This window comes from Mesorhizobium sp. P2_E10 (assembly GCF_056404235.1).
On sequence record NZ_JBFUEK010000005.1, the window covers coordinates 1 to 57,142 of the forward strand.

General features: G+C 61.2%; 53 protein-coding genes and 2 pseudogenes (1 of these 55 cut by a window edge). 16 read left to right on the forward strand and 39 right to left on the reverse strand.

Going from position 1 to position 57,142, the window contains the following annotated elements; genetic code table 11:
* Positions 1–203: 203 nt before the first annotated feature.
* From AC1D0N_RS14695 to AC1D0N_RS14760, 14 genes and pseudogenes are all read right to left on the reverse strand, one after another.
* Positions 204–473, reverse strand: coding sequence for a caspase family protein (locus tag AC1D0N_RS14695; RefSeq protein WP_477245888.1), 270 nt, complete (start codon positions 471–473; stop codon positions 204–206).
* Positions 474–1,309: 836 nt separating this feature from the next.
* Positions 1,310–1,492, reverse strand: a pseudogene (locus AC1D0N_RS14700) (class I SAM-dependent methyltransferase); the annotation flags it as partial.
* A gap of 368 nt (positions 1,493–1,860) precedes the next feature.
* Positions 1,861–3,174: an ABC transporter substrate-binding protein gene (locus AC1D0N_RS14705; protein WP_477245889.1), complete on the reverse strand. Its 1,314-nt coding sequence runs from the start codon at positions 3,172–3,174 to the stop codon at positions 1,861–1,863.
* Positions 3,175–3,276: 102 nt separating this feature from the next.
* On the reverse strand, positions 3,277–4,125 hold the full coding sequence (locus AC1D0N_RS14710) for a carbohydrate ABC transporter permease (RefSeq protein ID WP_477245033.1): 849 nt from the start codon (positions 4,123–4,125) through the stop codon (positions 3,277–3,279).
* Positions 4,122–5,039, reverse strand: a complete 918-nt coding sequence (locus AC1D0N_RS14715) for a carbohydrate ABC transporter permease (protein ID WP_477245891.1) — start codon at positions 5,037–5,039, stop codon at positions 4,122–4,124. The genes AC1D0N_RS14710 and AC1D0N_RS14715 overlap by 4 nt, the downstream gene beginning before the upstream one ends.
* Before the next feature lie 19 nt (positions 5,040–5,058).
* On the reverse strand, positions 5,059–6,150 hold the full coding sequence (locus AC1D0N_RS14720) for an ABC transporter ATP-binding protein (RefSeq protein WP_477245035.1): 1,092 nt from the start codon (positions 6,148–6,150) through the stop codon (positions 5,059–5,061).
* A gap of 48 nt (positions 6,151–6,198) precedes the next feature.
* A complete protein-coding gene (gene arfA / locus AC1D0N_RS14725; RefSeq protein WP_477245037.1) occupies positions 6,199–7,710 on the reverse strand; it encodes an arabinosylfuranosidase ArfA in 1,512 nt (503 codons plus the stop codon).
* A 185-nt stretch (positions 7,711–7,895) separates the two neighbouring features.
* Positions 7,896–8,822 carry an ArsR/SmtB family transcription factor gene (locus AC1D0N_RS14730; protein ID WP_477245038.1) on the reverse strand — a complete coding sequence of 309 codons (927 nt, stop codon included), beginning with the start codon at positions 8,820–8,822 and terminating at the stop codon, positions 7,896–7,898.
* Between the two features lie 122 nt (positions 8,823–8,944).
* Positions 8,945–9,280 carry a hypothetical protein gene (locus AC1D0N_RS14735; RefSeq protein ID WP_477245040.1) on the reverse strand — a complete coding sequence of 112 codons (336 nt, stop codon included), beginning with the start codon at positions 9,278–9,280 and terminating at the stop codon, positions 8,945–8,947.
* Between the two features lie 345 nt (positions 9,281–9,625).
* The gene (locus AC1D0N_RS14740; RefSeq protein WP_477245042.1) at positions 9,626–10,825 is read right to left on the reverse strand and encodes a mandelate racemase/muconate lactonizing enzyme family protein; all 1,200 of its coding nucleotides are present in this window, start codon (positions 10,823–10,825) and stop codon (positions 9,626–9,628) included.
* Positions 10,826–10,834: 9 nt separating this feature from the next.
* Entirely contained in the window at positions 10,835–11,161 is a 327-nt protein-coding gene (locus AC1D0N_RS14745; protein WP_477245043.1) for an NIPSNAP family protein, read from the reverse strand.
* Positions 11,162–11,260: 99 nt separating this feature from the next.
* Positions 11,261–12,619 (reverse strand): mandelate racemase/muconate lactonizing enzyme family protein, encoded by a 1,359-nt coding sequence (locus AC1D0N_RS14750; RefSeq protein ID WP_477245045.1) that lies wholly within the window; start codon positions 12,617–12,619, stop codon positions 11,261–11,263.
* Positions 12,620–12,681: 62 nt separating this feature from the next.
* The gene (locus AC1D0N_RS14755) at positions 12,682–13,848 is read right to left on the reverse strand and encodes a mandelate racemase/muconate lactonizing enzyme family protein (protein ID WP_477245047.1); all 1,167 of its coding nucleotides are present in this window, start codon (positions 13,846–13,848) and stop codon (positions 12,682–12,684) included.
* A 53-nt stretch (positions 13,849–13,901) separates the two neighbouring features.
* Entirely contained in the window at positions 13,902–14,612 is a 711-nt protein-coding gene (locus AC1D0N_RS14760) for a GntR family transcriptional regulator (protein WP_477245049.1), read from the reverse strand.
* A gap of 212 nt (positions 14,613–14,824) precedes the next feature.
* On the opposite strand from AC1D0N_RS14760, the gene AC1D0N_RS14765 reads away from it, so the two are divergent.
* The 6 genes from AC1D0N_RS14765 (at position 14,825) to AC1D0N_RS14790 (ending at position 21,417) form a co-directional block, all read left to right on the forward strand.
* Entirely contained in the window at positions 14,825–16,306 is a 1,482-nt protein-coding gene (locus AC1D0N_RS14765) for an ABC transporter substrate-binding protein (RefSeq protein WP_477245051.1), read from the forward strand.
* Positions 16,307–16,384: 78 nt separating this feature from the next.
* Entirely contained in the window at positions 16,385–17,344 is a 960-nt protein-coding gene (locus AC1D0N_RS14770) for a carbohydrate ABC transporter permease (RefSeq protein WP_477245053.1), read from the forward strand.
* Positions 17,341–18,231, forward strand: a complete 891-nt coding sequence (locus AC1D0N_RS14775; RefSeq protein WP_477245055.1) for a carbohydrate ABC transporter permease — start codon at positions 17,341–17,343, stop codon at positions 18,229–18,231. Before AC1D0N_RS14770 ends, AC1D0N_RS14775 begins: the two co-directional genes overlap by 4 nt.
* Before the next feature lie 126 nt (positions 18,232–18,357).
* On the forward strand, positions 18,358–19,455 hold the full coding sequence (locus tag AC1D0N_RS14780) for an ABC transporter ATP-binding protein (protein WP_477245057.1): 1,098 nt from the start codon (positions 18,358–18,360) through the stop codon (positions 19,453–19,455).
* 34 nt (positions 19,456–19,489) lie between these two features.
* On the forward strand, positions 19,490–20,653 hold the full coding sequence (locus AC1D0N_RS14785; protein WP_477245058.1) for a mandelate racemase/muconate lactonizing enzyme family protein: 1,164 nt from the start codon (positions 19,490–19,492) through the stop codon (positions 20,651–20,653).
* A gap of 23 nt (positions 20,654–20,676) precedes the next feature.
* A complete protein-coding gene (locus tag AC1D0N_RS14790) occupies positions 20,677–21,417 on the forward strand; it encodes a ribonuclease activity regulator RraA (RefSeq protein ID WP_477245060.1) in 741 nt (246 codons plus the stop codon).
* Positions 21,418–21,472: 55 nt separating this feature from the next.
* On the opposite strand, the gene AC1D0N_RS14795 is transcribed toward AC1D0N_RS14790, so the two are convergent.
* The 4 genes from AC1D0N_RS14795 to AC1D0N_RS14810 all read right to left on the reverse strand — a co-directional run bounded on the left by AC1D0N_RS14795 (position 21,473) and on the right by AC1D0N_RS14810 (position 26,075).
* Positions 21,473–22,528, reverse strand: coding sequence for an ABC transporter permease (locus AC1D0N_RS14795; RefSeq protein ID WP_477245062.1), 1,056 nt, complete (start codon positions 22,526–22,528; stop codon positions 21,473–21,475).
* 111 nt (positions 22,529–22,639) lie between these two features.
* The gene (locus tag AC1D0N_RS14800) at positions 22,640–24,145 is read right to left on the reverse strand and encodes a sugar ABC transporter ATP-binding protein (protein ID WP_477245064.1); all 1,506 of its coding nucleotides are present in this window, start codon (positions 24,143–24,145) and stop codon (positions 22,640–22,642) included.
* A gap of 148 nt (positions 24,146–24,293) precedes the next feature.
* Entirely contained in the window at positions 24,294–25,247 is a 954-nt protein-coding gene (locus AC1D0N_RS14805; RefSeq protein WP_477245066.1) for a sugar-binding protein, read from the reverse strand.
* Between the two features lie 93 nt (positions 25,248–25,340).
* Positions 25,341–26,075 carry an SDR family oxidoreductase gene (locus tag AC1D0N_RS14810; protein ID WP_477245068.1) on the reverse strand — a complete coding sequence of 245 codons (735 nt, stop codon included), beginning with the start codon at positions 26,073–26,075 and terminating at the stop codon, positions 25,341–25,343.
* 155 nt (positions 26,076–26,230) lie between these two features.
* On the opposite strand from AC1D0N_RS14810, the gene AC1D0N_RS14815 reads away from it, so the two are divergent.
* A complete protein-coding gene (locus AC1D0N_RS14815) occupies positions 26,231–27,121 on the forward strand; it encodes a LysR family transcriptional regulator (RefSeq protein ID WP_477245070.1) in 891 nt (296 codons plus the stop codon).
* A gap of 209 nt (positions 27,122–27,330) precedes the next feature.
* Here AC1D0N_RS14815 and AC1D0N_RS14820 read toward each other — a convergent pair whose 3' ends face one another.
* The 6 genes from AC1D0N_RS14820 to AC1D0N_RS14845 form a co-directional block, all read right to left on the reverse strand.
* Positions 27,331–28,095 carry an SDR family oxidoreductase gene (locus tag AC1D0N_RS14820; RefSeq protein ID WP_477245072.1) on the reverse strand — a complete coding sequence of 255 codons (765 nt, stop codon included), beginning with the start codon at positions 28,093–28,095 and terminating at the stop codon, positions 27,331–27,333.
* A 66-nt stretch (positions 28,096–28,161) separates the two neighbouring features.
* The gene (locus AC1D0N_RS14825) at positions 28,162–29,325 is read right to left on the reverse strand and encodes a mannitol dehydrogenase family protein (RefSeq protein WP_477245074.1); all 1,164 of its coding nucleotides are present in this window, start codon (positions 29,323–29,325) and stop codon (positions 28,162–28,164) included.
* A gap of 101 nt (positions 29,326–29,426) precedes the next feature.
* Positions 29,427–30,452, reverse strand: a complete 1,026-nt coding sequence (locus AC1D0N_RS14830) for a zinc-binding alcohol dehydrogenase family protein (RefSeq protein ID WP_477245076.1) — start codon at positions 30,450–30,452, stop codon at positions 29,427–29,429.
* 72 nt (positions 30,453–30,524) lie between these two features.
* Entirely contained in the window at positions 30,525–31,391 is an 867-nt protein-coding gene (locus AC1D0N_RS14835) for a sugar ABC transporter substrate-binding protein (protein ID WP_477245893.1), read from the reverse strand.
* A 142-nt stretch (positions 31,392–31,533) separates the two neighbouring features.
* Positions 31,534–32,319, reverse strand: a complete 786-nt coding sequence (locus tag AC1D0N_RS14840; RefSeq protein ID WP_477245078.1) for an ATP-binding cassette domain-containing protein — start codon at positions 32,317–32,319, stop codon at positions 31,534–31,536.
* Positions 32,316–33,266: an ABC transporter permease gene (locus AC1D0N_RS14845; RefSeq protein WP_477245895.1), complete on the reverse strand. Its 951-nt coding sequence runs from the start codon at positions 33,264–33,266 to the stop codon at positions 32,316–32,318. The genes AC1D0N_RS14840 and AC1D0N_RS14845 overlap by 4 nt, the downstream gene beginning before the upstream one ends.
* Before the next feature lie 269 nt (positions 33,267–33,535).
* Between AC1D0N_RS14845 and AC1D0N_RS14850 the strand changes: the two genes are divergently transcribed.
* A complete protein-coding gene (locus AC1D0N_RS14850) occupies positions 33,536–34,426 on the forward strand; it encodes a GntR family transcriptional regulator (RefSeq protein WP_477245080.1) in 891 nt (296 codons plus the stop codon).
* Between the two features lie 73 nt (positions 34,427–34,499).
* Here AC1D0N_RS14850 and AC1D0N_RS14855 read toward each other — a convergent pair whose 3' ends face one another.
* Complete coding sequence (locus tag AC1D0N_RS14855; protein WP_477245082.1) at positions 34,500–35,093, reverse strand: DJ-1/PfpI family protein; 594 nt, start codon at positions 35,091–35,093, stop codon at positions 34,500–34,502.
* Positions 35,094–35,259: 166 nt separating this feature from the next.
* Positions 35,260–35,958 (reverse strand): GntR family transcriptional regulator, encoded by a 699-nt coding sequence (locus AC1D0N_RS14860; RefSeq protein WP_477245084.1) that lies wholly within the window; start codon positions 35,956–35,958, stop codon positions 35,260–35,262.
* 173 nt (positions 35,959–36,131) lie between these two features.
* Here AC1D0N_RS14860 and AC1D0N_RS14865 point away from each other — a divergent pair, with 173 nt between their 5' ends.
* From AC1D0N_RS14865 to AC1D0N_RS14875, 3 genes are read left to right on the forward strand one after another with little or no spacing between them, the layout of a single operon-like run.
* The gene (locus tag AC1D0N_RS14865; RefSeq protein ID WP_477245085.1) at positions 36,132–37,358 is read left to right on the forward strand and encodes an iron-containing alcohol dehydrogenase; all 1,227 of its coding nucleotides are present in this window, start codon (positions 36,132–36,134) and stop codon (positions 37,356–37,358) included.
* A 58-nt stretch (positions 37,359–37,416) separates the two neighbouring features.
* A complete protein-coding gene (locus tag AC1D0N_RS14870) occupies positions 37,417–38,865 on the forward strand; it encodes an NAD-dependent succinate-semialdehyde dehydrogenase (RefSeq protein WP_477245897.1) in 1,449 nt (482 codons plus the stop codon).
* Complete coding sequence (locus AC1D0N_RS14875) at positions 38,862–39,686, forward strand: alpha/beta hydrolase (protein ID WP_477245087.1); 825 nt, start codon at positions 38,862–38,864, stop codon at positions 39,684–39,686. The genes AC1D0N_RS14870 and AC1D0N_RS14875 overlap by 4 nt, the downstream gene beginning before the upstream one ends.
* A 111-nt stretch (positions 39,687–39,797) precedes the next feature.
* Here the strand turns inward: AC1D0N_RS14875 and AC1D0N_RS14880 are convergent, their stop codons facing one another.
* From AC1D0N_RS14880 to AC1D0N_RS14895, 4 genes are all read right to left on the reverse strand, one after another.
* Positions 39,798–40,853, reverse strand: coding sequence for an ABC transporter ATP-binding protein (locus tag AC1D0N_RS14880; RefSeq protein WP_477245088.1), 1,056 nt, complete (start codon positions 40,851–40,853; stop codon positions 39,798–39,800).
* Positions 40,854–40,855: 2 nt separating this feature from the next.
* Positions 40,856–41,635, reverse strand: coding sequence for a carbohydrate ABC transporter permease (locus tag AC1D0N_RS14885; RefSeq protein ID WP_477245090.1), 780 nt, complete (start codon positions 41,633–41,635; stop codon positions 40,856–40,858).
* A 61-nt stretch (positions 41,636–41,696) separates the two neighbouring features.
* Positions 41,697–43,934: an extracellular solute-binding protein gene (locus AC1D0N_RS14890; protein ID WP_477245092.1), complete on the reverse strand. Its 2,238-nt coding sequence runs from the start codon at positions 43,932–43,934 to the stop codon at positions 41,697–41,699.
* A gap of 28 nt (positions 43,935–43,962) precedes the next feature.
* Positions 43,963–45,135, reverse strand: a complete 1,173-nt coding sequence (locus tag AC1D0N_RS14895) for a mandelate racemase/muconate lactonizing enzyme family protein (RefSeq protein WP_477245094.1) — start codon at positions 45,133–45,135, stop codon at positions 43,963–43,965.
* Between the two features lie 76 nt (positions 45,136–45,211).
* On the opposite strand from AC1D0N_RS14895, the gene AC1D0N_RS14900 reads away from it, so the two are divergent.
* Both AC1D0N_RS14900 and AC1D0N_RS14905 read left to right on the forward strand, forming a co-directional pair.
* Positions 45,212–45,901: a GntR family transcriptional regulator gene (locus tag AC1D0N_RS14900; RefSeq protein WP_477245096.1), complete on the forward strand. Its 690-nt coding sequence runs from the start codon at positions 45,212–45,214 to the stop codon at positions 45,899–45,901.
* Positions 45,902–45,910: 9 nt separating this feature from the next.
* Positions 45,911–46,033 (forward strand): annotated as a pseudogene (locus AC1D0N_RS14905) (nucleoside deaminase); the annotation flags it as partial.
* A 53-nt stretch (positions 46,034–46,086) separates the two neighbouring features.
* Here AC1D0N_RS14905 and trbE read toward each other — a convergent pair.
* Genes trbE through trbB form a run of 4 tightly spaced genes read right to left on the reverse strand, consistent with a single transcriptional unit; the run spans position 46,087 to position 50,000 of the window.
* The gene (gene trbE / locus AC1D0N_RS14910; RefSeq protein ID WP_477245098.1) at positions 46,087–48,396 is read right to left on the reverse strand and encodes a conjugal transfer protein TrbE; all 2,310 of its coding nucleotides are present in this window, start codon (positions 48,394–48,396) and stop codon (positions 46,087–46,089) included.
* Positions 48,397–48,406: 10 nt separating this feature from the next.
* Positions 48,407–48,688 carry a VirB3 family type IV secretion system protein gene (locus AC1D0N_RS14915; RefSeq protein ID WP_477245100.1) on the reverse strand — a complete coding sequence of 94 codons (282 nt, stop codon included), beginning with the start codon at positions 48,686–48,688 and terminating at the stop codon, positions 48,407–48,409.
* A complete protein-coding gene (locus AC1D0N_RS14920; protein WP_477245102.1) occupies positions 48,688–49,020 on the reverse strand; it encodes a TrbC/VirB2 family type IV secretion system protein in 333 nt (110 codons plus the stop codon). The genes AC1D0N_RS14915 and AC1D0N_RS14920 overlap by 1 nt, the downstream gene beginning before the upstream one ends.
* Entirely contained in the window at positions 49,017–50,000 is a 984-nt protein-coding gene (gene trbB / locus AC1D0N_RS14925; protein ID WP_477245104.1) for a P-type conjugative transfer ATPase TrbB, read from the reverse strand. Before trbB ends, AC1D0N_RS14920 begins: the two co-directional genes overlap by 4 nt.
* A gap of 389 nt (positions 50,001–50,389) precedes the next feature.
* Here trbB and AC1D0N_RS14930 point away from each other — a divergent pair, with 389 nt between their 5' ends.
* The 3 genes from AC1D0N_RS14930 to AC1D0N_RS14940 are packed head-to-tail and all read left to right on the forward strand — an operon-like array spanning position 50,390 to position 52,474.
* Positions 50,390–51,049: an amino acid ABC transporter permease gene (locus AC1D0N_RS14930; RefSeq protein WP_477245105.1), complete on the forward strand. Its 660-nt coding sequence runs from the start codon at positions 50,390–50,392 to the stop codon at positions 51,047–51,049.
* Positions 51,039–51,698: an ectoine/hydroxyectoine ABC transporter permease subunit EhuD gene (ehuD, locus tag AC1D0N_RS14935; protein ID WP_477245107.1), complete on the forward strand. Its 660-nt coding sequence runs from the start codon at positions 51,039–51,041 to the stop codon at positions 51,696–51,698. The genes AC1D0N_RS14930 and ehuD overlap by 11 nt, the downstream gene beginning before the upstream one ends.
* A complete protein-coding gene (locus AC1D0N_RS14940; protein WP_477245108.1) occupies positions 51,698–52,474 on the forward strand; it encodes an amino acid ABC transporter ATP-binding protein in 777 nt (258 codons plus the stop codon). Before ehuD ends, AC1D0N_RS14940 begins: the two co-directional genes overlap by 1 nt.
* Positions 52,475–52,546: 72 nt before the next feature.
* Here the strand turns inward: AC1D0N_RS14940 and AC1D0N_RS14945 are convergent, their stop codons facing one another.
* The 5 genes from AC1D0N_RS14945 to AC1D0N_RS14965 all read right to left on the reverse strand — a co-directional run.
* Positions 52,547–53,245 (reverse strand): winged helix-turn-helix transcriptional regulator, encoded by a 699-nt coding sequence (locus AC1D0N_RS14945; RefSeq protein ID WP_477245110.1) that lies wholly within the window; start codon positions 53,243–53,245, stop codon positions 52,547–52,549.
* 413 nt (positions 53,246–53,658) lie between these two features.
* On the reverse strand, positions 53,659–55,104 hold the full coding sequence (locus AC1D0N_RS14950; RefSeq protein ID WP_477245112.1) for a DUF5939 domain-containing protein: 1,446 nt from the start codon (positions 55,102–55,104) through the stop codon (positions 53,659–53,661).
* Positions 55,105–55,237: 133 nt separating this feature from the next.
* Positions 55,238–56,089, reverse strand: a complete 852-nt coding sequence (locus tag AC1D0N_RS14955; protein ID WP_477245114.1) for a DUF2182 domain-containing protein — start codon at positions 56,087–56,089, stop codon at positions 55,238–55,240.
* Positions 56,090–56,098: 9 nt separating this feature from the next.
* Complete coding sequence (locus tag AC1D0N_RS14960) at positions 56,099–56,737, reverse strand: DUF1326 domain-containing protein (protein WP_477245116.1); 639 nt, start codon at positions 56,735–56,737, stop codon at positions 56,099–56,101.
* Between the two features lie 137 nt (positions 56,738–56,874).
* Positions 56,875–57,142 carry the 3' portion of an antibiotic biosynthesis monooxygenase family protein gene (locus tag AC1D0N_RS14965; protein ID WP_477245118.1) on the reverse strand. The gene runs 32 nt beyond the window's last position, so the window shows 268 of its 300 coding nt (coding positions 33–300); the start codon falls outside the window, past its right edge; it ends in the stop codon at positions 56,875–56,877.

A 57,142-nucleotide genomic window follows, 5' to 3' on the forward strand; every position in this document is an offset into this window, starting at 1 on the left:
AAGCGTCGGACATGACGAACGTAGTCCTGCTGCGTATGCGGTCCCAGGCCCCGCATCAGCATGTCCTGCTGCATGCGCTGGCGAAGCGGCGTGATCGGAGCATCGGTCGACAGGGTAGCCATGGCAAGTTCCTCTCGTTGAAGGGAACTCCATGGTCGGATCGCGGTCTCTACCCGCTCAAGGCCTATGAATACCGCGCCATCTCAGAACAGGCGACACTCCCGCGAAGCGGGTTCGTGCATGAGGCGCGAAGCAGACCCGCCTTTGTGCACGTCCTGCGCGACCTCGGCGCCAGCCGCATCCTGGACAAAACGACTGAGGCTGATCTTGAGGCGACTGGCGTCGCCGTCGGCGACGGAGTTGACCTCGAAACCAAGATTGCCAAGAAGCTGGGCTACAGCGCGCGCATCATTGGCCGGATTGCTCAAACCTGGCAGTTCCAGATAGTGCGACTCGCCGATGACCAGAGCCACACCGTGCAGCGGCTTCGCTGACTGCGCTTGCCCGTATTCAGGCCAAGCCAGACAACTAACAAGTTGCAGCAGGAATAGCGTTACAAGAGCGGCTAGCCGATCCGAACCGATCAAATGTCACCCCAGCGACCTCTGATGCCCACCTCATATTAGACGTTACCAGATTAGACGTTGCCAGATGGCTGCTCAATGGTCGGTAGATTGAATAGATCTCAAGGTCGGCGGCTTTTACGCGTAACTCGCAATCTTTAGAGCGGGTCGAGCATTTCTCTCGAAATTGAAGCTTGAGTGGAGAACGTTGGATTTCGGTTACTCTCCCTCCAGGGCAGCGTCCTTAAAAGTGCGCCCTATAGAATTGAACTGTTGGATATCGTCTCAATGTGAAAATCGTATTTCAGATGTCTGCCTCGACAACGGCGGCACTGGCGGACGTTCGACCAATAAGTGCTTGGGTAGAAATAGGGGGTTCGAGTCCAGTCGAGGGCCCCTTCAGAAAATGGCATAAAAATCAGTAACTTACGCGGTCGTTTTGGTGGGCCCGGAGGCGTATTAAAATCGTTGATTTTGTTGAGTTTTTCGTGGGCCAAAATCAGAAATCTTCCCGTATCGTTCCGCATGGTCCCGTGACGCCATACAGCCGACTTTAGCTAACCTCATTTGCGAACGGTCGGAGCCATGCTCCAGAATGGCCGCGGTGGGCCGAGAGCGGACGATCCGGTTTCAACCGACGTCTGCGGTAAGCTGTCGTTCCGAAACCAACCCACAATCGGTCGTCGCACTTGTCAAAGCCGCCTCCCGTACGAGGGTCGACCTCATCGTTGGCGAATAGCTCAGTGTTAGATCTTCAAAAATCGATAGACGAAGCGATCGGTCTGGCCCCTAATCGAGGGATCGAACACCTTGATCGAGTGCGGATCGTCCTTGTTCGCGAGCATGGTGCTTTCCGCGTCCAGTACGAAGCCAGCCGCCTCCACCTCCTCCCGAACGGATGCAGGCTCAATCCGATGCAGCGACTCGGCGGCAGCGAGTTGGCTGCGAAAGCGCCGCGCAATGAAGACGGAACTCCGTATATTCCGGGTCGGCGAGTACGCCGATTAGGATCGCCGATCCACTCACCGCAAAGTTGAGGGACTATGGAATGCCTAAAAGGTTCATCGCCGAGAAGGCGGCGGAGATGATCCTGTTGGACACGCGCCAATGATGTTCCGGCGACGTGCGGCATCTTGCGGATGCCGGAGGCCGCCTGATGGTGAGCCCGAATTTCGATTTGTCGGGGTTCACTGCAGCCTTGAAGGCTGGAATGGTCCTGCATGGACAAAGGAGATTGCTCGCTCCACCCCATGAATGTTTCCAGCCGTGGGGTGGAGCGGAGCATTCGCCTCCGCGGTCAAATGTTGGCGAGCAATTCGTTGACGCGGCTTTCCATGTCGGCAAGCGCGGCATCGACGTCTTTCTGGCCGGTGATTGCAGCGCTCATCTCTTCGCCGACAATGTCCTGGATCGCAAACTGACGTTGTACCGCTGACGGCAGTGGCCTGCCGAGATCGGCGACGGCGGAGATCGTGTTGCGATGTGGCAGCGCCTTGAAGGCATCGGAGGTGATGATGGCCTTGTAAGCCGGCAGATGGCCGGTGCGCGACCATTCGAAGTCGTTGTCGGCGAAGAACTTCAGGAACTTGCCGATGGCCGCGGTCTGCTCAGGCGTGCGGTCCTTTTGCGACACGGCCCAGGTGTGGCCGTCGGCATATTGCGCATGGGCACCACCAAACAGCTGCGGATATGGGTAGACCGCATAGCCACCCTTGTTGAGCGCAGTGCCCTTGGTTTCGGACTGGGCGTTGTTGTCACCGACAACCCACGTGCCGTTGAGCTGGACGCCACCTTCGCCAGCGAGGAAAGCGTTGATCGCGCCGCCATAGTCGAGGTCCTTGGTGGTGTAGCCCTTGTCGAAGATCGCCTTGTACATCTCCACGACCTTCTTGGCTTCCGGCGTGTTCAATTTCACATGCTTCGGGTCGGCAAAGAAGTCGGAATCCTGCTGGAAGAGATAGGTGTAGAGATTGCGGGTGTAGAGCGCCGTCTCATTCGCCAGGTTCTGGACGAAATAGGGCTTGCCTGTCTTCTGCTTGAATTGTTCGGCCTGGGCGAGCAATTCCTCTGGTGACTTCGGAAGCATCGGCGTGCCGTCGGCGTTGACGAGGCCGGCTTGCTTAAAGAGATCCATGTTGATGTGATAGAGCATCGTCCAGCTGTCGATCGGCAGGCCGTAGATCTTGCCGTCCTTGGTGGCGCCGTTGCGCGCCGCATCGGTAAAGGCGTCAGGCGTCACGCCAACGGACTTCAAGAGATCGTCGAGCGGCATCAACAGGCCCTTGGACTGGTAGTCGGAAAGCGCCGATTCATGGATCGTGACGATGTCGGGAGCATCGCCCGAAGCGAACTGCGCCGTCAGTTGGTCATAGCCCGGCCATTCCACGGTGGAGACCGTGACGTGCACATCGGGATTGTCGGCATTGAACTTGTTGATCAGCGAAGTGATGATGCCACATTCGCCGACGGCCTTGGTGACATCGGTGTTGGTGCCGAAATCGGCATCGCAAGCACCGAAAAAGCGCTGCACGGTCAGCTCGGTTGCCGCAAGGCTCGGGCTGGCCAGCATCATTACCCCCGCGGAGACCGCGGCAAGCAGCATTCTCTTCATTTTCATGTCAGTTCCTCCTCCTGAGTTTTCCGCCACTCCACCCTGGATTGGCGTCATGCGTTCCATCACCGCGGCGCGCTCCTGCGCCGTCAGGCAATCTCGTCATCGCACCGCAGCGCCGGATACGGCCGTGACGATGTATTTCTGGAAAAACAGATAGACGATGAGGATCGGCGCGCCGGCGAACACCGCCTGCGCCATCAGGAAGCCGATGCCTTCGGATTGGGCGAAATTGGTCTGCGTCGAGGCCATGCCGACGGTCAGTGTATACATGTCCTGCTTGGTCGCCGAGATCAGCGGCCACAGATAGTCGTTCCATGCGCCGAGGAAGGTGAAGATGCCGAGGGTTGCCTGCGCGGGCACCGTGAGCGGCAGCAGCACCTTCCAGAAAATCCTGAACCGGCTGGCATTGTCCAGCATGGCGGCTTCGTCCAGCTCCTTCGGGATGGCCTTGAAATATTGGGTCATCAGGAAGACGCCGAACGAAGCCGACAGGCCCGGGAGGATGAGCCCGTGATAGGTGTTGTGGAACTTCAATAGGCTGAAGATCTGGTGGCGGGCGACCAGCACGGCCTGTTCGGGAACCGCCAGGCCGAAGAGCACGATGACGAACAGGATGTTTCGGCCAGGGAAATTCAGCCGCGCAAAACCGTAGCCGGCGAGCGACGACAGGACCAGCGTGCCAAGCGTCAATCCTCCCGAGACGATGATGCTGTTGAACACCCAGACGAACACCGACGAGGTGCCGATGGTGTTGATGTAGTTCTTGAGCGTGTAGGGCGCGTGAAAGACCGAATTCGGATCGGCCATCAGCTCGACATTGTCCTTCAGCGACAGGCCGATGACCCACAGCACCGGCGCGATCATGACCATCGAAAGCAGGATGACGAGAGCCAGCAACACGCGGTCGCCAAATGCGCGTCCGCTGATGGAAATGGCTGGCGCTCTCATGGCTGATCCGCCTTGTTGCGCGTGACGAGATATTGGGCCATGGCCGCGATCAGGATGAGGATGAACAGGATTTCCGATGCCGCGGCACCCAGGCCCAGATCCCAGCGACGGAATGCGGTGTCGTAGATGTAGAGAACGATCGGCTTGGTCAGGTTGTTCGGGCCGCCACGCGTCATCAGCCAGGCCTGGCCGAACAGCTGAAATTGCAGCACGATCTGGACAATGATCACCAGGATGAAGGTGCGCTTGATCGACGGCAGGGTGATCGAGCGCAGCGTCTGCCAGCGGTTGGCATTGTCGAGCGCTGCTGCTTCGTAGATATCCTGCGGGATCTGCTGCAGGGCCGAGAGAAAGAGCATCATCGGCAGGCCGATGCACCACCAGATGGTGGCAATGGCGATGCCGATCATCGCAAGGCTGGGATCGGAAATGAAAGCCGGCGCAGTGGCGCCGAACCATCCGTAGATCGTCGACAGCAGGCCGACATTCGGAATGAACACGATGCGCCAGATCAGTGTTACGATGGTGACCGACAGCACCGAGGAAGAAAAGAACAAGGTCCGCAGCACGGCGGCGGTGCGGGTGCGGCGGTTGAGGCAAAGCGCGAGAAACAGGCCGATCAGCGCCAGTGTCGGCACCGTCAGAAGCACGAAGTAGAAGGTGTTCCAGACCGATTGCAAAAACACCTTGTCGTGGAACAGCCTGACATAGTTGCCGAACCCGACAAAATTTCCGGACGAGAAGGTGTCGGCCTTGTGGAAGCTCAGCCACATTCCCCACAGCAGCGGGAAGACGAGCAGCGTCGTGAAGAAGAACAGGAATGGCGCGACGAACATGAAGTTTCGCCATTGCGGCGCGTAGATGTCGACGCTTGGGGCCCTGACGCTCGCGGCCGGCGTCGCGGTCTGCGGCATCGTCAGCCGGTCAGCCATATCAGGCCTCCCCCGCATGCCAGGCGCGGCCGGTCTCGTTGAACAGATGTGATTTCTGGCCGTCGAAGGCGAGCCCGACCTTGTGGCCGACCGCGACACGGCTGTTGCCGGCATCGGAGGCGACGATCTGCTGGCCGTCGCCCAGCCGCGCGTAGACCAAGGTGCGTTCGCCGAGCCGCTCGAGCACATCGACCACGCCGTCGGCATTGCCCTGTCCGGCGGCAACGATGCGGACATCTTCCGAACGGATGCCGAAGCTGTACCTGCCGTCGCTCAGCTGGGTGGAGGCGACCCCGGTCTGGACCGATATGCCGTCCGCAAAGCTGGCGGCGGCATTGTCTCCCGATCTGTCGAGCGTCGCCTCGACAAAATTCATCGCCGGGGCGCCGACGAAGCCGGCGACAAATCTGGTCGCCGGGCGTTCGTAGATCTCCATCGGCGAGCCGATCTGCTCGATCCTGCGATTGTTCATGACGACGATGCGGTCGGCGAGCGTCATGGCCTCGACCTGATCATGAGTGACGAAGATCATCGTCGATTGCAGGCGCTGGTGAAGCTGGGCAAGTTCGAGGCGGGTGCGGGTGCGCAACGCCGCATCGAGATTGGAGAGCGGCTCGTCGAACAGGAAGGCCTTGGGCTCCTTGACGATCGCCCGGCCGATGGCGACACGCTGGCGCTGGCCGCCGGAGAGCTGGCCAGGCTTGCGCTCGAGCAGATGCGGCATTTCGAGGATGCGGGCGGCCTCGTTGATCCGCGCGTCGATGACCTCGCGCGACATGCCGACGTTCTCAAGCCCGAAGGCCATGTTGTCGCGCACGCTCATATGCGGATAAAGCGCATAGGACTGGAACACCATGGCAATGCCGCGCTTGCCCGGCGGCAGGTGGTCGATGCGTTCGTTGTTGATGGCGATCTCGCCGCTGTCGACGGTTTCGAGGCCGGCGATCATGCGCAGCAGCGTCGATTTTCCGCAGCCGGACGGTCCAAGGAACACGATGAATTCACGTGCCTTGATGGAAAGCGACAGGTCCTCAAGCACCGACATGGTACCGAACCGCTTGCTCACATTCCTGATCTCGATATCGGCCGTCACGTCGACGCTCCTCCTCAGCGCATGCACTTTCCGACAATCCGCCTGAAGTCAGAGCTTCAGGCGGATCATCTGGTAGGAATAGGCCGGCAGCGACAGGCGGAGCTTGTCGCCAGCCAGCGAGGCGCCCTCCCCCTTCCTGGGGCCGACATTGCCGGGGTTCCCGGCCGAGTTGACGGCTTTCAGATCCGCGTGCGTGATCGCCTGGTGATCGACGATGTCGCCCGTGCCGAAACCGCTGATGTCGATGACGGTTTCGATTGCCTCGTCCGGATGGCGGTTGACGGCGAAGAAGGTGACATGCCCGGTTTGCGTGTCATGCACGCCGGCGACGTCGACATAGGCAACGTCGCCGGCGACGTTGGACTTGTAGGTCGGGCTTTCGACCTTGAGATCCAGCGCGTTGCCGCGGCCGTAGATCGAGGCATAGAGATAGGGATAGAAGATCGTCTGGCGCCATGCCGGGCCATTGGGAACGGTCATGATCGGTGCGATGACGTTGACCAGTTGCGCCATGCACGCGATCTTGACGACGTCGGAACGGCGGATGAAGGTGTTGAGGATCAGTCCGACCTGCAGCACGTCCTCGAAATTGTAGATGTCTTCGAGCAGTGGCGGGGCAAAGGGCCAGCCGTCATTGCCGCCGAGGATTTTCTTGTCCTGCTCCTTGGAATGGTACCAGACGTTCCATTCGTCGAACGAGATGTAGACCTGCTTGCTGGAGCGCTTCTTGGCCTTGATGTAGTCGATGACGCCTGAGACCGAGACGATGTAGTCGTCGAGCTTCTCGCTCATGGCGAGGTAGTTCGGCGCATCATTGGCTTCGTTGTCGAAATACATATGCAGCGAGATGTAGTCGACCTCGTTGTAGGTGTGGTCGAGAACCACCGCTTCCCATTCGGGATAGGTCGGCATCCTGGCATTCGAAGAACCGCAGACCACGAGTTCGAGCGACTTGGAGAAGGCGCGCATCGCCTTGGCGGTCTCGTGGGCCAGGCGGCCATACTCGTCGGCGGTCTTGTGGCCGATCTGCCAGGGGCCGTCCATTTCGTTGCCGAGACACCAGAGCTTGACGTCGAAGGGCTGCTTGCGGCCGTTGGCGATGCGCTTGTCGCTCCACTCACTGCCGCCAGGATGATTGGCGTATTCCAGAAGGTTGCGGGCTTCATCGAGGCCACGCGAGCCGAGATTGACGGCCAGCATCATCTCGGTGTTGGCGGAGGCGCACCAGTCGGCAAATTCATGCAGGCCGACTTCGTTGCTTTCCGACGTATGCCAGGCAAGGTCGAGGCGCACCGGCCGCTCTTCCCTGGGGCCGACGCCGTCTTCCCAATTGTAGGCGGAAACAAAATTGCCGCCGGGATAGCGCACGATCGGAACATTGAGTTCCCTGACCAGATCGATGACGTCCTGACGCATGCCATTGGCATCTGCCGTCGGATGGCCCGGCTCATAGATGCCGGTGTAAACCGCACGCCCGAGATGCTCGATAAAGGACCCATAGAGCCTCGGATCGATTTTCGAGACGACATAGTGCGGATGCGCCGTGACGGCTGCCTTCATGCGTTTTCCTCCCATGATATCACAAATGATGATTTAAATCATCTTGTCCGATATCAAAGGGAAGCAGCACCCATCCGTCAAGTCAAAAACAGCCAAATGTCTGACAATTTAACTGCAGCCTCGGTCATCAATGTGAGCAAATGACTGAAATTGCTGCGTTATCTTCGAAACCCGATTTGATGATATCAACCGGTTTTGATCCTGAGCAGAATATCCTGGTCGTAGTTTCCAAATCCCTTGCCGAAAATGTTGATCCCGCCGGGGCGCTTGGCGTCGTCCTTGACGCCGATGCGGATGCGGATTGAATGATGGCCCTTGAGGTCGAGCGCGGCGAGGCTGGTTTCGGAAATCCTGACCCCGTCGACGTAAGTGCCGTCAGCGGAAATTCGCCAGTTCTTCAGCTTACCATATTGCGAGCCCTTGAGCTTCCACCAGGCCGGCGTGAAGACGCCGCGCTTGTCGCCGAAATCGCCGGGCGACGTCCAGGTGCCGACATCGACGCCATTGATCGTCAGCGTGATGTCGGAGGGCCAGTCGGCGCTGGTGCCCGGCACCTCCGAGGACAGTTCAATCCCCACTTCGAGCTCGGTAATCTCGGCATTGGCGAGCTTGGCATTGTTGGGAAACTGATACTCGACAAAGCCGCGCGTGAACCATAGCAGCCCAGCCTTCATACGGTCCGGATCGAGGAAAGTATTCGGTACGTCGAGCAGACCGATAATGCCATCTGGAGAGCACAGGCCGCAGGGTGCCGTCACCTCGAAACCAGTGTAGAGCCCGATCGGCATCGACACTTCGATGGCGTTGTTCTTGACCGCGCGATACTCGCTCTTGAACACCACGAGCACTTCCTCGGCGGTCGGGTAACAAATCTTCTGGCTGCCTTTCTTCGCCTTCTGGTTCTCGGTCCGGATCAGGCCCGCATCCTCGAGCACCTGGATATTGGTCGAGACCGTCGATTGCGGCAGCGACAGCACGGCAGCGATGTCGTTGACATTCATCGGCCCTTTTTCATGCAGCAGTTTCAGCATGGAAATTCGCGCCAAGGAGGCCAGCCCCTTGAGGACGGCGATGCCTTCCTCAGGTTCGATCACCAGAAAATTGCTGCTCATGGAATTCCCAGCCCACGCCAAAATCTGTACCCGAAACTGTCTTGTATATCGGGATATCTGATTTAATCAATGCGCTGGCAGAACCTCAGGTCACTTTGGTTGATCCGCGGCTGCGTGCGCAACTATTGCCTGACGAACGTGCCCGTGTAGGTCTGGCCCGCAAGCGCAACGGTTGCGGCTAGGGTTCCGTCGGGCAGCATCGCAAAGCTGAGGTCGGCGCCATTCGGGAGGCGTCCAAGCTTCAACGTGGTGCCTGTAATTCTACCTGCGCCGGCTGCCTCTCCCGGATAGTTGTCGGCCAGATTTCCCCACGCATAGGTGGCCGTCACCTTTCCATTGGAAGCAATCGTCTGGACAGCAAGTTTGGCTTCGTAGGTCCCTTCCAATCGTCCGGCCCACAGGCCCGAAAAAGCAGCGTATTTTGCTGGAATGCCCTTGCCAGGAGGCGTGATCGCCACGGATTGATCCATGCTTGCCGAACTGGAAGAAACGACGGCGGGACCCAAGGCAGGTTGGGATGGAGTAGGACCAGATTCTGTCCCAGGTTCGAGAGCGGCGGGTTGCCGCGTTTCAGGGGCGGCTTGGCACGCGACCAGGGCAAGGGCCGAGAAGCCAAGCATTGCGGTGCCCATTCGGTGTGCCATTTTCCGTACTCCCGGCCCATCTTTGACTCTGGGCGCAGGCCGACCTTATCACTCGTTTTCGCAGTCCGTCTCCAGGCAAAGCAAGGGCGTAGGACAGCTGCTTGCAGGAACAGGCAACGGCCACGAGCGAACGCGGCCAGCTCGCCCAGGCTGGCACAATCAGTCGAAGAAGCCCGCGTCTTCTTCGCCAAGATACTTTTTCGCGCCTGCGGCGTCGATGTCGACGCCCAATCCTGGAGCCTCGAGCACGTCGATCATCGAATCCGTCACCACCTGCTTCGGCAGCCCAATGACGATGTCCTCCCACCAGGGGTCGGAGGCGCTCGGATATTCGAAAGCGATGTAGTTGGCGGGCAAGGTGGCGCAGACATTGATCAGCGCGCCAAGGCCGAGCAGGCCGTTGGCAGTACCGTGCGGCGCCATCAGGATCGAGTGCATGTAGGCGTGTTCGGCGATCCATTTCAGCTCGGCAATGCCGCCGACATCGGCGGGATCGGGGCCGATGATGCGCACCGCCTGCGTCTCGATCAGTTCCTTGAAATTGTGCCTGAGGTAGATTTGCTCGCCGGTATGGATTGGCGTCGAGGTGGAGGTGGTCAGCTCCCGATAGGCCTGCGGATTGACCCACGGCACATAATCGCCGGTCAGCATGTCCTCGAGCCACATCAAATTGTACTTCTCGACCGCGCGAGCGAACTTGATCGCATCGGGCAGCATCCAACCCGGGCCGCAGTCGAGCGCCAGGCTGACATTGTCGCCCAGCACTTCCTTCATCGCGATCACGCAGTCGAGCATGTGGTTGAAACCGCGCTCGCTGATCATGCCCTGATCCATGGCGCCGTGATAGCCGGCCTTCTTCTGCGTCACGCCGTAGTGAAAGCCCTCGATGCTGTCCTTCATGTTGGAATGGAATGAGATACCTTGCTTGACCATGAAGAAGTTCTGCGGCTGCTCCACCATCCATTTGACGTCAGCGGCGTAATCCTCCGGCCGGTCGCCGGTGCGCTTCCGGCGGATCGAGCCGTTATAGACCCGCACCTGGTCGCGGACCTTCCCGCCGAGCAGTTTGTAGACCGGAACGGCGGCCGCCTTGCCGGCGATGTCCCACAGAGCATGCTCTATAGCACTGACGGCGGCGCCATAGGGCTTGAACGAACCCCTCTGGCGGATCTTCAGCATGACGCGCTCGACGTCGGTCGGGTCCTCGCCGATCAGTGCCTCGCGGAAATGCAGCACAAAGGGTTTGAGATAAGGCTTGGTGTACTCGACCTCGCCAAGGCCGTAGAGACCTTCGTCGGTGACGACGCGGACGATCGGATGCTTGCCGATGACGGCACAGCGCAGGTCGGTGATCTTCATGGCGCAGTCCTATTTCACAGACGAGAACGCTGTCGGCGTGAGCAGCTGGCTGCTGATATTGGCAACGATCTGCCCGTCGCGCTCAGACTCGTCCCGGGCCTTGTGCCATGCCGGATCGGTGACGAAAGCCGCCCATTTCGCCTCACGCTCGGCCAGCGATTCCCAGGCGAGGAAATAGGTGAGGCGATTGCTGTTTTCGCCGATCGCCGTGGTGAAAAACCCGGCTTGGCGGATGCCATGCCGCTCCCAGATGGCCAGCGTTTGGTCGGAAAAGCGCTTGAGCAAACCCGGCAGCCTGCCCGGCAGGCAGTCATAGATACGCAGTTCGTAGATCATGGTTTCGTCCGTTTCTTTCTTTGCACCCTTGGGAGAGGTCGACACGAATGGTCGGTCGTTGGCCCTGTGAGCCTGGGGAATGATGGCAGGAGGTCTGGGCTAACTCCAAGTCCGGTCCCAGCTATATTCATTGTCCCAATGCTCGGTGGATTGCCATATCCCCGTGACACCGGGCTGCAGATGCCGGCTGATCACCTCGTCGACCACGTCGTCGATGCCCAGTCCCGGCTTGTCCGGCACTGTGATGAACCCGTCCTTGACCAGCGGCTTGGGCAAGCCGGTGACGATGTCGTCCCACCACTCCACTTCGACGCTGTGATATTCGAGCGCCATGAAGTTTTCCGTGGCCACCGCGACATGCGCGGCCGCCATCGCGGCGATCGGGCTTTCCGCCATGTGAATGGCCATGGCAACGCCATGGTCCTGCGCCGCGTCGCCGATCTTCTTGGTCTCGAGAATGCCGCCTGACGTAAGCAAGTCCGGGTGGATGACCGAGATGCCTGCGTTGAGCAGCGGCTCGAATGCTTCCTTGAGGTAGATGTCTTCCCCAGTGCAGATCGGCACGGAGGTGGCCTGCTGCAGCTGCCGATACTGCTCGGTGTATTGCCAGGGAATCACGTCCTCGAGCCAGGCTGGTGCGTATTTCTCGATGCGCCGGGCGAGGCGAATGCCGTCCTGCAGCGAGATGTGGCCGACATGGTCGATGGCGAGCGGGATCTCGTAGCCGATCACTTCGCGGACTTCGTGGATATATTGGTCGAGCAGGTCGATGCCCTTTTCGGTGAAGTGGAGGCCGGTAAAGGGATGCGGGACGTTCTGCGCGTCATAGGCGGCGTTGCGCGCGCGGCGCTCGTCCAGCGTGCGTGCCGGGCCGCGAGCGGCATGCGCGCGGAAACCGTCGAGCACGCCGGCCGGCGCCACCACCGCGCCCGGGATGTGCGAGACCTGCGCCAGGCCGAGGTCCATCTTGAGGAAGGTGAAGCCGAGATCCATCCGCGCCTTGAGCCGCTTGCCGGTCTCGGTGCCGCTGGGCTTGTCCGCGTCGGTGTCGCAATAGACGCGCACCTTGTCGCGGAACCGTCCGCCGAGCATCTGGTAGATGGGCACGCCATAGGCCTTGCCGGCGAGATCCCACAGCGCGATCTCGACTGCCGACACGCCGCCGCCCTGCCGGCCGTGCGCACCGAATTGCTTGATGCGGCGGAACAGCCGGTCAATGTCGCAAGGGTTCTCGCCAAGCAGCCGGCTTTTGAGCATCAGCGCATAGGTGGCGCTGGCGCCGTCGCGCACCTCGCCAAGCCCGACGATCCCCTGGTTGGTATAGATCTTGAGCAACGCCGAGGTGAATGGCGCGCCGACGATTTCAGCCACCCTTATGTCGGTGATGCGAAGGTCGGACGGCCGGGAGTTCGTGTTCACCCGATTGAGAGCATCGCCGGCTACACTCGTCTTTGGCATGCTTGTCCTCGTACTGGTCGGCGGGGCTTGTAGTCCGCATGCTGCGCCGGCTTGGAGCGTTGCTAGCCCAGCTCTATCTCGTGCGCCTGCAGGTAGTCGCGGTCCATCTCGACACCGAGACCAGGCTTCGACGTCAGCTTGAGGCTGCCGTTCGAGACGTCGAGCGGTGTGTCGATGAGGTGATCATATTTGCCCAGGTTCCACTCCGACGTCTCGAGCTTGTAGAAGTTGGGAACGGTCATCATCACCTGCGCGCCGGCAACCACATTGATCGGCCCCGCGGCATCATGCGGCGAGACCGGGATGTAGTAGGCTTCGCAGAGGGCGGAAATCTTCTTGAGCTCGGTAATGCCGCCGGTCCAGGTGACGTCCGGCATGATGTAGTCGGCGAGCTTGTTCTCCAGCACCGGGACGAAATCCCACTTGGTGTGGCCGCGCTCGCCCCATGAGATAGCGGCACTGACCTTCTCGCGCACCTGCTTGAGGGCGTTGAGGCTCTCGGGCGGACAGGGCTCCTCGAACCAGTCGATCTGGCCGGCCTCCTCGAGGCTGCGACAGAGGCGAATGGCAGTGGGAACGTCGAAGCGGCCATGCGCATCGATGAGGATGTCGACATCGGGGCCCGCCGTTTCGCGGATCAGCGCGGTCAGTTCGGCCGCCTCGCGCTCGTCCTTGCGCGTCATGCCGCCATCGAGGTAGCCGTCCCGCTGTTCGCGCGACTGGCCGTCGGGGCTGCGGCCCTGGTGCGGGAAAGGGTCGAACTTCAGCGCCGTGTGTCCGGACTCGACGATGTCAAGAATTTCGCGGACCACAGCCTCCTTGCTGGTAAATTTGGCCTGGTTGGGATGGGTGTAGAGCGAAATTTCATCACGCACCGGTCCGCCCAGCAGCTCGTAGATCGGCTTGCCAAGGACTTTGCCCCGGATGTCCCAGAGGGCGATGTCGATGGCGCTCACGCATTCGACGGCGGCGCCGCGGCTGCCCATGTAGGTGAAGCTACGGAAAACCTTGTGCCAGAGGTGCTCGATGCGCGCTGGGTCCTCGCCGGTCAGGGCGATGCCTATCTGCCGCAGGATCGTGCAGAGAGCGCGGTTGGCGAGCCTGGTCGTGGTGGTGATCTCTCCCCAACCGCTCACCCCCTCGTCGGTCGTCACTTCGACGAACAGATACTCTCCCCAGTAGGAAGCATCGGACTTGATCAGCCACGGCCGGATGCTCGTGATCTTCATCTCAATTACCTCTTCTGGAATGGGTCAGGCTGGCGCTGTCCAGACCGGATCTTCTATCCTGCCCGGGCAGCGTTGCGTGCTCGCATGTGTTCGAGGACATGCCGGCCAGAGCCTTCGACATGGCGTGCTATCAGTTCGGCTGCCTCGTCGGCATTTCCCGCTTTTACATGCGCGATGAGTTCGCGATGCTCGCGAATGATCGCGGCACGCCGGGCAAGCGTGAAATTGAAACGCCGGCTCACGGCTCGCAGCACTTCGCGATGCTTCCACCAAAGCTCGGCGGCATGGCGATTGTAGTGCCGCTGGTACATCACGGTGTGGAAGGCGGTATCTAGCTCACTGTGCTGGAACGTGTCGGCAAAGTTGTTCTCTTCAATCAGGCCCTGGATGCGTTCGAGTTCGGCAATGTCCTCTCCAGTCGCCATATTCACAAACCATCGCGTCAGAGCCGGCTCGATCAGGACCCCGATCTCGTAGATATCCCGGACAAAATCCTGATCTATCGGCCGGACGCGCGCGCCGCGATTGGGGAGGAAGGTGACAAACCCCTCCCCGCGCAAGAGCTGCAGGGCCTCGCGCACGGGGTTGGTCGACGTGCCGTGACGGCGGGCAAGATCGGTCACCACAAGCCGCTCGTTGGCGGCGAGCCGTCCCTCAATGATGTCTTCCCTGATCAGCTGATAGAGCGAGGCTCCCTCGCTGGAGGCCCCGATGGGGTCAATCCCCTCGGGCGGTTCTGCTTTGAAATCGCTTGTTTCGGCCAAGGCCGGCTCCCCAAATTAATACACGCCTTGCTCGATATCACGCACGGTTTCCATAAACAATGTACGATTTAGCGCGTTGACACGTAATCCACTATCTGAAAACGTACGAAGTGACCGAAGGGATACATAAAACAGCAGACGTCCCGCGATCGAACGAATGAGACCGCCTGCCTCGACGCAGAGCGGCATGGGAGAGAACCTGGAGGATACCTATGACGAGGATCACACTCGGCGGTGCCGTCCTGCGCGGCACTGTCTCCACTGCATTAATGGTGTCGCTGATGTCGGCGTCGGCGCTGGGCGCGCCGCCGGTCGATTTGAGCAAATGGTCGCCGGAGTATGTGCGCTCCATTGCAGGCACACAGGAGTTTGATACGGCGGCCGATTGCGGCAAGGTCACTCCGCTCGACTACAAGGGGCGACTGACCTTCTGGTACCAGGGTGTGTTCGAGGGCGACCCCGACCTCCTGCGCCAGTACTACAAGGAGTTCTTCGAGACCTTCCGTAAGACCTATCCAAACATCCAGCTCGAGGAACAGGCCCTCACCTATAACGACCTGCTCGATAAGTTCCGTACCGCGCTGCTGGGCAATGCCGCGCCGATGGCGGTCCGCCTGCAAATCCTGGGTGGCACCGAGTTCGCTTCAAAGGGCTATCTGGAGCCGCTGAAACCCGAGGATGTGGGGTATTCGACCGAGGATTTCTGGCCCGGCGCCATGAAGGCCGTGACCTGGGATGGCGTGACCTACGGCATTCCGACCAACAACGAGACGATGGCGTTCATCTGGAACGCCGATATCTTCAAGCGAGCAGGCCTCGATCCGGACAAGGCTCCGGCAACCTGGGACGACGTCGTCAAGTATTCCAAGCAGATTCACGACAAGCTCGGCATTGCCGGTTACGGTCTCGTGGCCCGCAAGAACGCCGGCAACACGCCGTACCGTTTCATGCCGCAGCTGTGGGGCTATGGCGGCGGCGTCTTCGATGAAGCCTCGGCGAGCCCGACCTACAAGGAGGTCGAACTCAATACCCCGCAAAGCAAGGCGGCGCTGCAAGCCTCGTACGATATGTATGTTCGCGACAAGTCGGTTCCGGTCTCGGCACTCACCAACCAGCAGGCCGATAACCAGCCCCTGTTCGTCGCCGGCCAGCTTGGCATGATGATCTCGCACCCGTCCGACTACAACGTCATGCTCGACCTGCAGAAGAAGGCGACAGGCACCGACAAGGACAAGGCGCAGACCGTCATCGACAACATGCGCTACGGTCTTATCCCGACCGGTCCCGACGGCAAGCGCGCCGTCGTGTTCGGCGGCTCGAACATCCACATCCTGAAGCCCGAATATGTCGAGGGCGGCAAGGTGGACGAGCCGGCTGCAAAGGCGATCATCTGCATGTGGACCAGCCCCGAATGGTCGCTGAAGATGGCCTATGCCGGCTCGAACCCGGGCAACCTCAACGGCTTCAAGACCAAATGGATGAAGGAACGCCTGGAGAAGATCAAGTTCCTCGATGTCACCACCTCGATGCTGCCATACGGCATCCCGTTTCCAGCACTGCCGCAGGCCCCGGAGATCATGAACATCATCGTCCCGGATATGCTGCAGAATGCCCTGACCGGAGCGATGACCGTCGACCAGGCAGCGGACGACGCGGCGGAGAAGGTAAAGAACCTGATGGAAGGCAAACTCTAGCCTGAGCCTGACACACGATCTGGCCGGCTGTGCCGACGGTGCAGCCGGCTAGCTCCGAGAAAACAAGGGCGCGCCACAGTGACGATCATGACCGGCAAGGCCGAGGCTCGCCGAACATTGCAAACCGGCTGGTCCGGCGTGCTGCGGAATGTGTGGGGGCACCGCGCCGACTACGCATACGTGCTGCCGGCGATTGCCGTGATGCTCATCGTCATCGCCTATCCGATCTATTACACGATCGAGCTGTCGTTTTTTAAGACGCCGCCTGGCCTGCAGCTCCGCGACAAGACCTTCATCGGCTTCGACAACTACACGGCCATCCTCACCAGCCGGGTGTTCTGGAAAGTCACCTGGAACACTTTGATCTGGACGCTGGCGTCGACGTTCATCTCCTTCGTCCTGGGGTTTGGCGCAGCGCTGGCGCTCCACCGCGACTTTGTCGGCCGTGGTGTCATGCGCGCCATCCTGATCATTCCATGGGTCATCAGCGCGGTCGCCGCCTCCTACATCTGGAAGTGGATCTATCATTCGGACTTCGGGATCATCGGCGCGGTGCTGGTCGGCCTCGGATTGGCCGACCGGCCGCCGAATTTCATCGACAACGTCAGCACGGTGCTGCCCTCCCTGATTGTCGTCAATATCTGGCGCGAGTTTCCGTTTGCCATGATCATGATGATGGCCGGCCTGCAGACAGTTCCCGAACAGCTGCTGAGCGCCGCAAAAGTCGACGGGGCCAGTGCCTGGCAGCGCTTCTGGCACGTTACGTTCCCGCATCTGAGCAGCGTCTCGACGGTGACGATCCTGCTGCTCGCAGTTGCCAATTTCAATTCCTTCATCATCCCGTGGATCATGACCGGCGGCGGACCGTCCAATGCATCGCATATCTGGATCACCCACATTTACGAGCTTGCCTTCGGACGACAGCTTTGGGGGGTGGCTTCCGCCTATTCGGTGCTGCTGTTCCTCATGCTGATGACGCTTGGCTACTTCTACGTCCGTGCGCTCAGCGGCAACGATCGCAAAGAGGGGGGCGCATGAGCACGATCACCGAGACAGTCCCCCGAGGTCAGACAGGTCGGCGCATGCGCGTCGACGGATGGCGGTGGGCGGGGCGCATCTTCCTCGTGTTCATGCTCCTCTACACCGCATTGCCGATGGTCTGGATGCTGCTTACGTCGATCAAGTCCGGGTTCGCGGCGATGCAATTCCCGCCGCAATGGTGGCCGGACGAGCCGACCCTCGCCAGCTATCAGAAGCTGCTCGATCCGCAGAACAGCGTCGGCCAGGACTTCCTCCGCTTCTTCTGGAACAGCCTTTTCGTGTCGACCGCCACGACGATCCTTTCAGTGATCGTGGCTGTCCCTGCGGCCTACGCGTTTTCGCGTTTCCGTTTCCCCGGCCGGAACTTCCTGTTCTTCGCCGTGCTGCTGCGCAACATGTTCCCGGCGGTGATCTTTCTCGTGCCGCTTTTCATCCTGATGCGCATGCTCGGGCTGGTGAACACGCATGGCTCGCTGATCCTCACCTATCTCACTTTCGGCCTGCCGCTGGCGATCTGGCTGCTCAAGGGCTTCTACGACAACATCCCGGTGCAGCTCGAGCAGGCGGCGCGCATCGATGGGGCAACGCGGTTCCAGGCCTTCATTCTGATCGTGATGCCGCTCTCGACGCCGGGCATCATCGCCACCGCGATCTATTCCTTCATCGGCGCGTGGAACGAGTATATCTACGCCTACACCTTTCTCTCCAAGAACGAGCAGCTGACGCTGCCGGTCGGCATCCAGCGTTTCTTCTCCGAAAATACAACGGACTTTCCGGGCCTGATGGCGGCCAGCTTCATGATGAGCGTGCCCGTCGTGGTGCTGTTCCTCGTCCTGCAACGATACTTCGTACGCGCCCTTACAGAAGGCGCGGTCAAGCACTAGAGCCGGATGATTTCAGGTCGAATCGACCTGAAATCTGAATCCGCCTCTAAATCAAAGAGATAGAGCATGATGTCGTCCGAAAACCGCTTCACACTTTTCGGCATCATGCTCTAGGGAGTTTTGCCGATGGCCCACGTGGTCCTGAGAGATCTCGTCAAGACCTATGGCGGCTTCAAAGCCGTCAACGAGGTTTCGCTGACCGTCAATGACGGCGAGTTCGTTGCACTGGTCGGCCCTTCAGGCTGCGGCAAGACAACGACGCTCAATCTCGTCGCGGGGCTGATCCCGATCACATCGGGCGACATCGTCATCGGCGACCGGGTGGTCAACGACCTCGACCCCAAGGACCGGGACATCGCAATGGTGTTCCAGAACTACGCGCTCTACCCGCAGAAATCGGTCTACAAGAACCTGGCGTTCCCGCTGCAGATGCGCAAACTGCCCAGGGACGAGATCGACAAAAAGGTCAGGGAAGCGGCGCGGGTGCTCGATATGACGCACCTGCTCGAGCGCAAGCCGCGCGAACTTTCGGGCGGGCAGCAGCAGCGTGTGGCGCTCGGCCGTGCCCTCGTGCGCGACCCCGCAGTGTTCCTGATGGACGAGCCGCTCTCCAACCTCGATGCCAAACTGCGCGTGCAGATGCGGTCGGAAATCAAGCGCTTCCACCAGGACCTCAAGGCGACGATCATCTATGTGACGCACGACCAGCTCGAAGCCGTGACCATGGCCGACAAGATGGCGGTGATGAATGGCGGCTTCCTACAGCAATATGATTCACCGGCGCAGGTCTTTGCCCATCCGGTGAACATGTTCGTCGCCAGCTTCATCGGCAGCCCGGCAATGAGCCTTATCGCGCTGGAGGCATCGACGGCAAACGGCAACACCGTGTTGACCGGCGCGGAGGGCTGGCGTCTCGAGCTCTCGCAGCCCAACGCCCGGAAGGTTGCCAAGGCAACGACCCGGAAAGTCGTGCTCGGCGCACGTCACTCGACGATCAAGCTCCACAAGAGCGCGGTGCCGGGCAGCGTCCCGGCCAAGGCCTACACGGTGGAGCCGACCGGAGACGTCACCTTCGTGCAGGCGTTCCTGTCTGGCGCCATCGTCAACGTCAGCGTGCCGCCAACCATTGCAGTCGCGCCCGACGAGCAGATCTGGCTCGAGTTCGACCAGGAGCGGATGCACCTGTTCGACGGCGAAACCGAAATGGCCCTCAAGGCCGATTGAGACAGGGACGGATGCATGTCGAGCGTGGGCGTGAATGACTGCGAAGCTTAAGATCACCGCGATCAAGCCCTATCCGGTGTGGGTGGGAACGCGCAACCAGATGCTCGTCAAGGTCGAGACAGACCAGGGCATCTTCGGCTGGGGCGAAAGCGGCCTGAGCGGTCGCGAGAAGGCCGTGGCCGGCGCGGTCGAGCACTATCGCGAGTTTCTCGTCGGCCGCGACCCGATGCAGATTGGCCGGATCTGGCAGGAGGTTTATCGCAGCCAGTACTTCGAAGGCGGGCGCGTTCTGCAGGCGGCGATTTCCGCCATCGACATCGCCCTGCACGACATCAAGGGCAAGGCGCTGGGGGTGCCGGTCTACGAGCTGCTCGGCGGCAAGCAGCGCGACCGCGTCCCCACCTTCGCCTCGACCGGAGACGAGGCCGAGGGCGATGTTGCCATCGAGCGCGCCCGCGAACTGCGCGCGCAGGGGTGGCAGGCGATCCGCTTCTTCCCCGTCGGACAAAGCAGCAGAGACATCTTCGAGCCGCGCGAGTCGATCGGCGCTACCGCAAGGATGTTGAACAAGGCACGCGAGGCGCTGGGCGACGAGGTCGTCCTCGGCATCGACTATCATCACCGGCTATCGGTGGCCGAGGCGGCAAGCTTCTGCAACAAGCTCGGCCGCGGCGTGCTTGATTTCCTCGAGGAGCCGATACGCGACGAGACGCCGGAGGCCTACGAATCGCTGCGCACGATGACCGACATCCCGTTTGCCATTGGCGAGGAATTTGCCAGCAAATGGCAGTTCCTGCCCTATATCGAGCGCGGCATCCATCAGTTCAACCGGCTCGATATCTGCAATGTCGGCGGGTTCACCGAGGCGATGAAGGTCGCTGGCTGGAGCGAGGCGCACTATGTCGACCTGATGCCGCACAATCCGCTTGGTCCGGTGTGCACGGCGGCGACCGTGCATCTCGCCGCCGCGGTACCCAACTTCGCGTGGCTCGAGACCAGGGAGCCCGAAAAAAAGCTGGGCTTCGACAGTTCAGACTTCTTCCCCGTGCAACCGCGGCTCGACGGCGCCTGCTATCCGGTCAGCGATCTGCCGGGGCTCGGCGTCGAGGTCAACGAAGCGGCGGTGCAGTCGCAGAGTCTGCGTTTCTGGGAAGCCCCACATCTCAGGCGCCGCGACGGTTCCGTTACCAACTGGTAGTTCCAATTCAACCGGAGTCCACGATGACACACACTCCCGACATCACGCGGCCGCCCAAAGAGCTGATCGACGCGCTGAGGGAGATCGGCGCCGCGACGGTTGCCGGCACGCTTGGCCACATGGGCTTTCGCAATCCACACATGGTCGGTCCGGTGGCGCAGAACCACGGCAAGTCGATCGTCGGGCCGGCGCTGACGCTGCAGTTCCTGCCGCAGCGCCCGGACCTGTTCAACGAGGGCGAATATGCCGATCCGGAGACGCAACTGCACCGGCACGTGCTCTATCACGCGCAGGCGGGCGATGTGGTCGTGGTCGACGCGCGCGGCGACATGAGTTCGGGCGTCTTCGGCGATATGATGTCGACGTATTTCAAGGGTCGGGGTGGCGCCGGCATCGTCATCGACGGGTGCATGCGTGACCGGCCCAATGTCGAAAAGCTCGATCTGCCCCTGTGGCTGCGCGGCTGGACGCCCAACTACCATGTGCAGACCAGCATCTATCCCAACGCCGTCAACGTTCCGATTGCCTGCGGCGGTGTCACGGTGATCCCCGGCGACATCATCATCGCCGACGACGACGGGGTGGTGGTGCTTCCCGTCGCAATGGCCGCAAGCGTAATCGAAGAAGCCAAGAAGCATCACGATTGGGAAGAATTCTCGCGCGAGAAGCTGATGCAGGGCGGGTCGTTGCAACGCTATTATCCGCTGCACCCAGATGCCAGCGATGAATATGAGGCATGGCGGAAAGCCAATCCTAAGTCCTGATGGACGGGACGAGATCGACAGGCCGACAGCTCGCCGATCGCAATGCTGCTAATACCTATTTCACTGGCTCTGGCATCACGGCACGACCTTCGGCGGCAGCAAACCTGCTCCGCATCACTTCGCGGCGCTTTCGGAATTCTGTGTATTCCTGGTCGGCCAGTACCCCGATCAGGATTACCGATCCACTCACGGCAAAGTTGAGCGAGGAGGGAATTCCCAGAAGGTTGACAAGGTTCTGCAGCACCTGCAGCAGGATCGTGCCGAGCACCACGCCAATGATTGAGCCCTCCCCGCCGCGCAGCGAGAACCCGCCAAGGACGGCGGCAGCGATCGCGTAGAGTTCATAGAAATTGCCGTGCGAGCTCGGCAGGATCGAGCGTGTGTACATGGCAAGAAAGATAGAAGACAGCGCAGTCAGCCCGGCGCAGATCACGTAAGCTGAGATGATGACCCGGCCGGTGCGGATTCCGGAGAACCGCGCGGCCTCTTCGTTTTTGCCGACAGCATAGAGATACCGTCCGAAGGCGGTGCGATGCAGAACCACCCACATCACCGCGGCCAGCGCGAGTAGGAAGACGAAGGAATGTGGAATGGGAATGGACGTGTAGGCGTTGTTGGTAAGAACCGCGACCAGGTCGGTGCGCCCGGTGGTTAGATATTCCAGTTCCTCGAACCGGGTTTCGTAGGGAAACCCGGCCGTCGCATCCTGGGTATAGAAGCGGGCGATCCCACGATAGATCAGAAGCCCGCACAGCGTCACGATAAAGGGCTGCAGGTGCTTCTTGGTGATGAGCAAACCGTTGATCAGACCCAACATGAGGCCAATGCACACCACGATGAGCACGGCCAGCGGCCAAGGCACACCGCGATTGGCTATGAGGTCGACGAAAATGACGCCAAGCAGCGCAATGACCGAGCCTGCGGACAAATCGATGCCGCCGGTAATGATCACCAACCCCTCGGCAATCGAGAACACGCCAAAGAGGCCGACAAGATTGGCTGTGTTGGCGATGTTGATGGGCGAAAGAAAGCGTGGGTTTATGACAGCCACGACTGTACCCACCACCATGATGAGGACAAAAAGCCCTGCGTCTTTTTTGAGATTCAGCATTGATCGTCCCCCACGGATTGTCCCGGATGCGCTTTTCGAGAGCGCCCATGTTTCTGGCTGTTGGCGAGATCTTCCGTTGAAGGCTGCAACGAAAGCCAGATTGGCTTGCTGTCAGCCTTGCCAGTGTCCAACCGCGAGCCTGAGGATGTTTTCCTCGCTGCACTGGTCCCGAGCGAGAATGCCCGTGATGCCGCCCTGGTGCATGACCGCCACGCGATCGGAAACCCCGATCACCTCCTCCATGTCCGAGGAGATCATCACGACAGCAACGCCGGCATCGGCAAGCGAACGCATCAGCCGATAGATTTCGGATTTGGCGCCGATGTCGATGCCGCGGGTCGGCTCGTCGAATATGATGACCCGTGGCTTCATCCCCAGCCATTTGGCAAGGACGACTTTTTGCTGGTTCCCGCCCGAGAGCGAGCCAGTGAGTACCCCAACATTCGGAGCGCGAATGTCGAGTTCGCCGCGGCTTCGCTCGGCCTGTTCCCGCTCCGCAGCGTTTGATACGGTGATGCCTCGCACATAGGCGCCGAGGTTCGGCAGCGTGATATTCTGGGTGATTGCCAGATCGAGCAGCAGTCCCGTCCGCTTGCGATCCTCTGGAACCAGATAGACGCCGGCCTTCACCGCTTCGGCGGAAGATGCAAAGCGTACCGGCACGCCGTCGAGGAGAACGGTGCCGCCTTCGCTGCGATCGATACCGAACAGCGCGTGCGCAAGTTCGGTTCTGCCCGCGCCGACCAGTCCGGCAAGGCCGAGGATTTCGCCGCGGTGGAAATCGACGCTTACCTGCGCGTAGGGGAATGTGCTGGTGCTGAGATTGCGGACGGAGAGCGCCACCTCGCCTGGTACGTTCGCCGGCGCCTCATACCCAACTTTCAGGTCGCGGCCCACCATCAGCTTCACCATCGCATCATGTGTAATCGCCTCGCCTTCGAGGTGGCCCACGAGTTGGCCATCGCGCAGCACGATCACACGGTCGCTGGCCTGCACCACCTCGTTGAGCCGGTGCGAGACGAACATCACCGCGATGCCATTGGCCTTCAGCCCGGCAATCACATTGAGCAGCTTCTCGGTCTCGGCGATGGGCAGGCTCGATGTCGGCTCGTCAAGGATCACCAGCCTGGCGTTCAGGCTCAACGCCTTGGCGATTTCGACCAGTTGTCGCTGGGCAAGGGAAAGGCTGGAGACCGGAGCGGATGAGGGGAAATTGGCGCCCAGCCGGTCAAGGTAGGGCTGCACCATCGCATGCAGCTTTGCGCTGTCGATAATGTTGAGGAATCCGTGGGTTCGAGGTTCCCGACCGACAAATACATTGGCGGCGACGTCCAGATTGTCGAACAGGTTCAGCTCCTGGTGGACGAAGGCGATGCCGGCGTCCATGGACGCCGAAATGGCCAGCGCCTCGTGGGTCACCCTGTCGATTTCGATGGAGCCACGATCGGGCGCGACAATGCCGCCCAGGATCTTCATCAAGGTGGATTTGCCAGCGCCGTTTTCACCAACGAGGCCGATGACCTCGCCGGGCCGCACCTCCATCGAAAAGTCGGACAGCGCCAGGACGCCGGGATACGACTTGGAAATCCCGGCGAGTCTCAGGAACGGTTCGTCCAATCGCGTGGCCTCAGGCGAAACGGGTGTCGGGAACGCGCCGTTCAAGATGGCGTGCCCGCAGTCCCGGGAGGTCCTGATACTGCTGAAGCGCAAAGGCGTATCAGAGCGTTGTTGGACTGCGGGCCCCAGATCAGCTGGCATTTCAGCTTCACTGGGAACTCAACTTTGCCTTGAGATCGGCCTTGAACTCATCGACATTGTCCTTGGTGATGACCTTTCCCGGAATGATGTCGACACCGTTGGCCGGGACACCCGACTTGTCCCCGTTGAGGTAGGCCGCAAACAGCTTGCTGCCTTGGTATGCCCACTCGAACGGCTGCTGCACGACCGTGCCGGCGAAGGAGCCATCCTTGACTGCGCCGAGCGTAATCGGATCTTCGTCGAATGCGATGACGGTAATCTGACCCAGCTTGCCGTTGTCGCGCAGCGACTCGTAGATCTTCGGCGGGTTGTAGGAGTAGAAGCCAACCATGCAGTCGATTTCCCCGTGCGCGACCAGGGTGTCGTCGACATTAGCGCGAGCCCGCGTCTGGTCGTGGTCGTCGGTTCGAACGTCGACGAGCTCGATATTGTGTGGACCGGCGGCCGCCTTGAAACCCTCGATGCGCTCACGCGCATTGTCGGCGCCCGTGTTGCCGACGAAGCCCATACACTTGCCGCCCTTGGGCATTGCCTTGACCGCGAGTTCACCGGCGTTCTTGCCAAGATCGGTGTTGGACGAACCGATGTAGAAAACGCGTTTGGAGTCTGCTGCGTCGCTGTCGAATGTGAATAGCGGCAGTTGCGAGCCGATCTTGTTGAACGCATCGGTCTGTGTTTTCGGGTTGAGTGGGGACACCGCGATCGCGTCGGCGCCCGCCGCAGCCAGATCTTCGATCAGGCGCTGCTGGATGGCAGCATCGGCGCGTTCGGGATATTTCCATTCAAGATCGAAATCGGGCAGTTCCGTTTGCGCCTTGCGCATGCCGGCTTCCGCAAGCTTCCAGAAATCCGATGCCCCGTTGGGCACCCAGACGATCATCTTCTTGTCCGCAGCCCACGCTGCACTCGACAGCAACATGCCAACCGCTACGCCCGCAGCGACGAGACCCGTATATTTCATGTCGTACTTCTCCCCTTTTATAGAACCGGCGTAAGTACCGGCGCTTCCTCCAAATCGATCAGAAACATGCGCTCCGTCGGTCGGCGGCTCACGTCACGTGAGCGCCTCGGCCATCGTGCGCATCTGCACCTGAATGATGCGCGAGCCCGCCGGTTGGGTGCAGGCGAAAAGGACGGCCGCCGCGACGTCGTCCGCTTCCAGCATTTGCGATTCCCGGACGCTTGCATCCGTACGCCCCTTGCCGATCGCAAATTCGGTTTTCACGCCGCCGGGACAGATCGTGCCCACCTTGATCCCGTGGGGGCGCAGCTCCTTGTCCAGTCCCTGCGCGAAGCCAACCTGGGCGAATTTCGTTGCGCAATAGACGGCCTCACCGGGGAAACCGTAGACGCCCGCCATCGAGGAAATCATCAGAACGAGACCTCCGCCTTGCGCGATCATCACAGGCACGACATGGCGGGTGAAAAGGAAGGTGGAGCGGACATTCACGTCCATCATCTCGACGTAGTCCTCGAGACTGGTGTCGATCAGCGGCTTGTAGTTGCCGACGCCGACATTGTTGATGAGGATATCGATGCGGCCGAACGCCTTTTTGGCTGCCGCTACCGTGTTGAGCGCCGTCGCCTCGTCGCTCGCGTCGCCGATGACTGCGATGGCGTCACTGCCGAGCGCACGGATTTCCTCGATCAGGGCATCGAGCCGCTCGCGCCGGCGAGCAGAAAGAACGAGGCGAGCCCCTTCGCGTGCCAAGTCACGCGCGCTTGCCTGCCCGATGCCAGAACTGGCACCAGATATGATGGCGACCTTGCCTGCAAGTTTCCCCGGCACAACAGCTCCTTTTCTTCATCTCAATTCGCGGCGCGCGAAATCGGCTGGCAAGAGATTTATCTCCAGCGGTAAAGAAGCATCGGCTACAGTTGTTTGCGCGTCCAACAGATAGTACAGATCGTCTCGATCTATTCCGTAGATAAATGGGGACCAGCATGGAATTGCGGCAGCTTCAGCATTTCATCGCCGTCGCCGAAGAGCGCAGTTTCACGCGCGCGGCAGAGCGGATCCACATCGTTCAGTCCGCGCTGTCGACCTCCATTCGAACACTCGAGGAAGATCTGCAGGCGCGACTTTTCGTGCGCAGCACGCGACAGGTTCAGTTGACGCCGGCGGGCCAAGTTTTCCTGGAGAAGGCGCGCGAGGTCCTGAGGGTGATCGATGTCGGCCGCGAATCCGTCGCCGACATAGAAGGCCTGCGAAGCGGCTCGATCTCCATCGGGACTGTCCACAGCCTGCCCGCTTTTCTCGATTTGCCGTCCCTCATCTCGCGATTTCACGGGACGAACTCCGGAATCGAAGTCCGTCTGAGGCAAGGTGATTCCGCCGGGCTCATGGGACAGCTTCGGGCCGGACAGTTGGACCTTGCCTTCCTGCCGTTGCTTGACCCACCCGACGACATCGTCACCAGGATCGTCGCCTGCGAGGACATGGTTGTCGTCACACCTGCGAACCACCCGCTCGCCGGACGAGGTGAGGTCACCCTCGACGAACTGGTAGGTTACCCCTTCGTGGATTTCGAGATTGGCTGGGGTACCCGGCCTCTGATCGATCGTGCGTTCGGCCTGGCAGGCTTCCAAAGGCGAACCGTTTTCGACGTCACCGATGTCGAGACCATCATCGACCTGGTCAGCAAGGGGCTTGGCATCGCGCTCCTGCCCGAAACGATTGCCGAGATGCGCACACCCAGGATCGCCATTTCGGACATGGCAGAGCCCGTCATCTGTTGGGAACTGGTGGTGGCTCACTTGCGCGGAGAAGGGGCGGCTCCCGTCAACGGCGCTGCAACGGCCTTTCTCGAACTTCTGACTTTCTTTGAGACGTGACGCCAGGCAAGCGGATTAAGGCCGCCCCCCAGACCTGTTGCCGGCAAGCAGAGGCTTTTTAGGCGCTAAAAGGCGATCACCGCCTTGATAAGTCCCGATTTCTGATGTGCCCAACGAGAAAGATCGTGCGGACTGCCCTGAAGGGTCGTGTGGTGCGCGGCCTCGGCGGCCGGCGACGTCCTTTCGACCTTGACCGTGCTTCGCTTCTGCTACCAGCAGACGAAACCGCCATCGACGATGAGATCGATGCCCGTAACGAAAGACGCAGCGCGGCTGGCCAGGAACACTGCAGGCCCTACCATCTCCTCGGGCATCGCGAGGCGCCCCATCGGCGTATCGCGCTCGAAGTTCTTCACTTGCTCGGCCACTTCGGGCCTCCGGTTCATCGGGGTCAGCGTGTAGCCGGGGCTGAGTACGTTGAGCCGCAATCCCCGGTCCGACCACTCCATCGCCAGGCTCTTCGTCATGTGAATGACCGCTGCCTTCGATGAGTTGTAGTGCGTCTGGAGGAGGCCGCGGTTGACGATCGAGCCTGACATGGAGGCCACGTTGATGATCGATCCCTTGCGGCGCGGCAGCATCACGCGAGCCTCGGCCTGGCAGGACAGGAACACACCGCCAACGTTGGTACCGTAAAGCTCTTCCCACGTTGCCAACGGCAAAGTCTCGGCCGCATGCGCGCCGCCAATACCAGCATTGTTGACAGCAACCGTAAGCGCACCGAGCTCTTTTTCGATACGCTCGAGGGCGGCGGCGAGATCGGCTTCCGACGTCACCGAGCCGGTTATCGCCAGCGCCTTGCGACCAAGCGCGGTGATCCTTCCCGCCGTCTCCTCGAGTCCACCCTTCGACGGGTGACCGAAGCAGGCGACATTGGCACCGGCCTCAGCAAGCCCGACCGCTATGGCCTGACCGATGCCACTGCCGGCGCCGGTGACCAATGCGACATCGCCATCCAGTTTGAACAGGTCCATTCGGTTGTTCCTTCCGATTCTCTTGATCGCACAAGCAGGTGAGCCAATACGACAGCAACGATGCAACTACTGAACGACGTTGTGGCGTTCCGCCTTCTGATCAACCGCCGAGAGAATCTTTGCGAGAGACGGCGACTGTCCACGACGCTCCTCCGGCACCCAGCGGAGAAAGCCGTCGATACGCCGTTGGACCTTGACCAGATGACCGGCGGCGATGTCGCTCAGACGATGGTCAAGAAAGGGGTTGTCGAACCGTTCAAGCGTGGTCGCCACGTATGCCGTCGCTTCCTGCCCCAATCCCCGTGCCTTGAAGCCGGGAACGACCTCGGAACCATAAATCTCTGTCAGCAAGCTTCGATATCCGTCGAGTTCCAGGATTTCGCGCACCGTCAGGTCCGGTCTCAGCCGATCGGCCATCCAGCATTGTGCAAGCACTGTGTGGCCAAGGTTCAGGATGTGGAGTTTCAGTCGCTCGATGCGTTCAAGGTCCTCGACAACCGTGATAGCAGGATGACGGCAGGGCGATCTCAGCCCCGACTGCTTTTCAATCGCCCACAATGCGTAGGGCTCCGCGATTGCCCCGACAGGCTCGATGGCCGACGAGACAATGCGGTCGACAAGCGAGTTGGCAAGTACGCAGTCGTCCGCGATGAAAGACAAAAGTGCGTCGGAGGCACCGCTGCGCTTGGCCAACGCGATCAACGCTTGCCTCAGTGTGTCGCCGTTGCGCTGAACCAGTTCGGTCGGAAGCACCACAACTGGCCTTGCGGAAACTGCAAATCGGTGTGCAAGCAGAACGAGCAACTTTGCCGGATATCCCGCCGGCGCTGGGCCGGGACCACCTGTGAGGTCGACGAACAGATCGGGCGGGACGGTGAGGCCCGCTTCCGTCGTATTCGAGACGACGAATTCCACTTGCTCCGCGAACGGGGTAGCCAACCGTTGCCAATCAGCCTCGGCATCGAGCGCGCGCCGTATGCTCTTCACGCCGATTTCATACTCGACGCGCTGGCCCTTCTCCAGCCCGCGGATGACAACCGGGTAGCCCTCATCGCGTGCAAGCGCCTGCAGCCGGGCTCGGCCAGCGGCCGATCCGCTGATCGCGACCACCGTGATCGGGCCGACCGCGTCGCCTGCCGACAGCGCCTCGTGCACGAAGAGAGCTGCGTGCGCCTGCAGAAAGCGGCTCGTGCCGAACTGGAAAATGGGTGTGACGATTTCCGTGGTCAATGATCGTTCTCTATCAGCTCGTGAAGGTTGAGGCGCCGCGTATTCGCCCGCCAGCCCAAATATCCGCCTGCTGCGAGGTCTGATGATTGTGGTTGCTGAAGTCAGCCAGACCCCGCCACATCGATGACGGCCTTAATCAAACCGGACTTTTGCTGAGCCCAGTTCGCTATGTCGCGTGAGCTGTCACTCAGGGTCGTGCGGTGGGTGACGAGTTGGTCAATTGGTATCTTTCCATCGCGGATCGAGGCGATGACGTGCTGGAAGTCGGCGTGCGTCGCGTTGCGACTGCCGATCAGAATCATTTCCCGCTTGTGAAACTCGGGGTCGGAGAAGCTGATCTCGTCTTTGATGACGCTGACTAATATCATTGCGCCGCCATGGGCCACGTAGCTGAACGCGGCTTGGATCGAGACCTTGCTGCCGGTCGCGTCGAAGACGAGGTCAAAACCGTCGCTATCGGTTCGCTCCCGCACCATGTCGACAGCTGAGGCCGAGGCATTGTCGATGACAGGAAACCCGAGTTGACCTTCGGCGAAGTCGAGCCGTTCCCTGCTCATGTCCATGACCGTCACCGCCTGGCCTGCAAGACGGGCAAACAATGCCGTAGCCAATCCGATAGGCCCGGCGCCGATGACCAGCGTACGGACGCCAGCAGCTAGCCTGGAGCGCCTCACCGCGTGGGCGCCGATCGCCAGAAATTCGACAGCTGCCGCGTCAACGAGTGACAGTCCTGCGGCCGGGTAAAGGTTGCTGGCAGGCACCATCAATTCTTCACACATGCCGCCGTCGCGATGAACGCCCAACACCTCTATCGATACGCAGCAATTCGGCTTGTCGTGACGGCACGCAATGCATTTGCCGCAGGAAAAATAGGGATTTACGACAACCCGCTCTCCGACCGCGATGGCGACGCCTTCGCCTACGACGGTCACGGTCCCCGAGAGTTCATGCCCCATGATACGTGGATAGACCAGGTACGGATGCTTGCCTTCAAAAATGTGGTAGTCGGTGCCACAGATGCCGACATGGCTGATGCTGACCAGCGCCCATCCGGGGCCCGGTAGGTCGGGCGCCGGGCGATCTTCGAAGATCAATTCGCCGGGCTTGCGGCACACGAGCGCTTTCATTCAGACCATCTTCCTGAAATGTTCCAAAAAGAACCCGGCGGCTGGATGACCGCCGGGCCAAGGTGTGGGAGCCTATTCGAAGTCTTTGACGTTCTGCAGCGTCACGAGGCCGGCGCCGGTATCCACATTGGCCTCGACGGCCTCCCCGCGGATCGCCTTGACGACGGTGTCGATGCCAAGCTCGCCCATTTTTGCCGGAAATTGTGCAACGCTGGCATCTTCCGCGCCCGACTTGATCGCTTCGATCTCACCGCAGCAGGCGTCGAAGCCGACCAGGATTATCTTGTCGTTGGCAATGCCGGCATTGCTGATCGATTTGACGGCGCCCGGGATTGGCGGGCCGCAGGCCGCGTAGATCGCCTTGAGATCGGGATTGGCGGTCAGGATGTCTTCGGTCACTGACGTGCCAAGTTCGAGCGTGCAGTTGGTTGCACCCTTGCCGACGACCTCGACCTTGACGTCGCCGAGACCCTCCATCATGCCGGTGACCCGGTCGTCCAGCGCCGGCACCCCGGGAACCCCTTGCAGGATGCCGATCTTGTCGCCGCTCTTGAGCACGGTCTTCAGGTACTCTCCGGCGATCTTGCCGCCGTTGAGATTGTTGGTGGAGACCAGTGCTGTCTGACCTTTCCAGTCAGGAATGCTGTTGTCGACGAGAACCACCTTGATGCCGGCAGCCACCGCCTTGTCGAGCGACGGCGCAACGGTCGGATCGACCGGCGTGATCGCCAGACCCTTGACGCCTTGCGTGATCATGGATTCGATCAGCGCGATCTGGCCCTCGATGTCGGTAGCCGCCTGGCCCTGGCCGGTGACCAGTTCGATCTCGGGATGAGCGGCCGCGTATTTCTTGGCGGCATCCTCCATGGTCGAGTAGAACGGCACCGGGAATTTCGTAATCAGGCCGATCTTGATCTTGTCGGCGGCCGAAGCCGGCATCGCAAACGCAACAGCGATCGCCAGCCCAGCGAACAGTTTTCGGTTCATTGACATTCCATTCCTCCCTTGGAATTGAGGCGTCTTCCGGCGGAAGTCGCTTCAGGCATTTGCGGACCGGAACGGCCCCCAAATTTCGAACGGATCAGGCTCCAACGATCATGGAAACCAGCTCCTGCTTGTTGTCCTTGGTTGGCACAAGTTCACCAACCTTGCGGCCCTGGCGAAGCACCACGGCGCGATCGGCAAGCTCGACGACATGTTCCATATTGTGGGTGATCAGGATGACGGCGTTGCCCTGGTCGCGGAGCGCTGCGACCAGGTTGAGCACCTGCCGCGATTCACGCAGGCCAAGTGCGGCGGTCGGCTCGTCCAGGATCACGACCTTGCGGGCAAACACAGTCGACCGGGCCACGGCGATGGCTTGCCTTTGACCGCCCGACATCATGGCGACGACGGCGTCCAGCCGCGGCAGTGTGACTTTGAGATTTATCAATAATGTGCGAGTCTCGGCGTCCATCTTGCGCTGCTGGAGAAAGCGCAAACCACGCGGGAGCCATTGCGGCCAGGCCAGCTCGCGACCTGCAAAGAAGTTCTGTCCCGGCGTCAGATTGTCGAACAGCGCCAGGTCCTGATAGACGGTCTCGATGCCGGCGAAGCGCGCATCCGCAGGAGAGCGTATCTGCGTTGGCGCACCGTCCAAAAGGATTGCGCCGGCATCGAGTTGGTGCACGCCGCTGATGCATTTGGTCAGTGTCGATTTGCCGGCGCCGTTGTCGCCGAGCAGCCCGACGATCTCGCCTCGGCGCACCTCGATGCTGACATCGTCGAGCGCCACAACCGAGCCGAAACGTTTGGTCGCGCCACGCACCGCAAGCACGGGATGGTCGGCGAGGGCCGCAAGATCGACGCTGGTTGCAACGGCGCTCATGACTGCCTCCCAGCTTGGATGACACGCACACGCCCTTCGAGATAGTTGCGCAGCACGTCGGACTCGACCGCTATGACGATGACCACGCCGATGACGATGAGCTGGAAGAAGACGTTGACGTTGAGCAGGTTGAGCGCGTTGCGGATGACGCCGATCATGATGGCGCCGATCAAAGCATGGCCGAGATGGCCGCGGCCGCCGAGAAAGCTGGCGCCACCGATGATCACCGCCGCGATCGTATCCAGTTCCAGCAGATTGCCGAACAAAGGCGAACCGGCGTCGGTACGGCCGGCAAGGATGACCGCGCCGATGCCGGCGCACAGCCCTGAGATCACATAGACCGAAACCAGGACCCAGGACACGGGAATGCCCATGCGCACGGCGGCGTCGGGCCGGCCGCCTACGGCATAGATCCAACGGCCCCAGACCATCGTTTTGGCCATGACGAAAAGAACCGCGGCAACGCCCGCAACCACAAAGACCGATCCAGGCAGACCCCAGACCGCCTCGCGGCCAAGCGCATCGATGGCAGGCGGCATTCCCGGGATGGCCCGTCCGTCGGCCAGTTGCAACGCCAGCCCCTTGGCGATGCTCAATGTCGCCAGGGTGATGATGAACGGATGCGGCAACCGGCCGAAGACGTAGAAGAGCCCATTGATGGCGCCGACCGCCGCGCCGCAGCCAACCATCACCACGATCACCACGAAGGCGGGCGCGCCAGCATGAAAGCTGAGTGCGCCAACGACGGAAGCCAGTGCGACGTTCGAGCCGACGGAGAGATCGATCCCGCGCGTCAGAATGACCAGATGCTGGCCCATCGCCACAACCGAAATGACGGCGGTCTGGGCGAGGATGTTGCTGAGGTTTCGCCCCGTCAGGAAATAGGGCGACAGAAAACTGAGAACGACGATCAGCAACACCAGGATGACGACGGGACCAGCGCTCAGCAGGGCCAGGCCAAGCGCAAGGCCGGGAACAGCTTCCTGCTTCCTGGACGCTGGCAACGCGGCCTCGCCGGCAGTGGTGCCGGTGTTTCCCGTTTCAGGCAAAATTCCCCTCCCCGCCGAAGCTCGTGCGAGCCGCGTCGTCAAAAACTCAAATCGTGCTTAGATCCTCTTCTTATCGATAAAAAACAACTGGCATGATTGGGTCAAGTTGTTTTTTATGGATAAAGTTCATGCTAAAAAGGACAAGCTATTGTTTGGAGGAAGGTGCGATGCGAACCGACACCGTCTACAAGAAGGCCTTCAATCGAACTGCAACTATGCTGCGCGATAGACAACTGGTCGGGGAACTTCCCTCCGAGAATGAATTGAGGCGGCTCATCGGCGTCAGCCGCACCACCGTCCGAAAGGTTCTGCAAGAACTAGTTCGCCGCGAGCTTGTCACTGTACGCAACGGCGTCAGGACGGCGGGACGGGCGATCGATGAAAATGACTGCTATCCCGATGCCGAAACCACGCCGCGGGCCAAGCATGTCGAACAGCAATTCATGGAATGGATGTTGCGCGGCGACACCAGACCTGGAACCAGCATCAACGAGCTTGAGCTGGCGCGGCAATTCGGCGTTGCAACCAACGGAATTCGCGAATTCCTGATCCGCTTCAGCCGCTTTGGGCTGATCGAGAAGAGGCCGAACACGGGCTGGCTTTTCAAGGGCTTCACGGAGGATTTCGCGCTTGAGCTGTTCGAGATCCGGGTGATGTTCGAGCTGCGCTCGGCGCATCTGTTTTCACGCCAGCCCGACACATCTCCCCTGTGGGACAAGCTCGCCGCGCTCAAGATTGCGCATGCCGACCTGCTGAAGCAGATTGAAATCCGCTTTCACGACTTTTCCGGCCTCGACAACCGCTTTCATCGGCTCATAAACGAGGCTTCACCGAACCGCTTCATCGACGATTTCTACGACATCATCAGCTTCATTTTCCACTATCACTACCAGTGGAACAAGCAGGATGAAAAGCAGCGCAACCAGGCGGCAATCCTTGAGCACGTCGCCTATATCGATGCCCTCGAGAGCCGCGATTCCGAACGCATCAAAGGGGCCTGCCAGGCGCATCTCGCTTCGGCAAGGGCAACACTGATGCGTTCGCTGATCTGGACTTGACGAAGGGAGGAAATCAGGACGCCATCATGGGCGCCGACGCATCCCCCAGGAATGCGTCGGGACAAAGAGGCTCTCAAGCGTGGCGGATTTCCGTTCCCAGCACCTTCAGGCATTCGCGGATGAACGCCGCAAGCGCCGTCCAGCCCTTGGCTGAAACCATCGTTCCATCGACATAGGCATCGGTGGGAGACAGATCGATGTAAGTGCCGCCGGCAAGCGTCACCTCCGGCTCGCAAGCCGCGAGCGCCGCCACCTTCTTGCCGCGGACGACGCCGTCGACCGCAATCAGAATCTGGACGCCATGGCAGATCGTGAAGATGGGCTTTTTGGCTTCGTGAAAATGACGAACCATCGCCTGCACGCGCTTGTCCGTGCGGATGTATTCAGGGCCACGACCGCCGGCGCAGTAGACAGCGTCGTACTGGCTGAGCTGCTTTTCGGCGTCGGAAAAGGTCTTGTTGATCAGCGCATTGTGACCGGGCTTTTCGGTGTAGGTCTGGTCACCCTCAAAATCGTGCAGCGACGTCTTGATCGTGTCACCGGCGTTCTTGTCGGGGCACACGACATGAACGGTGTGTCCCACCGCCTCCATCGCCTGCTGATAGACGAAGATTTCATATTCCTCCGTGAATTCGCCGGTCAACATCAGGATCTTCTTGCTTGGCATGGCGCTTCCTCTTGGCTTGTTTCAGGGCGAGGTGCACGTCGCGCCTCGCCGGTTGGAATAGCATCGGATCAGAACCGGGCGGCGGGGGAACAATCCTCGGCATTGGCCTCGGTAGTCAGCGGCGCGCCGAGCTTGAGGGTCTCCAGAACAGCCGACATCGCAACGGCTACTCGAACGCAGGCAGGAGCCGGTCCCGCGAATTCTCGATATGCACCCGCATGGCTTTCTCGGCAGCGTCCGGATCGCCCGCGGAGAAGGCGGCGAGAATGGCCTCGTGCTCGTCGAGCGCCTCTTCGGTCACCCGCGAGTGATACATCAGGCGGAAGATGTGGAAGTGGGTATGCTGGTGGTTCAGCGTCTCGCGAATGAGCTCGTTCTTGGCGAACTCGACGATCTTGTCGTGAAAGATCGCGTCCTGCCGGGCGAAGTTCGAATAGCGCAGGCGTTCGTCCTTGCCCACCCGCCGGGTCATGACGCCAGCCGCCTCCCGCAGCACGGCAAGACGCTCGGCGTCCATTGTGGCGGTGGCTTTGGCGGCCGCGGCAGGTTCAAGCAGGAGGCGCAGCTCGTAAAGTTCATCAAAGCGCCGGCGGGTGATTTGCGGGGCGGCGCGATAGCCGATCAGGTGGGTCTTCTCCACCAGGCCCTCCCCCTCCAGCCGGCCGAGCGCTTCGCGAATGGGCGTATGCGAGACGTTGAATTCCTTGACGAGATTGTCGACGGTGATGCGCGATCCCGGAGCAATTCTCAAAGACATGAGTTGCGCGAAGATTGCCTCGTAAACGTCGCCGGCCAGGCTGTTGGCGCGCTGGATACGGCCGGTCGCGCGGGCTTCATTGTCAACCGTCAGGTCGGTGTTCTGCATCGTTTGCCCCTTGACAGAAGCACCCACTAACACGATGCTTCGGCCAATTCAATCCTATATCCTATACGATTTTATAGAGGATACCGCATGAGAATGACCCGGAGCGTCGCGGCCGGTCTCCGGAACGAAGCCAATTGTCTAGGCTGCCGATCCGTCTTCGAAGGATCCCGTGCATGACCTTGTTTGCAGCGGCGCGCCTGCCGCGCGAGATCCTGTTCGGCAAAGGCCAGCGCCATGCGCTGCCGGCCATTGCCGCCAAATATGGGCGGCGCGCGTTCGTGTGCACCGATGAGCGTTTCGCGTCGACATCGCAGTTCGCCGAAATTCTTGCCGGCTTGCACAAGGCCGCGATAGACACGCTGGTCTACGACCGAACGCTGCCGGATGTGCCGCGTGACAGCGTCGCCGCCGGCATCGCGGAAGCGAAGGATTTCAAGCCGGACATGGTGATCGGAATCGGCGGCGGCAGTTGCCTCGACATGGCCAAATGCGCAGCGCTGCTGCTCAGCCATGGCGGCAGGCTCGAGGACTACTATGGCGAGTTCAAGGTACCAGGCCCTACCCTTCCCGTGATCGCCGTGCCGACAACGGCCGGAACCGGCTCCGAGGTGACTCCCGTCGCCGTCATCTCCGATCCGGATCGGACGCTGAAGGTGGGTATTTCGAGCCCTCACCTCATCGCCGCGGTGGCGCTTTGCGACCCGGACCTGACGGCGACATGTCCTCCCTCGCTGACGGCGATCGCCGGCGCCGACGCGCTGACGCACGCAATCGAGGCCTTCACCGCGGCCAGACGCGGCGCCGATCCGCATCTGCCGCAGCAGCATGTCTTCGTCGGCAAGAGCGCTCTGACCGATCATTTCGCGCTTCTGGCCATCAGGCTGCTCGGGCGCAGTCTCGAAAAGGCATTTCGCGACGGATCTGACGAGGATGCGCGCGCCGACGTGATGATGGGAGCCCTGGCCGCCGGTTGCGCCTTCGGCACGGCCGGAACGGCCGCTGCGCATGCGGTGCAGTATCCTGTCGGTGCGCTTACCCACACCGCGCATGGTCTGGGCGTCGCCACCATGCTGCCCTATGTGATGACCTACAACCTTGCCGCCGCGGCCGCTGAGATTGCCGAAGTCGGCACGGCTCTCGGCCTTCCCGCTCATAGCGGCGACGCCGATGCATCGGCGCGCGCCACCATCGAGGAGGTGAGCCGGCTGTTTGGCGCCATCGGCATCCCATCGACCCTGGCCAAACTTGGCCTTGCCGAGGACAAGATCGACTGGACGGCAGAGCAGGCGCTCGGCATCGACCGGCTGATCAAGAACAATCCGCGTCCGTTTGACCTCGCCGCGATGCGATGGCTGGTCAGGGCTGCCTATGACGGCGACATGTCCGCCACCATGATGTGATCGACCAGGAGTTCATCCCATGAATATCGCCGCAGGCATATCCGACGAGGATCAAGATATGTTCGACTACGCCAAGGCCTCGCACGGTCTCTACATCGGCGGACGCTGGCGACCCGCGTCGGAGGGCCGTGTGATCGAAGTGGTCGATCCATCGACCGAAGCCGTGATCGCGGCGGTTCCAGATGCCACGCTTGCCGATGCCGCCGCCGCTGTCGACGCGGCCGCGAAGGCGGCGGCCGGCTGGCGCGAGACTTCGCCACGCAAGCGTTCGGAAATCCTGCGGCGCTGCTTCGAACTGATGACAGAACGGGCGGAGATCCTGGCGGCGCTGATCTCGCTGGAGAACGGCAAGGCATTGCGCGATGCACGCGGTGAAGTTGCGTACGCGGCGGAGTTCTTTCGCTGGAACGCCGAGGAAGCGGTCCGCATCAGCGGCGAGTTCGGCCTAGCGCCCTCAGGCGCGAACCGGATCATTGTCGACTACCAGCCGATCGGCATTTGCGTGCTCATCACGCCATGGAATTTCCCGGCCGCGATGGCGACCCGCAAGATCGCGCCGGCGCTGGCGGCTGGCTGCACGGTGATCCTGAAGCCCGCCAGCGAGACGCCGCTGACGGCCTATGCGCTTGCAGCACTCTATGAGGAAGCCGGCGTGCCGCCGGGCGTCGTCAACGTGCTGACGACCTCGACTCCCGGACCTGTGACGGCAGCCATGCTGGCCGATCCACGCGTGCGAAAGCTGTCTTTCACCGGCTCGACCGGCGTCGGTCGCGTGCTCCTGGCCGAAGCCGCAAAACACGTCATCTCCTGTTCCATGGAGCTTGGCGGCAACGCACCGTTCATCGTCTTCGACGACGCCGACCTGGAAGCGGCGCTCGACGGTGCGATGGTGGCCAAGATGCGCAACGCCGGCGAAGCCTGCACCGCCGCCAACAGGCTTTACGTGCAGGCCGGCATCCATGATGCCTTCACGGATGGTTTGAGCAAACGCATGGCTGCCCTCACCATGGGCCCCGGCACCCATTCGCAGACCGAGTGCGGTCCGATGATCACCCGGAAGGCCGTGCATAACATTGATCGCCTCGTCCAGGACGCCGTCGCCCGTGGCGCCAGGGTTCTGTGCGGAGGAGCGATCGCTGACGGCAAAGGGTACTTTTACCCGCCGACGGTGCTTGCCGACGTGTCTGCCGACGCCGCGATGGTCCACGAAGAGATATTCGGTCCGGTGGCTCCGATCATGCGCTTCGACAGCGAGGCGGATGCCATCGCCAAGGCCAATGAGACCGAATACGGTCTCGCGGCCTACATATACACTCGAGACCTGGCCCGGGGGATGCGCGTGGCATCGAAGATCGAGTCGGGCATGATCGCCCTGAACCGCGGCTTGATGTCCGATCCGGCGGCTCCATTCGGCGGAGTCAAGCAGAGCGGGCTGGGCCGCGAAGGTGGTCAGAAGCATGGCGTTGCCGAGTTCATGGAGGCGAAGTACATCGCCGTGACCCTGTGAGCGGACACGCCAAAGATCCGTTCCGCATTCGCGACCACGTGGTCGAGTTCGACGACATCGTCGCCGACATCGTGCGCAGAAGCGAGGCTACCAGGGCGAATGTTCCAATGGTCGCCGATGTCGCCTACGGGCCCGACGCCACGGAGACTATGGATCTGTTCTTTCCCCCGGGCAAACGAGACCGCCTGCCGGTGCACATGTTCATCCACGGCGGCTACTGGCGCATGTTCTCCAAGCGCGACTATTCCTATGTCGCCGAGACCGTGACGAAGGCAGGCGCGATCGCGGTCATTGTAGACTATGCGCTGATGCCTGCCGTCAGGATGGCCACGATCGTCGACCAGGTGCGCCGCGCCAGGCGGTGGGTGCTCGACCATATAGCAGACCATGGCGGCAATCCCGACCTGCTGACCGTCAGCGGTCATTCCGCGGGAGCGCATCTGGCAACGATGCTTTTCGACGGCGACAGCCGGCCTTCCCGCATCAAGGCCGCACTGCTGCTCGGCGGCCTATACGACCTGAAGCCGTTGCAGACCTCGTTCCTTGCCGCCGAGATCGCGATCACCGATGAAGACGTCCGCCGGTTCTCGCCGATCAACCACAGCTTCGATCCATCCGTGGCCGTTGAGATCGCGGTCGGCGCCGATGAAACACCGCCCTTCCACGGCCAGGCCGCAATCTTCGCAAACCAGCTGGAAAAACAAGGACTGGCTGTTTCACGCACAACGCTTGCGGCGGCTAATCACATGAGCAGCGTCCGAGACCTTGGCTTGGCGGGCACCGATGCCGCGTCACTGTTGGCTCGCGTCGTATCCGCCTGAGACTTCGGTCATTAGCGTTTGCTGAGCGCGATCGCTCTTGAAAGTGGTGCCGATCTGCGCTTTGGCGCATCCCGCAACGGCTTGATCACGACAATGCCACGCGCTGGACGCTCACCGGATGCGCCCGCCGTCTTCGCCAAATAGCCGCACCGATACCGGCGAGAAATGAAGCATGATCTGATCGCCGGTCTTGGGCCGAAACGATCGCCGCTCGGCGACGATGGTCTCGCCGGTTGTCAGCGTCGCATGCACATAGGACGTAGATCCCAGCGCTTCGACGAATTCCACACTTGCCCGCAAGGCAATCCCCTCGCCCTCGTCGAGGTGTTCTGGCCTCAGTCCAAGCTGCAGGCTGCGTCCGACCTCAAGCGGGGTGCTCACCGGGCTGTCGATCTCGATGCCTGCTGCTGCGAGCCGGCCGCTCGCCTGCACGGAGGTGGACAGGAAGTTCATCCGGGGCGAGCCGATGAAGCCGCCTACGAATGCATTGTCGGGATCATCGTAGAGGCTTAGGGGTGTCCCGACCTGCTCGATGCCGCCACCGCGCAGCACCACTATGCGGTCCGCCATTGTCAGCGCCTCGGTCTGGTCGTGCGTGACATAGATCATGGTGTTGCCAAGCACCGCGTGAAGCTTGGAAATCTCGACGCGCATCTGCACGCGCAACTCGGCATCGAGGTTGCTGAGCGGCTCGTCGAACAAAAACACTTTCGGGTCGCGAACGATGGCACGGCCAATGGCGACGCGCTGCCTCTGTCCTCCCGAAAGTTGCGCCGGTTTACGCTGGAGATAGTCCTCCAGCCGCAGGATCGACGCAGCGCGCGCAACCTTTTCGGCAATTTCGGGCTTTGGCCGATGCATCATGCGCAAGCCAAAGCTCATATTGTCCGAAACAGTCATATGCGGGTAGAGGGCATAGGACTGGAACACCATCGCAACGCCCCGGTCGGACGGCTCCTCGTCGGTGACGTCTTTCTCGCCGATGAAAATTTCGCCCTGGGTCGTTTCTTCCAGCCCGGCAATCATCCTCAGCAGCGTCGACTTCCCGCAGCCCGAAGGCCCCACGAAGACGGCAAACTCGCCTTGCTCTATGGCAAGCGAAACGTCGTGGATCACCTCGGTGGACCCAAAGCTCTTGCTCACATGTCTCAGCTCTACGCGAGCCATTATTACCCCTTCACTGCGCCCACGGAGATACCGGACACAATTCGTCGCTGGAAAATGATGTAGAGAATGACTATCGGAGCCGCGGCGATGACGATCCCGGCGGTGAAAAGCGGAATCTGGTCCGAATACTGCCCCTTGAGCGATGCGATACCGACCATCAGGGTACGATTCTTCTGCATGATCAGCAGCGATATCAGAACATCGTTCCAGCAGTTGAGCGTATTGAGAATACCCAGGGTCACCAGCGCCGGCATACCCATCGGGATCATCACGTGCCACCAGACCTGCAGGAGTGTAGCGCCGTCGATCCTCGCCGCCTCGATCAGTTCGCGCGGAAGCCCGGCATAGAACGCCGTCATCATGTACACGGAGAAGGGTAGGAAAAACGCGGTGTAAGAGAGGATGAGACCGACATGAGTGTTGACGAGATTCAATGCAAGCATCGTGCGCATGAAGGGAACGAGCACGACCTGCACTGGGATCATCAGCGAGGACAAGATCACCACGAACAGGAAGCGTCGGTAGGGAAAGCGCAGCGAAGCGAGGGCGAAACCGGCCATCGACGAGACCACCATCAACAGCAGCACCGCCCCCACCGTCGCGATGACGGAATTGAGGAAATACTCGCTCAGGTGCGCGCGCGTCCAGGCCTGTACGAAGTTGTCGAACGTGGCCTGCGGAGCCAGCCCGAAGCGGTCGGCCATGTATTCCTGCCGGGTCTTCAAGGAGTTGTTGACCGCAAAGAAGATGGGGTAGAGGCAGCTCAGGGCAAGCAGTCCCATCGGGATCGCAAGCAGCCTTAGAGTTAGTCTTTGTCGTTTTCCAGCGCCTGCCACGATGCCCTCAGAGATTTGCGTTGCGTGACATCATGCGAATCTGCAGCCAGGCGAGAATGCTGGTGATGACGAACAGGATCATCGAAAGGGCGGAAGCATAGGCCGGGCGGTTGAGCTTGCCCTGGGCGGCCCAGATCAGATACTCGGGCACCGTCGTCGCCGTGCCCGGTCCGCCGCCGGTGAGCACGTAAATCAGGCCGAACATCGAGGTCAGCAGGCCGATGGTCGTGATCACGGTCGAGAACTCGATGATCGGGCGCAGTTCCGGAATGATGACGTGCAGCCATATCTGCCACATCTTGGCGCCATCCAGGCGCGCCGCCTCGATCATCTCCTTTGACACGGTCGACATGCCAGCGAGAAAGATGAGCACGCCCATGCCGAAGGTCGACCAGAACTGGACGGCGAGAGTGACGGGGAGCGCGGTCGAGGAGTGCCCCAGCCAGTCCACACCTGGAAGGCCGACGACCTTGAGCAGTGCGTTCAGATTGCCATTGAAGCTCAGCACGACGCTGAAGATCGAGCCGATGATGACGCTCGAAAGCACCGTCGGAAAGAAGTAGACGGACCTGAAGATCTGACCTCCGGGGACGCCCTGATTGATCAGGATCGCCATCAACATTGGCAGCGTCACGAAGATCGGCACCGAAAGCAACACGACTGCTGCATTGGAAAGTGCCGAGAGGAAATTCGGATCGTCCAAGGCACGCAGATAGTTGCCCGCGCCTATGAATTTCCCAGGGTCGGTAGACGTCGCGCTGGTGAGAGATATGCCAAAGCCCCAGACCAGCGGAAAAATTCGGAACACAACAACAAGCAGCAAGGCTGGAAGCAGGAACAGCAGCGCGACGCGGGCCTCGCTTCTGCGGCTCCGATTGAAACGCGAACGGGTCCGCCCAGTCAGGTCGGTCTTGCTTGTGGCATTGGCGGTCATGGAAGGCACCCAGGCGAAAATGGAAAGTGCGCTGACACTCCCCATTTTCGCGAGTTGATTACTGCGGCTTGGCTTCAGCCTGCACTTTGTCGAGTGCCGCGGCGGCAGCGTCGACGGTCGTTTCACCGTTGTAGAGAAGCTGGCTCTGCCGGTGCCATTCGTCGAGTTCGGGCGCCGAACTGTTGGCATTGTGGGCACAGCCCTGGTCGCCAGCCAACCCATGATCTGCTTCAGACCTGGACTGTTGATACCGGAGGTATTTACTTCGGTGTTCGCGGGCACCGAGCCGGTGTCGTTGACGAGGTATGACAAGACCTCTGGCGAAGCCAGGGTCCGGACCGCGTCAACCGCGAGATCGATGTTCGCGGAGTCCTTGTTCACCCCATAGCCGACGCCGCCGTCAAGCGGAACACCGGGAGCGCCTTCGTGCTGATCGGAGGCAACGGTCGGCGAAGGCATTGGATAAACCCCGACCTTGTCGACACCCATGTTGGTTTCGAACTGCTTCCAGTGCGCGACGTTGGAGAGGAGGCCCATCACGTTGGCCCCGACACCTTGTTCGAAGAGGGCGAACTCGTCCATGAACATGGTCTGGGAGTTCCCGCCCTCCTGATACCATCCGTTCTTGGCGGTATCGACCCAGGCCTGCAGGATCGCCTTGATCGGCGGATCCGACCAGTGAAGCTTGCCGGCCAGCCAATCGGCCTGCTCCTGCGCGGTCAGGGACTGGTTCGCGGCCTCCGAAAGGAAAAACTCGGCGTTGTAGCCTTCCTTATTGGCCATCAAGAAACAGGCCATCTTGCGCTGCGTCTTGAACGCTTCGCAGACCTTTGTCAGCTCGGCCCAGGTGGTCGGTGGCTTCTCGGGATCGAGCCCGGCGGCCTTGTATGCCTCCTTGTTATAGTAAACGACATGCCCCTGCAGTGTCGTCGGGATAAAGTAGAGCTTTCCGTCAGGGCCGGTGAAAGCCGATTTTCCGACGAGTTTCGAAATCATGTCGGAGCCGTCGAGCGGGATCAGCCCGCCGACCAGGGCCTTGGCCTGGGCACCACCGTTGGCCCAAATAACGTCAGGACCGGCCTTGGCAGACAGGGCCGTGCCGAGCAGGGTGTAGTACTCGGCATCCGGCTGTGACAGGAGCGTAAGCTTTGCTCCCGGATGCGCGGCCTCGAATGCGGCCTTCGCATGATCGTAGTATGTGGCATGCGCCGCATCGTCGACGTTGACGTCCCATACCGTGATCTCCTGGGCCAGCGCAGGCGATGCCGCCAGCATGGCCGCAACGGCGGCCGCTATCTTGATTTTCTGCACGTCATTCCTCCCGTTTCTTGCCTACCAGTTATTCACTTCGTCCGGCGCTCGCTGCGAGCCTGGGACCCCGGGCAACCCGAGGGTTGATTGGGGGATCGCCTAGCTTTTCGGGCGACAGGACCTCGGGGCGCGCCCACTCCCGGCGCGCGGTCTCCGACAGCACGAGCCCATGGCCGGGTCGATCGGGCGCATGGATCCAGCCGTCATGGATTTCGATGGTTTGATCGACGAGATGGTCGAAGTTCTGGAACGAGTATTCCAGCCAATCGACCTCGGGTAGCGCACAGGCCATGTGCACTCCGACCTCCAGGAAGGTATTTCCCAGTGACACCGGGATGCCGAGTTCGGCCGCCAGCCAACCGATCCGCATGACGTCGGTGACCTGGCCGTGAACGTTGAGTATATCGGTGCCGCCAGCCAGCATGAGTTGGCGTTTGCCGGCGGCATCGAGATACTCTCCTGAGTTGATCAGGGTCCAGGGCGCGCACTGCCTTAGAAGGCGCAGGCCATCGAAATCGTTGCGAAGGATCGGATCTTCGACCCACAGCAATTCGAAGCCCTCCCTGTGGATGGCCTCGAGCTTGACCACCGCTTCCTTGCTGCCCCAGGCCTCGTTGGCGTCGATCATGAACTGTGCTCCCGGTCGAACTGCCTTGGTGACGAGGCTCAATCGGTGCAGGTCCCTATCGAAATCGGGGTGCCCGACTTTGATCTTGAATGCCCGGTAACCTAAGGCATCGGCGTTGCGGAAGAACTCGACGAACTCGTCGTCGCTCAGGTGGAAGTCCAGGCCCGAGGCATAGGCGCGAACCTTGTCCCGTCGTGAGCCTAGCAGCCTGTGCAGCGGCATGTTGAGTTGCTTGGCCGCGAGATCCCAAACCGCGACCTGAACCGCCTCGTGGAACGGCAGCGTGAAAGAACGCTGGTTGCCCCCGCGAGGACGGCCGATCCGATGGGCAACCGAGAGTGGGTGCTGGCCCTCAAGGCCCGGCCAGACCTCGGCCTTGAAAAGCCGAATGATTTCACTCACGGCCGGCAAAGCGTTAAAAAGAACCTGGACAAAGCCGAGGCCGCGATTTCCATTCTCGTCAATCAGCTCGAGCGCAGCGATATTGGCTTCGTCGGCGCGAACCTGGCTGTCGCCGATGACGCGATCCCGGGCGAACTGAAAGCGGGTGAGTTCGAAAGACGAAATATGCACGTTGATCTATCAATCCGTTACACTGATATATGACTGCACACAGGTAATAGACTAATCTCTTGGGAAGGAAAAGAGGGTGTCAAATAAGAATCCGCGCAAGGTGGTAGAGGCGTTTGGAGAGGGGAGCCGCCTCAGCGACGTGGCCTACGGGCGCATCTTCGAGATCTTGTACGATCGCAGGTTGGCCGCGGGCGCCTTCGTATCGCAGGCCCAGCTGGTGGAACTAACCGGTGTGCCGGTCGGACCGCTGCGCGACGCGTTGCGAGCGCTCCAGGCCGAGGGGGTCGTCACGATCCATCCGCATGCCGGCATCCAGTTCGTGAAGCCAGGGATGGAGTTGACACGGTCGACCTACCAGTTCCGCGGCATCATCGAAGCCGCCGCAGTCGCCATCTTTGCCGAAACCGCACCTGACGTCGAAATTACCGAATTGGCATTGCGGCACAGCGACGTCACCGATGCGCTGCAAAGCAATGGACTTACGCCTGAAAATTTGCGTGAGTTCGAGAAACTCGAAGAACTGCTGCACGGCTCCATCGTCGCGAGCCTGAACAACCCTCTCATCGACACGAGCTACCGACGCATCAGGAACTATCTGAGACTGCTGCGCCTCGATCGAAAGATGTCGGCTCCGCTCGCGTTGCGTTCGTTGCGCGAGCACCAGGAGATCATCGAAGCGTGCCGGAAGCGCAATGCAGCGGGCGCGGTCGAGGCAATCCAGTCCCACTTCGCCGCGGCTTTGCAGCGCAATCTAGGATTGTACTAACGTTCCAAAGAAAATCCAACGCTCGACCTGCCCTGCCATATCGTGTTCGAGGCCGGACAGCGTCCGACCGAGATCGTCGGGCCCCTTCTCGAAGACGAATCTGCTCAACTGCAGGCCGATTTCTGGAAGTAGATCAATTGCCGTGCGTGGCCCTGCCTAGGCCTCCCCAGACGCGGAAATAGGCGCTACAAACGCGCGATGGGGGAATTGTTCAATTTTGGCCCATTCGTGCTCGACCCGGAGCGGCAGATAGTGCTGCGCAACGGCGCGGCCTTGCCGCTGGGGCAGCGTGGGCTCGCGCTGCTGACGGCGCTGGCCAAGGCCGACGGTCCGGTCGACAAATCGGCGTTGATGGAAGCCGCTTGGCTAGGCACCATCGTCGAAGAAAACAACAGCCGGCTTGGACAGCTTTCGATGATCGCCGGCGCAATGGCCGAATTGTCGATATCGGCAAGTGACTGGGTGGCGAAGACGACGCTGGCGTTCTTCTTGCGCAGCGTCTTCAGCCACTCGCGCAACTGCCCGGCAAATCCCTCGTCATCGAGGGCAAGCCAGCCTTCGTCGATGATAAGCAGCGTCGGACGCCCGTCGAGCCGATCGCCGATGCGATGGAACAGATAGGACAGGACAGCCGGCGCGGCTTGCTTGCCAACCAGTCCTTCGATCTCGAAGGCCTGCACGGATGCCTGGCCGAGGTGTTCGGCCTCGGCGTCGAGCAATCGGCCGTGAGCGCCTCCGACACAGTATGGGCGCAATGCCTGTTTCAGGTCATTGGCTTGCAAGAGCACACTGAGCCCGGTGATGGTGCGCTCCTCGACGGGAGCCGAGGCAAGCGACGTCAGCGCCGCCCAGATATGCTCCTTTGCGTCCGGGGTGATCTGGATGCCCTCGCGCATCAGCAGCGCGCCGATCCAGTCAGCCGCCCAGGCGCGCTCATATGTGTCGTGAACCCGGGCGAGCGGCTGCAGCGAAACGGAGGCGTCCAAGCCTTCGGTGAGATGCCCCCCGAGATCGTGCCAGTCGCCACCCATGGCGAGCGCGGCGGCGCGGATAGAGCCGCCGAAGTCGAAGGCGAAGATCTGAGCGTTGCGGTAGCGGCAAAACTGCAGCGCCATCAGCGCGAGCAGCACCGACTTTCCGGCGCCAGTGGGGCCGACGACCAGCGTATGACCGACATCGCCGACATGAAGGACCAACCGGAACGGGGTCGAGCCTTCGGTCTTGCCGTAAAGCAAGGGAGGACTGGCCAGATGCTCGTCCCGTTCCGGCCCCGCCCATACGGCGGACAGCGGCATCATGTGGGCGAGATTGAGCGTTGAGATGGGCGGCTGACGGACATTGGCGTAGGCGTGCCCGGGCAAGGAACCGAGCCAGGCGTCGACGGTGTTGACGGTCTCGGCAATCGCTGTGAAGTCGCGGCCCTGGATGACCTTCTCGACAAGCCGCAATTTCTCGTCGGCCACGCGCGGGTCGGGGTCCCATATGGCGACGGTGGCGGTGACATAGGCCATGCCCGCCATGTCGGCGCCGAGCTCCTGCAGCGCAGTGTCGGCGTCGGCCGCCTTGTTGGCGGCGTCGGTGTCGAGGAGGGCTGACGCTTCGTTGGTCATCACCTCCTTGAGTATCGAGGCGATGCTCTTGCGCTTGGCAAACCATTGCCGCCTTATCCTGGTCAACAGGCGGACGGCATCGACCTTGTCGAGCAGGATGGCGCGGGTCGACCAGCGGTAGGGGAAGGCCAGCCGATTGAGGTCATCAAGCAGGCCGGGTGTCGTGGCGGTCGGGAAGCCGACAATCGAGAGCACGCGAAGATGCTTGTCGCCAAGCCGCGGCTCGAGCCCTCCGGCGAGCGGTTCATCGGCCAGCAGCGCATCGAGATAGATCGGCGTCTCGGGGACGCGCACCTTGTGGCGTTTGGTCGAGATCGTCGAATGCAGGTAGGTGAGCGTTTCGCCGTCATCGAGCCAGTGGCATTCCGGCATGAACCCGTCGAGCAGGGACAGTACGCGCTCTGTCCGGTCGACAAAGGCGCGCACGATGTCGCCCGGATCCGCGTCCGACTGGTCGCGACCCTCATAAAGCCAACCCTCGGCGCGCGTGGCGTCTTCAGGCGGTGGCAAGAACAGGAATGTGAGAAAGTAGCTCGATACGAAATGAACCCCCTCCTCGTCGAAATCGGCCTTGCGCTCGGCATCGAGCAGGCTGGAGGCCGCATTGGGAAACTGGCTCTCGGGATAGGAGGCGGCTTCATGCCGCTGCGCTTCGACAAAGATGCTCCAGCCCGAGCCGAGGCGACGAAAGGCATTGTTTATGCGCGACGCCACCGCGACAAGCTCGGCCGCGACGGCGGAGTCGAGATCTGGCCCGCGAAACCTCGCGGTGCGTTGAAAACTGCCATCCTTGTTGAGCACGACGCCCGGCGCGACGAGCGCTGCCCAAGGCAGATAGTCGGCAAGGCGGGCAGCGGTCCGGCGGTATTCTGCAAGGCTCATCATGGCGGCGCCCTCAAACCGAAAGATGTCCGGGGAGCCGCAGGTGTCGGCGCCCAACCTCGAAAAACAGCGGATCGCGCCTGGCGGCCCATACCGCCGTGAGATGTCCGATTGCCCAGATGAGAAGACCGACCAGCCACAGCCGCAGCCCAAGACCGACCGCGCCCGCCAGCGTGCCATTCAGGATCGCGATCCCGCGCGGCGCGCCGCCGAGCAGGATCTGCTCCGTCAGCGCCCGGTGGACGGGCACCGTCCACCCCGGCACCGCGTCGAGTTGTTCGAGAGCGGTTGTCATCAGATCAACGCTCCGCCGCCGAACGAGAAGAACGACAGGAAGAAACTCGACGCCGCAAAGGCGATCGAAAGGCCAAAAACGATCTGGATGAGCCGCCTGAAGCCGCCCGAACTGTCGCCGAAGGCCAGCGTCAGGCCGGTGACGATGATGATGATGACGGCCATGATCTTGGAGACCGGTCCCTCGACCGACTGCAGGATCTTTTCGAGTGGCTGTTCCCACGGCATGGAGGAGCCTGACGCATGGGCGCTCGACGCGACCAGGAGATTGACGGCAAGGGCGGTGGCCCCCGCGGCCAGGTGGCGGTGGCAGCGTGCAAGGAGGCGGATCATGAGGTTTCTCCTGGGTTGATCGGTGTGGCTTCAGCAATGCGATAATCGCCGTCGGGGCCGAGACCCTCGACCCGGACGAGTTCGCTGAGCCGCCGCGCGGTGCCACGTCCCGACAGGACGGCGACGAGGCCGATCGTGTCGGCGATCAACGCACGCGGGACAGTGACGACGGCTTCCTGGATAAGCTGCTCAAGGCGGCGCAGGGCGCCGATGCCGGAGCCCGCATGAAGGGTGCCGATGCCGCCGGGGTGCCCGGTTCCCCATGCCTTCAAGAGGTCGAGGGCCTCGGCGCCACGCACCTCGCCGACGGGGATGCGATCGGGCCGCAGGCGCAGCGAAGAGCGAACCAGGTCGGCGAGCGTGGCGACGCCATCCTTGGTGCGCATGGCGACAAGGTTGGGCGCGGCGCACTGGAGTTCGCTTGTGTCCTCGATGATGACGACCCGATCCATCCCTTTCGCCACTTCGGCGAGCAGCGCGTTGGTGAGGGTGGTCTTGCCAGTCGATGTGCCGCCGGCGACAAGGATGTTCGCGCGACCGGCAACCGCTGCGCGCAATATCGCGGCCTGGCCGGCGGACATTATGCCTGCCGCGACGTAGTCATCGAGCGTGAACACGGCCACCGCAGGCTTGCGGATCGCGAAGGCGGGTGCTGCGACGACAGGCGGCAACAGGCCTTCGAAACGCTCGCCGGTCTGCGGCAACTCGGCCGAGACGCGCGGCGAACGGGAATGGACCTCGGCGCCGACATGATGGGCGACCAGGCGCACAATCCGCTCGCCAGCGGCAGGCGCCAGCGTCTCCCCCGTATCGGCCAGACCTTCCGAAAGCCGATCCACCCAGATACGCCCATCCGGGTTCAGCATGATTTCAACGATCGAGGGATCGTCGAGAAACCGGGCGATGGCGGGTCCGAGCGCGGTGCGCAGCATGCGCGAGCTGCGCGCGCGTCCCTCGGTATCGTTGTGCGATATAGCCATCCTGTCCCCGTCTGAGCCGGGAAAGCGTCAAACAACGCCCGGTCGGGGATGATCAAAAGAGCCCTGAAGCAGTTCGATTCAACGGGTTTCAGCGGTCATCGTAGCGTAGCGTGCAATGACCGGCCAACGGCGGCGCCGGTGGCAGAGCGCAACAATGTAGACTTTTGCAATAAGAAGTACATGTTTATTGACACGCGACTCCCGCCGGGTTTATGAGAGAACCATCGATGGCCTGCCCCTACAGGCGATCGTTCTTTCCACGGCGCGGAGGGTGTCATGAGGTCCGGTCCCGAGGGCGCGATTTCTCGACGCAAAACCGCCCTCCTCCGGCGCGCCGAAACGATACTGACATCGTTGCCGCACGCCTCGACGAAGCGTGGTGGCACCCCGTGAGCATGCTCGAGATCTGGCTGGGCATTCTGCAAGGGCTGGGCATCACCGCAGAGGTCACGGCCTATGGCCTGGTCTTTGCCGTCCCCTTCGCGCTCGTCTTCGGCGTCGCGCAGTTTCTGACCACCGGCATGACGCGCTTCCTGGTTACCGCCGTGATCGAATTCTGGCGCAGCTCAGCGGTCGTCGTCCTGCTCTTCTTCTTTTATTACGTGCTGCCGGTGATGGGGGTCACCCTGTCGGCGCTGACCGTCAGTGCATTGGTGCTCGGTCTCAACACCGGCGGCTATGCCAGCCAGGCGGTTCGCGCCGGGCTGCAGTCCCTGCCCGCCGGCCAACGCGAGGCGGGCATGGCGCTCGGCCTCTCGCGCCCGGCGATCCTGCTCCTGATCGAGCTGCCGCAAGCGCTGGTCGCGATGAGCCCGACCTTCGTCAACAACCTTATCCAGCTCGTCAAGGCGACGTCCCTCGTCTCGCTGGTCACGCTGACGGACATGACCTTCCGCGCCAAGGAAATCGCGCAGACCAACTACGAACCCGTCGCGATCTATTCCGCGCTGCTGCTGGCCTTTTTCGTCGTCTGTTATCCGATCGCACTTGCCGGCCGCTGGCTCGAGGCGCGGGTCAATCCTGAAAGAGGAACGCCGCGTGGGATTTAACCTCGATTTCGCGCTATCGACCGTCCCGACGATCATCGCGGCGATCGGAACGACCCTGCTCGCAACGGTCTTGAGTTGCCTCGGCGCATCAGTGCTTGGCTTCACTTTCGAAATGGTCCGCCGCGGCGGCGGTGCGACTGGCCTCGCCGTCCGCTTCCTGATCGACTTCATCCGCTCGACGCCGGTTCTGGCCTGGCTCTATTTCCTGTATTTCGTCCTGCCCTTCTACGGGATCCGGCTTGGCGCCATGACGGTCGGCATGCTGGGGCTGAGCCTGTACTACAGTGGCTATCTCGCGGAGGTGTTCAAAGCGGGCATCGACGCGATCCCGAAAGGCCAGCAGGAAGCAGCCAGGGCGTTGTCGCTTACCCGCCGCGACACGGTCGTTTTCGTCATCGCGCCGCAGATGTTGCGCAACGTCGCGGCACCGTTGGGCAACTATCTCGTTTCAATCCTCAAGGCGACGCCCTATCTGGCGATCCTGGCCGTGCCCGAAATGCTCGGACGCGCCTTCGATATCGCGTCTGAAACCTATCGATACGCAGAGCCGCTGACGGTCGCCGGTGTTCTGTTTCTCGCCCTGGCGCTGCTCATTGCTTATGGCGTGAAGCGCATCGAGCAGCGACTGCTTGCAGCTGGACGCCGCTGATGCTCGCTCAAGCCCCACATCCCGGCCCGGCCGTTCAAACCATCCCTCATGTCCGGATCGACGGCCTCAACAAATGGTTCGGCGCCCTGCACGTTTTGAAAAACATCGATCTTTCGGTACGAGGGGGCGCACGCATCGTCGTTTGCGGACCGTCCGGCTCCGGCAAGTCGACCTTGATCCGCTGCATCAACGGTCTCGAGCCCTTCCAGAAGGGAACGGTTCAGTTCGAAGCGGCAACGCTGGACAAAGATGGCCGCGATACCGCGAAGGCGCGCCGGCAGACAGGCATGGTGTTCCAGAGCTTCAACCTGTTCCCGCACCTCACCGTGCTCGCCAACTGCACGCTGGCGCTGCGCCGGGTTCTAGGAAAACCGGCACGGGAAGCCGAAGAGATCGCCATGCAGCATCTGACAGCGGTGCACATCCCCGAAAAAGCGCAGGCCTACCCGGCGCAGCTCTCGGGCGGTCAACAACAAAGGGTTGCGATCGCGCGCGCGCTTTGCCTCAATCCCCGCATCATGCTGTTCGACGAACCCACCTCGGCGCTCGACCCGGAAATGATCAAGGAAGTCCTCGACGTCATGGTCGCGCTGGCGAGAACGGGCGTGACCATGGTCTGCGTGACCCATGAAATGGGTTTCGCACGCGAAGTCGCGGATGAGATCGTTTTCATGGACGAAGGCCGCATTGTCGAGCATGCCTCGTCCAAAGACTTTTTCTCAAAAGCCGCTCACCCACGCGCCCGGCTGTTCCTGGATACTATCCTGAGCCTCTGAGAGCGGATGCTGTGTACCGGCGTGCCGGCAATCGGCGCGCACGAGTGCCAACTGTCGAAAACGCCGAGCAGGTCACCAGTCCGGCGCGAATGCGTAGCCAGCCGAGCGGACCGTCCGGATCACATCGCTTCCCACGGATGCCCGAAGCCTTTTGCGCAGCCTGGCTATATGAACGTCGACGCCCCGCACGTCGGTTGCGGCGGCATGTTCAGGCCACGCGGTCGCGACCAGTTCCTCGCGGCTGAAGACTTTGCCAGGCTGCGCCAAAAGGCTGCGCAAAAGCTTGAACTCGATCGGTGGCATCACGATCTCTTTTTGCTTGAAGAATGTCCGGTGCGTTTGTCGCTCCAGCCGGAAATCACCCTGCACCAACTCACCCGAGTCCGTTTCGCGCGATAGCTTCGCAAGGCCCGCTTTGCCATGCAGCCAGGCCAGAAGCTGTTCGGGGGCGAACGGCCGCGAAAATATCTCGTCGACGCCAGCCTTGATCAAATCGAGATGCAGCTTGCCGGAACGCGGGGCAACCAGGCTCACGACCGGCGTCGCTTTGGTTGCGGCGCTAGACTTCAACCAGGCGCACTGTTTGACCATCGCACGGTCGCCTGGCTGGCAGTCCATGATCACGGCAAGCGGGGGTGCCGCCTCGATGGCGCGTGCGATTTCCCGGTCTCCGGTGATCAGCCGTATTTCGAAGCCAGCTACCGAAAGGATATGCCCGAAAACCAGGAAAAAATCCGGGTCCTTCGAGGAGATCAGGACCAGCGGCGTCATTGATTCCATCAACCGAGTTCGAGACGTCATAAGGCTGACTACCGCGCAAGTGGGCGCGATGACAATATCCCTGGGTTTCTTTGAATCCTTTCGACCTTTCTGAGTCGCGCCTCAGCCCAAGTTTCGGGTTCTTATGGATAAAGCGGGAATGCATCGAGTGTGGACGGCAGCATCGCGCCCAATAGCAGACATTCCTACGGTCCGTCCCTGCACCCAAAAGCCGACATCGCTTATACAGGCCACAGCCAGCCTTGCGCCAATCATCGGACATATGCCGATGCAAGGCGGTCGTTCGCAAAGCAGTGCGAAATGAGGCGAACTGATGCGCGCTTGATACGAAGGTTGGGGCAGGCGATTTGAATCTATTTCAAAGTTGGTCGAGCAGTTCCTTAGGAGTTGGGACGCGATCGTGTCTATCCCCGCATAATGCGATAGACAGTTGCTTCACCCTCCACACCTCGAAGAGGCGCGTCAAAAGCCACGAGACGATGGCTGGCAAGCATTTCGCTAACCCCGGGCGCGGAATAGAGCGCCTCGGAAATGCAGACTTGTCCGGCTTCTGCCAAGGACTGCACGCGCGCGGCAACATTCACGGTCTGGCCGAAATAGTCGAGGTTGTCGTTGAGCGTCACGGCGATCGACGGTCCACAGTGGGCGCCGATCTTGAGAATGATCCCCGGCCCGTCGTGGTCGCCATTGAAGCGATCGATTTCTTCAAAGATGTGGAGTGCAGCCGAAATCGCATCCGACGGCTGCGAGAATACAGCCATCACCGCATCGCCAATCGTCTTGACCACCGCACCGCAATGTTGCTGAACCGCCGCGTTGACCAGAGCGAAATGCTCGCGGACCAAAGCATAGGCGTTGAGGTCACCCAGCTTCTCATACATGGCGGTCGAGCCCTTGAGGTCCGTGAACAGGAAGGTGATCTGCCGGATGCCGAGCCCCTCCTTCTCGTCGACGCGTTCGGACCGGAAGAGTTGGCGGAAGGTTTGCCGCGCAAGCAGCGCTCCACCGGAAACATAAGGGTCGAAATCGAGGGCCGGCTTGGTGGTCAGCGCGACAAGCTCGGGCGGCCAGTTGATGACGAGCAACGAACCCCGCACTGGCCCCTTATTCGCTACCTCAATGACAATCGGACCAGGTGGAACAGCGGGCAACGCCGGCAAGAAGCGGTTGCCGTCATAATCGACCTTCAGAAGTGTCGGCGCCAACACCGGATCGCCAGATATTGGCACGGCGAATGCCGCCTGCGTCTGCACGTTGACGCCCGAAAGGGCACCCGGTCCTAGGTCGGCGCGGAGCACTGTGGTGGTGCCGGGCGGTAGAAACGTCATGCCTCTGACGAAGCCGCGCAGGACGTCAAGAAAGCGAACGTTTTGCCCCGGTAGCCGCCCGTCATGTCCGAAGTGGAGCTTCCAGTGAAAATCCTCGACCGGGAGCGTCTCGGGATCGTGGTGCGGCAGGCGCCGCAACTTCGACGATACCGAGAAGGTGACCTCAATGAAGTCGTCCAGGTCGGTGTCGCCCGATACATCGCACAAGCCACAGACATAGTGGGTCTTCAGCGTGCGCAGGGCGCCGAAACTATCGAGCACCATCCCGGACTGGGGACACAGCACATCCCAACTCATGTCGAACAGGCCACAGCGGGTGGCATGAAGGAAGAGGTCGATAGCTTCAGGCTCGGCGATTGCGCGGTCGCGAGCAAAGCTCAGCGGATTAACGCGATAGAGTGCGTGGTCGTCGCCGCTCCTGATCAGCGTCTCGAATTTTGAGATGACGCGAGGGCTCCAGGCCCGCGCCTGCTCCACCTTGGTCATCCTGCTTTCGAGAAGACGATCGTCGACTACCGTCACGCCGGATCCTCAACATTGCCGCCTTACCAGCGACAGCCTACTAAAAAAACCAGCGCGATGCGAATGGATTGCCGTCGAAAGCGTCTGCCGGCACAGCAGAGATGCTTATGCTCCCGCTCGTCTAGCCGGCCATTCAAGGCATATCGATCGCCCCGAGCGATACAACGATCCCGAGGACCACCAAAGCAACGCCCAAACTACCTTCGAACAGGCGGCCACGGGGCAGCAGCTTCTCGACGAAGACGAGCAGCGTCAAAAGCAGCATCCAGGCGACGCTCATGACGCCGGCCGCGACCAGGACGGCAAACAGCGCCCAGCAGCAGCCAAAGCAATAGAGACCGTGGCGCAGCCCCATCTTGAGCGCGCCAACACGCCCGTCGCGCCAGTGCTGCGCAACGAAGGCGAGCGGCGAACGGCAATGGCTGAGGCAAATGTGCTTCAAGGTCGTAAATTGGTAGAGGCCGGCGACGCCAAGTGTGGCACCAAGCGCGAGTGGGGCCCATTTTGAACGCTGGGGCGGATCGAGGTTCGTTGCAACGTCGCTACCGAGCTGGACCAGGACATATACGATAAGGCCCGCCGCCGCCCAGACGAGCAGATAGCCGGCGACGAAGGTCCACGTCGGGATGGCCACACGTGGTTCGCGCCTAGCCTGCGCCGCCGCGAACACAAATATCATGGGCGCCGCAGCTGGCAGCATCATGGCCGCCATCATCACGGTCCACACAGTCAGAAAAGCGGCGGCGCCGGCAACTGACCAGCTGTCGGCGGCAATTCCGGCCATCGCCATGCCGGCCATGCCTTCCATACCCTCCATACCGCCGCGCACGGCAATTCCCATGGGCATATCCATGCTGAAGGTCTGGTAGAGGGTGAGCGCCCACGCCGCTGCTGTCAGCCCGACGAGCGACGCGAGTAGACCGAGCGGTATGCCGCGCAGATTCCGGGTGAACCGCCGCGATTTCCTGGGGAACGCGTCAGCCATTGTCATGCCCTAGTTCGGGCCGGTCCAGTCGAACGGAATGTGCTTACTCGAGCGGGCCGTGCCAGTCCAGTCAAGCCCGAAGCCTTTGGTGCTCACCTCGACAGAACGCCCCCAGGTGGCAACCTGGCCCGGGCCGACCTCCGAACCCGGCGGGTTGATCGTCTGCACCCGCTTGCCGGGCGGTGTTGTAGGGCCGGAAAGCGCTTCCGCGCGCCCGACCACTAGGCCAGGAATTTCGACCCGCCAGGTGGCCAGGTCGCCCGCCACCTCAAAAGTGATCGGAACGAACTCCATGCCACGCATCTCGCCAATATTAGCGGCAAAGCCCGCCGGCCAACCACCGGCGTGGCCGCCGAAGATCGCCTGCAGGGCTTCGCGCTGCTGCTCATCCGCCTTCTCGTCAAGATACATACCCATCACGGCCTTTGCCTCGCCGGCCCATAGATTGCCTTCGAACTCGCCGAGCGCCACCAGCGTCAGGCCGTCGAGCTTCACGCTGCCATACTGACCCTCGCGCACGTGCCAGGCTAGCACGCCCTGGCAGTGATTGCCGGTTGGCCGCTGGGCGAACTCGCAAGGGCAAGGGATGTCGCAGCTGCAGATGTCGAACCAGTCGCCTGCGAGCCGCCATTGAGGCACTGCATTCATGGCTCATCCTCCGGAGGCCTAGTTATACGTCGAAGACTGGTCGCGCTCCAGCAGTTCGTGCGTCGCTCGCTGACTTTGATGGATTGGCCTCACACTGATGGTCGAGCGGTGCACACCAAACCTACAGTTGGGCGACTTCAGGTGCTGATCTCGACGACGGACGTGCCGGAGACGGGATCGGTCACGCCGAGGTCGCCGCCGAGATCCTCCAGCATATCGCGCATCGTATCGAGAAGGCCGATCATCTGCGGCCGCGCCGCTGCGAGGCTGTCCATGTCGTTCCATTCACCGACGACGCAGAAGGTTCGGTCGCCGGTCCTGACGAGCGCGGCTTTGCGGAAGCCTCTGACGTTGAGCGTCGCCTTCTTGTGGGCATCGATGAAGGCCTGTTCCTTGCCGGGCTTA

Coding starts and splice junctions, on each gene's coding strand:
- AC1D0N_RS14730 (WP_477245038.1), bottom strand. CDS start 8,822: ATGAGCAGCAATTTTCTGGTGATCGAACCTGAGGAAGGCATCGCCGTC.
- AC1D0N_RS14795 (WP_477245062.1), bottom strand. CDS start 22,528: ATGCTGAATCTCAAAAAAGACGCAGGGCTTTTTGTCCTCATCATGGTG.
- arfA (WP_477245037.1), bottom strand. CDS start 7,710: ATGAAGGCAGCCGTCACGGCGCATCCGCACTATGTCGTCTCGAAAATC.
- AC1D0N_RS14915 (WP_477245100.1), bottom strand. CDS start 48,688: ATGACAACCGCTCTCGAACAACTCGACGCGGTGCCGGGGTGGACGGTG.
- AC1D0N_RS14955 (WP_477245114.1), bottom strand. CDS start 56,089: ATGGCTGACGCGTTCCCCAGGAAATCGCGGCGGTTCACCCGGAATCTG.
- AC1D0N_RS14885 (WP_477245090.1), bottom strand. CDS start 41,635: ATGGGACTGCTTGCCCTGAGCTGCCTCTACCCCATCTTCTTTGCGGTC.
- AC1D0N_RS14775 (WP_477245055.1), top strand. CDS start 17,341: ATGAGCACGATCACCGAGACAGTCCCCCGAGGTCAGACAGGTCGGCGC.
- AC1D0N_RS14710 (WP_477245033.1), bottom strand. CDS start 4,125: ATGAGAGCGCCAGCCATTTCCATCAGCGGACGCGCATTTGGCGACCGC.
- AC1D0N_RS14815 (WP_477245070.1), top strand. CDS start 26,231: ATGGAATTGCGGCAGCTTCAGCATTTCATCGCCGTCGCCGAAGAGCGC.
- AC1D0N_RS14945 (WP_477245110.1), bottom strand. CDS start 53,245: ATGACGCCGCTGGTCCTGATCTCCTCGAAGGACCCGGATTTTTTCCTG.
- AC1D0N_RS14750 (WP_477245045.1), bottom strand. CDS start 12,619: ATGCCAAAGACGAGTGTAGCCGGCGATGCTCTCAATCGGGTGAACACG.
- AC1D0N_RS14715 (WP_477245891.1), bottom strand. CDS start 5,039: ATGCCGCAGACCGCGACGCCGGCCGCGAGCGTCAGGGCCCCAAGCGTC.
- AC1D0N_RS14745 (WP_477245043.1), bottom strand. CDS start 11,161: ATGATCTACGAACTGCGTATCTATGACTGCCTGCCGGGCAGGCTGCCG.
- trbB (WP_477245104.1), bottom strand. CDS start 50,000: ATGGCTATATCGCACAACGATACCGAGGGACGCGCGCGCAGCTCGCGC.
- AC1D0N_RS14940 (WP_477245108.1), top strand. CDS start 51,698: ATGCTCGCTCAAGCCCCACATCCCGGCCCGGCCGTTCAAACCATCCCT.
- AC1D0N_RS14860 (WP_477245084.1), bottom strand. CDS start 35,958: ATGCAGAACACCGACCTGACGGTTGACAATGAAGCCCGCGCGACCGGC.
- AC1D0N_RS14920 (WP_477245102.1), bottom strand. CDS start 49,020: ATGATCCGCCTCCTTGCACGCTGCCACCGCCACCTGGCCGCGGGGGCC.
- AC1D0N_RS14850 (WP_477245080.1), top strand. CDS start 33,536: ATGCGAACCGACACCGTCTACAAGAAGGCCTTCAATCGAACTGCAACT.
- AC1D0N_RS14840 (WP_477245078.1), bottom strand. CDS start 32,319: ATGAGCGCCGTTGCAACCAGCGTCGATCTTGCGGCCCTCGCCGACCAT.
- AC1D0N_RS14790 (WP_477245060.1), top strand. CDS start 20,677: ATGACACACACTCCCGACATCACGCGGCCGCCCAAAGAGCTGATCGAC.
- AC1D0N_RS14765 (WP_477245051.1), top strand. CDS start 14,825: ATGACGAGGATCACACTCGGCGGTGCCGTCCTGCGCGGCACTGTCTCC.
- AC1D0N_RS14880 (WP_477245088.1), bottom strand. CDS start 40,853: ATGGCTCGCGTAGAGCTGAGACATGTGAGCAAGAGCTTTGGGTCCACC.
- AC1D0N_RS14870 (WP_477245897.1), top strand. CDS start 37,417: ATGTTCGACTACGCCAAGGCCTCGCACGGTCTCTACATCGGCGGACGC.
- AC1D0N_RS14865 (WP_477245085.1), top strand. CDS start 36,132: ATGACCTTGTTTGCAGCGGCGCGCCTGCCGCGCGAGATCCTGTTCGGC.
- AC1D0N_RS14805 (WP_477245066.1), bottom strand. CDS start 25,247: ATGAAATATACGGGTCTCGTCGCTGCGGGCGTAGCGGTTGGCATGTTG.
- AC1D0N_RS14740 (WP_477245042.1), bottom strand. CDS start 10,825: ATGAAGATCACCGACCTGCGCTGTGCCGTCATCGGCAAGCATCCGATC.
- AC1D0N_RS14830 (WP_477245076.1), bottom strand. CDS start 30,452: ATGAAAGCGCTCGTGTGCCGCAAGCCCGGCGAATTGATCTTCGAAGAT.
- AC1D0N_RS14820 (WP_477245072.1), bottom strand. CDS start 28,095: ATGGACCTGTTCAAACTGGATGGCGATGTCGCATTGGTCACCGGCGCC.
- trbE (WP_477245098.1), bottom strand. CDS start 48,396: ATGATGAGCCTTGCAGAATACCGCCGGACCGCTGCCCGCCTTGCCGAC.
- AC1D0N_RS14755 (WP_477245047.1), bottom strand. CDS start 13,848: ATGAAGATCACGAGCATCCGGCCGTGGCTGATCAAGTCCGATGCTTCC.
- AC1D0N_RS14705 (WP_477245889.1), bottom strand. CDS start 3,174: ATGAAGAGAATGCTGCTTGCCGCGGTCTCCGCGGGGGTAATGATGCTG.
- AC1D0N_RS14785 (WP_477245058.1), top strand. CDS start 19,490: ATGACTGCGAAGCTTAAGATCACCGCGATCAAGCCCTATCCGGTGTGG.
- AC1D0N_RS14780 (WP_477245057.1), top strand. CDS start 18,358: ATGGCCCACGTGGTCCTGAGAGATCTCGTCAAGACCTATGGCGGCTTC.
- AC1D0N_RS14960 (WP_477245116.1), bottom strand. CDS start 56,737: ATGAATGCAGTGCCTCAATGGCGGCTCGCAGGCGACTGGTTCGACATC.
- AC1D0N_RS14835 (WP_477245893.1), bottom strand. CDS start 31,391: ATGCCGGCTTCGGCCGCCGACAAGATCAAGATCGGCCTGATTACGAAA.
- AC1D0N_RS14855 (WP_477245082.1), bottom strand. CDS start 35,093: ATGCCAAGCAAGAAGATCCTGATGTTGACCGGCGAATTCACGGAGGAA.